The following is a 49,637-nucleotide window of genomic DNA, read 5'->3' as shown; positions in this document are numbered from 1 at the left end:
GGATTAGCCTTATAAAACAACAAATTAAATGCTTTGTGTTGAATTGGTTGTTATCCTTTAATGATAGATATAAAGCCGATATGACATCACAAGAAATTTTAAAATCAGCGACGGTTAATGCGGCTGATTTAATGGTGATGTCAAAGCGTTTATGAACACTCGAAGTCGGAAAAGTTGCTGACATTATTACCATGCACGCTAGCCCTTTCGTTGATATTAATGAATTATTAGCTGTTGATTTTGTAATGAAGTCAGATGACGTGGTCAAGTCTAAGTAATGGCGTAACCATTACTAAAAAGCCTGTTTAATCTTTGTTAAACAGGCTTTGTACTTATCATATTGAGTGATGCTGTTTATTGCAGGACTACCATAAAAAGCATGGTATTATTTTACGCTAAAGCGTGATTTCTTCTGCGCTGCTGACGGTTTCGGTGATTTGTTTACGTTGGTTCATTCTCAAGGCTAAATACAAATCAGAATGCACATAAATTCCTTCGTGACCTGATTTAATCTCTGCTTTTACAAACCACGCCAACAACTGTCTTTTTCTGCCAGCAAGCTCAAGGCGAACACCGCGCTTTCTAAAAATAACCTCTAAATCTGATAGCATCGCCATCACACTTAAGTCTAAATGAGTAAAACATGGCACCGCATCAATAATTACACACTCAATGTCATCTTTTTGTCTGGCATATTGTTCTAACAATCGGCGTTTAAAGAAACTAGAATTAAAGTAAGTTAAAGGCGAATTAAAACGATAAATAAAAATACCGTCCACCGCTTTTGCTTTATCACTGGCATCTAAACTTCTTACTACACCGTTGATATCAACACCGAGTATATGGTCGGTGGGGCGCATTACCGTCCTAATAAATTGGAATAAACCTAGTAATACAGCAAGGGTAATACCGGGAATAACACCAATAAATAACACCGCTAATAAAGTGGTTAAGGTTAAGTAAAATGCTTGTCGGTCTTTTAGTCTGAGTTTCCAGACCATTTTAAGATCTAGTAGGTGCACAGAAGCAATAATCAAGACAACCCCCAAGGCGGCACTGGGAATAAATTCAAGGGGTGCGGTAAAGAAAATAGCAATAATAGCAATAATGGCTGCGGCTATAATAGAGACTAATTGGGTTTTACCGCCATTGGCATCATTGACTGCGGTGCGAGAAGAGGCGCCACTGACGGCAAAACCCTGTGATACAGCCGACGCTAAATTAGCAATACCTAAAGCCATAAATTCTTTATCTGCATCAACGTCATAGCCATTCTTTGCGGCAAAGCTGCGAGCGGTGAGCATCATGCTAACAAAACTTATTATCGCTAAGTTAAGTGCTGGCATAACAAGCTCACGAATAACACCGACATTAAATTCAGGTGTTTGAAATAAGGGTAAGCCCCCCTCGACAACGCCAATGGTTTTTATACCAAACTGCTCTAATTTAAAAAGCCATACTAAGGCTGCACCCAACGCAATGGCAAACATTGAAGCAGGCCAAGTGGGCTTTAGGCGTTTCATACCAAAATAAATAGCCAGGGTAAATAAGGCGATAGTTAATGTTGGGAAATGTGTTTGTGCTAAGTAATCAGGGACACCGCCCAAACGTTCGAGCAGATACCTTTCATCAAAGGTAAAACCAAATATTTTAGAAAATTGACCAACAATAACTGTTATGGCAACACCATTTAACAGCCCCATTAAAATAGGTTTAGACAAGAAGTCAGCCAATACACCAAGCTTAAAACGACTGGCCAGAATGCACCAAAAACCGGTCATCGCTGTCATGGTAATAACTAACTGCCAATGCTTAGTACTGTCGCCGGCGGCTAAAGGGGTGATCAGTGCCGCAATAACTGCACAAGTTGCCGCATCAGGCCCAACGATTAATTGCTTAGAGGTCCCAAATAATGCATATACCATCATAGGTAATACACAGGAGTACAAGCCTACTACGGCATTAACTCCGGTGAGTTGTGCATAAGCTATAGCAACCGGTAATGCAACGGCTGCAACCGATAATGCCGCTTTAACATCATCAGCAAACCAACTTCTTTCATAGTTAAATAAGGTGTTTAAACCTGGCATAAAATCATACAAACGTGACAACACAATAGCTCCCTTATTTAGTGCTCAGCGATGCTATGCGTTTTGCTAATGGCGGATGACTCGAAAAGAGTGCGCTCATTTTACTTGAGCTAATGGCAAAAGCTGACATTTCGGTCGGTAGCTGGGGCAAGTTTTGTAGTTGTTCTAGTTTACTGAGTGCGGCAATCATATTTTGTCGGCCCGCAAGGCTTGCACCACCTTCATCTGCTCTAAATTCTCGATAGCGAGAAAACCACATCATTATCATAGTCGCTAATAAGCCCAATACGAGTTGAGAAACTAATGAGACAATCCAAAAGGCAGGTCCGTGACCACTTTTTACGTTAAATACATTGCGGTCAACCACATGACCGATAATGCGTGATAAGAACACCACGAAGGTATTTAAAACCCCTTGCAGAAGTGTCATTGTTACCATATCGCCATTGGCGACGTGGCTTATTTCATGAGCAAGAACCGCTTCTACCTCATTTTGACTCATGTGACTTAATAAGCCGGTGCTTACCGCGACTAAGGCATTATTTCTACTCCAACCCGTTGCAAAAGCGTTCGGTGAAGGATGATTAAAAATACCGACTTCAGGCATGCCAATATTGGCTTTTAGGGCTTGTTCTTGTACTGTTTTGAGTAGCCAGCGCTCGGTTTGATTATTCGGCGTCACGATAACCTCGACGCCCATACTTCTTTTCGCCATAAACTTAGAAATAAACAAGGAGATAAACGAACCACTAAAGCCAATAACCGTGGCATAAATGAGTAATGATTGAAAATTAAGGTCGACGCCATTTTCTGCCAACAAGCCTTCAATACCAAATAAGCTAAAGGTAATACTCAAAATCATCATAATGGCAATGTTAGTGGCCAAAAATAGTAAGATTCTCATTTTTTATCTCTTCATTTTGCAATAATAATGCCTTTATAGACAAGGCTGTTAGTCAAATAGTCACAAAGTAATTTAATCAAATAGTGGGCAAGTAATCAAAGTATATTTATTGATAATAGGCGAAGTGTTAAAAATTTATTCGGGTGTTTTATTTAGACTGAAAATAAGCGATGTGCTGACTGGTTTTAGGTTTTACTCTGTCTGCATTATCAATGATTTTTTTGTGTTTACGGTTAATGTGACTTTATTTTACTTTCACGAGTCTAGATAGAGGTGGAAAATTATGATCACAATATTAAGAATACAAAACATTTAAAGGAAAGATATGAAAGCTCTAATTTTACTGATTGCTATTGTCATGGTTGCTCCTGTTCACGCAACGCAAAATATATTCAACGTGCTAGTGCAAGATACAAACTTAGTCAAAGATATTCGCGCTGAGGAAGAAAATATTTGGATTAAACTGGCAGCCGCTAATCTTGCTGATGAAATAATTATACGAATTTCAAGTAAAGATAAAGATTTATATCGTCCATGGTTTAATGGCAGTGTTGATCTTCAATCAAAAGGTTTTCGTGGTAACGATATCTGGTCTGATAGACTTCAGACCCAAGCTAACTTCGTAGAGTATTGGCACAAAGGTCGGTTAGTTCTTCATCTTCAGCGCAAGTAATGACATTTTTTGAATAGAGAGTCATCATTTTTTTAGTCTGTAATTTAGTGGCAGGCTAAATGCTGTTTCAGCGGATTCTTTAGTTTCAACCCAATCAACGGCGTAATTATCCATCAATAGACATTGAACTAAACCATCACCGATGATCTTGTCATCTTCGACGATTAATATGCGCATTTATTACTCCGCTTACTACAAAACTATCTATGATAAAATGTTAACCTTAAGGTCATATTAAGGCCTTTGCTTTATTGATCATTGATTATTGACTATTATTAATGTTATTCAACGTTACTCAACACTCGGTGATATTTTTTCTACTGAGGCGAGATAACTAAATTCTGGATCGACCAACATTTCACCTTTCATCGCTTCACGTCCCAATAGCATCAAGTGGTTCATGCTTGACCGGTCGGTTAATGACAGTCTTACTGTCCATGTTAATTCGCCCATTACCGCCAACGTATTGATGATATAGCGACGTTCTTTTTCTCCGTTAGACGATTTTATACGTTTTCTATCGACTATCTTTGCCGAACATTTAATCGTTTTAGTGACATCGTGAGAATCAGGATGAAATTCAAAGTCCAACATGCCAGTGACTTTATTTTCAGAAATATGGTCAACATGGAGCGATGAAGTTTGCGCGCCAGTATCAATGCGGGTTGCAACCTCAAATAGCTCTAATTCGGGTAAATCAATAGTTTCTCTAGCACCGACAAGTATTTTTTCTTTCATATTATCCATTTCATTATGTTGTTGTAGCAGACAAAATTATATTTTACGGCACAAGTGCTAAAACAATAGCATATCATTGTTATTAAGAAATACTACGCCAAAAAGATGTTGCCGTTGTCAGCAATAATGACAGCTCTTATTGTTATAAGCGCCATAACTGTTCGATAAGCATAGCTTTTTTATTACTAAAGTAAAGTAGGGTGGCTTGATTTTCCACCCATTTAAGGAGTGTTTTTCTGGGGGTATATCATCAAATTTGTTTGAAATTAGAAGGAAATAGGTCTTCTCTTCGCCGGCAAAGATGATGGTTCAATTGCTTGCTCTGCAGAAACAAAGGTTTCTTTAGTGTTTGATTTACTCTTTTTAAGCGAGCTTTTAGTTCCAGCTCCACTGGGCTGTGCAGTCGTTGATGACTTTTGTTTTGGAGTATGGGCAACTTCAAAAATTTCGCCATCAAATTCAACGGTATCGCCATGACGAATTTTCTTTCGTTTTTGAAACTCAACTTCATTGTTAACTAGAACATAACCTTCGCTGATCACTATTTTGGCTTCGCCACCACCACCGACCATATTGGCAATTTTTAGTAATTTACAAAGCTCGATTGGTTCAACCGAAATATTAATAATAGGGTGTGCAGACATGTAACGTTAGCCTAGTGATATTAAATTTAATGGCAACAATTATAACATAAAGAAGTGTGACAAGGATAAGGTATAGATTATTTAGTCGTAAATTATATTATCGCACTTCGTCAATTAAAACAGGTCTTTTTAAAGCTCACTTAATATATAGCCTTGATAATTTAAATGCTTGGGTTAATGGTTAAGCTGACTTTCGGCTGATAAAGTTTCTGTATCTAGCTTTTTTAGCGGCAGTTAGTCGACCGCTTTGACAAACTGATCAAACTTTATGGCCATTATTAGCCACAGCAAGGTTTACTTGGCTGAGGAATAAGTTGATGCTTTTTAAATGTTTTATACAATGCTAAAGTTTATAATTATGCCATAATCAAATTTACGGCGAACAGGGTAAATAACTTTTATTACTTGTTAAGAAAACATGAAAAGTTGCAGAACAACACTATGCATCCTTCTATTATTAGTGGTGTATCGCATTATTTTTTTCTTTACCCGGACACAGAGGCTAATTTGAATAAACTTGAAAAAAGTCAATTAAGTCAATTAGTAAAACGCTTGTACAGGTGCGTGTTTGTCAAAGATGCTCAAGATGATAGCGTTCATACCATGGCTCTTTCGTTATGAGTATTTCACTTGTTGTTGCTGATGACCATGTGCTTATGCGCCAAGCATTAGTAAACTATTTAAAGGCAGGTAACGAGTTTACTATCTTGGCTGAATGTAAAGATGGAATAGAATTAATCAGTCAAACCTTAAAAACCGATCCTGATGTTGTGGTGATGGATATTTCTATGCCAAATATGAGCGGACTGGTGGCAATTGACAAACTATTGTCGCAACGGCCAACGACAAAAATATTAGTTTTATCCATGCACGACGAACTTGAGTATATTTTAGCGATGCAAAAAGCGGGTGCTAAAGGTTATATCCTCAAAGAGTCGTCCTCAGATCTTCTTATTCATGCGATTAAAGATGTTTATAACGGTAAAACCTTCTTTCCAAACTTATCTGCCAATAATTGTCAGCCGGCGTCCAACCCATTAGAAGTATTAACTCGGCGAGAAAGAGAAGTGTTTTTCTCAGTAATTGCCGGAAATACCAGTAAGAAAATAGCAGAATTACTCAATATGAGTGTAAAAACGGTGGAAAATCATCGCACCAAAATATATAAAAAGCTGCAGGTTGGCAGTGTGGCAGAACTACTAAGAATGGCTAATAAAGCAGGTCTTCTTGAATAGCGTTTATTTTATCTCATTTGAACTTTGCTAGAGACAAAAAAACGCCCTACAAGGAGGGCGTTTAATGAACGTAAATGTTATACGTACTCTGCTCTACATTTAGCTGTTATTACTCTGCGTTCGAACTTGTCCCTGAGACAAAGTAATTTTTATCTATTTAATTAGCGATAATCGCATAGCTAGCTCGAGTTACACCGTCTTCTGGATTAAATGTAGCAACCATTGTCGGTTGTAAATAAAATTGACCTTGCTCAAGGTTATAGCGAACACCTAACAGACCTTCGTTCAAAGCAATTTGCACATAACCGCGCATATCGCCAGCAATATCACTTTGGTCAGCAATCACGATTGATTCACCATGGTAATTAACCGTGATTTCATGCGCCTCGCTCAAGTCTACTGCCTCTTGATTTTTACCAATAACTTGCACGAGATTGTAAGCTAGCTCTGCACGAGTCAACGCTGATTCTCCGTGGAAGTCGCCATTATTATCAACCGTCATCACGGGACCAAATTGTTGTTTAGCATCTTTCAATACAGCAGCTTACATAGCAACTGATTCAGCAAAAAAGATGAAATAGGGGGTCCCCTAAGATTTGATAAATAACTGCTTAATTAGCAAACCTATACAGTGAATCATTTTAGAAAAAAAATATCAGTGAGTTGATCGTATTAGCGATTTTAATTTAGCTAATAGTTCTGTAGATAGGGGGAACCCCCTATTTACTCAGCCCCCCTTAACTCGATAGAGTGCTTGAGTGAATTATATACACCCCTTAACAATAACTAGAACGAGTGAAATAATGAAAAAATTTACCTTAAGTGCAATAGCAGCAGCAACCATGGCATTAACTATGCCGTCTCAAGTTTTCGCTAACGCTGCCATTGGCGAGCAGTTAGCTGAGTTTTTACCGACTATGGTTGGTACTCAAACGGTTATGGCCGTAGTAACTTATAACCAATTAGAGTCGGTATCAACAACTCAACTAGAGCATCTTTCTGGACTAGGTATTAGTCAGGCTGTTCAGTTTGCTTCGGTTCCTGTTATTGGCGTAGTCGCTAACTTAGATCAAATTAAAGCCATTGCTCAACGTAGCGATGTGCGCTCGGTATGGTTAAATCGTGAACTTGAATACTTTAATTCTGATGCTCGTCAGATCACGGGGGTTGATGCGGTACAAGGTGAAGCGTTTTTAGCACAAAATGACATTGAATATACCGGTAAAGGCGTAACTGTAATGGTTAACGACTCGGGTATTGATGCTACCCATCAGGATTTATTCTTTGGCGATAAAGTGATTGATAACGTGCAAGGTCTAACGCATGCAAGTTTATTAAGCATAACGGGTGTAACCGAAGGTCTAATACTTAAGAACCAACCTAACACAGATACTAATTCAGGCCACGGTACCCATTGTGCTGGCACTATTGCTGGATATGGTACTATGTCAGATGGCCTTTACCCAGGCGCAGCGCCAGATGCTAAGCTAGTAGGCTATGGCTCAGGTGGTGTTATTCTTATTCTTGATACTATAGGCGCTTATGACTATGCCATTACTAAAGGTGATAGTTACGAAAATCCATTGCGCGTAATGAGTAACTCATGGGGTTCAAGTGGTAAGTTCGACCCGACTGGCCCAGTTTCTCTAGCTTCATATAAAGCCCATAAAATGGGAATATTATCTGTATTTGCAGCAGGTAACTCCGGCTCAGGTGAAGATACGCACAACCCTTATGCACAAATTCCTTGGGGCATGTCTATTGGCGCAGGAGAAAAAGATGGCACACTAGCTGGTTTCTCTTCACGTGGTTATAAGTATGAATCTGGCGAGTTCGATATGCCAGATGGTACAAAATGGACCTACAATAATGAAATTACTATCGTAGCTCCTGGTGTAGACGTTATTTCTACTCGTGCAGTTACTAATGCCGGCGCAAATGGTGGTGAAGCTGATGTAGACGCGATGGACCCTACTCATTTACCTTTCTATACCATGATATCAGGTACGTCGATGGCAACGCCTCATGTTGCTGGTATTGTTGCACTAATGTTAGAAGCTAATCCTGACTTAGATAACATGGCCATCAAAAAATTGTTACAAGAATCTGCGACTAATATGCCAGGTTACGAGCGCTTTGAAGTCGGTGCTGGATTTGTAAACGCCCGTGCAGCAGTAGCCGCAGCCAAAAACTATGATATGAACCACAGTGTCACGGTTAATAACCTACGCGGTAAAGTTTTCAATGCTAATACGCTAGTTGAAATTAGCGAAAAAAGCCCTGAAGGTTCTATCTGGTCAACACCCAATGGCGTCACAGAGCCACTAGGACTGCAAAACTCATTTGAATTTCAGGTTCACAGTGAAGCATTGTGGGTTAAGGGCTCTGCGAGCTCATTGGCTAATACGGCTAAATTAGTTTTAATTGACCCCGATGGCACTGAATACTTTGGTAACTTAACTTTACCTGTGCTTGGAACTGATATGCGTGTTACGGCACCTGCAATGGCAGGTACGTGGACGGTTCGAGTTGACGGACTAACCTCTTTGTCTGGCGTAAATCCAGATCCACTTAATCTAACTAATGGTCCAATGGCTCCTGAGAATTTCGACGTTAAAATAAATTTTGAAGACTTAATTGGCTTTGAAGGGGTAAACGATATAGCCGCTCATCGTTATGAAAATGCGATAAAATATGCAGTAAGCAAAAGACTAATGGATGGCTTGAATAACGGTGATTTCAACCCTGATGCAAAGTTAAAACGTAAAGACTTAGCTAAGTACCTAGTCATGGGCGGCGCTGTTCGTCAATACCGTGAATTAGACAACGAGCCAAAGCCAGAACTTAATTCAGTACATAGTGGTTACCAAGCGTTTATTGAATCGGTATCGGTTAACGGTGGCGCATTGAAAGATAGCTTGCGTGAACAGCAGCCAGTTATGCTTAATAAAAGTGGTGAGTTTGCACATAACGGTCGTGTATCTAAAGTAGACCTAGCTTACAGCTTAGTTCAAATTCTAGGACTAGAATCAATGGCTAAAGCGTTTGATCCTGAGAAAGATGAAATTACGGTTGACTACAATGGTCAGACTATTGTGCTAGCAGATCAAGACAGCATTGCCGACGATATGAAAGGTTATGTGCAACTTGCCATACAGCTTTCATTATTGAATGTTCACTTTGATGTTACTCAAGGTACTTACGACTTAACGCCACAGTTGAACGCTAGCTTTGGTGGAAATTATAAAGTCACTCGTGCAGAATATGCTTTAACTGCCGGTCGTCTTTTTGGTCAATACTTTCAGTAAGCTCTTTGGTCAATACTTTGAGTAATTACTTTCGGTAACTAGTACCGCATATTAATCAGGAGGCCATTTGGCCTCCTTTTTTTTACCTGTTAGCTACCCTTGCCACTCACACTGTTAATCATAGTTTCTGCTTTTTTCAGTATAGTTTTGATAAGCTAATGCTATGTTAAGCGATATCATTGACAAATTTTCCAAGTGATCTCTTGTTTGTTCTCTGCAGAGGTTGGTGAGCTGGTTCTATTTTTCTCGTTAGGTATTGCCTTGCAGTGATAGTCGAATTAATAGTTGGCAATTTGCAATTTGCAATTTGCAGTTAATAGTTATTAGGTATTAGGTATTAGGTATTAGCGGTATAGCTATCGCATTGGAATACTGGTTGCTGGAGTGGGCTAATATTATCTTCCCAGAGACCTGTTTATGCCAGGGCGTTGTTGTTAATATCTACTCTTTTGTCACTGCTGCGAGAAAAAATTAAATAAGATGTCAGGCTAAAGTTAAAGACGCTAAACTACTTTCGTTGTTTAATAGTGCGGTGACATCAGTCTTTGCACAGTATAGACCGACAGTATTGTCGTGAGTGATTATTTATACGCTTTAACATGTGTTTTTGCTGCAGCAACAGCGGCTCTTATATCAATATAGCCGGCACCAACTTCCCACGCTTGGTATCCAAGCATCTGAGTTGCAGACTTTGCTATTAATTGTTTGATTTCCTCGATACTTAATAATGGATTAGCTTCCATCATGAGAGCGGCAACACCCGCCGTATATGATGTTGCTATTGAAGTACCAGATAATCGGCTATAAAAAGGGGTATAGGCGGAGTCAAAAAGAAAATCATCATCTGCGCTGTAAGCAAGGCCATTATTCGATGATCGGGTTGAGACCATGTAGTGACCGGGGGCGACAACCGTGACTTGGTTATTATAAGTCCATTCTTGCTTATCTGGCATGGTAAAGCTGCCAGTTTTATAAGATAAATCACGAGAAGAAAAATCAACTAAGTGACCATGACTATTACCGGCACCGACTGATATTACCCAAGGGAGTTGAGCATAAGGGTTATGACTACTTTTACCAGCCCCTGAATTTCCGGCAGAAAATATTGACAATATCCCCAAGGTATAAGCTTTATATGAGGCTAAACCAATTGGGCTGTTCGCATCAAAGTTTCCGGTTGAGCCCCAAGCATTACTGATAATACGCAATGGACTTTGATAATCGTAGCGGTGATTAATCGCATAATCATAGCCACTAACCGCATCTAAAATAGTTAAATCAGCACCTGAGCCGTAACCGACTAGTTTGGCGTCGGGAGCGACACCTTTATATTTACCATCAGACATGGCCCCAGAGCCTGCAATAATGCCAGCACAATGGGTACCGTGGTCTGTGTTTACATCAGTATTATATTGACCTCGACTGATAAAGGTCTCGGTTGTGCTCATTTTAGCCAAAGCTGATGATTGTATGGCCGCCTCGACATTATCAATGACTACGTCGCCAAAAAATAGATCTTGATGCGTGGCATCAATCCCTGAGTCATTGACCATAATGGTGACACCCTTACCACTATAATCGGTATCACCATTAATATTAACAAAGTCTGTTCCTTGAATTTTATTAACACCGGAATTTTGTCGTGAATTAGCTATAAAATAGCTTAATTTTCGGTTTAACCATATTGAACGGACGTCGTCGCGCGCGGCGATCGCTTTGATTTGTGCAGCATTAGCGACCACGCCTATTACAGGCAGTGCAGAAAACTTAACGCCTTTATTAATTCCTAAAGCTACTAGCGCCTGTATTTGAGTAACCGAGAGTGGCTGCATTTGTTGAAAGGTTATTACCGCGAGGATTGTTTCTTTGCCAGTCATCGTAGGAAGGGTTTGTGCGAGTTGCTCGCCAATAGTACTTTCAGCCAATGCTTTTATAGGCATTGTTAATGCTAAAGAGGCTATAAGCCATGCACTTAAAGTTAATTTACTCATGATAACCAAACTCCGTTTGTTAAATCATTGCAATTATTTCTATCACAGCTAGTTTCCCAATAAACAGGCAGCCTGAAAATAGGGGGTTACCCTAAGTGTATTTAGGTAAATATGCTGTGAGTTTATTAGTGGGTGTGGTTTAAATAAAAGGGGGTTTGCTGACTTTGAATGTTTTAACTAATTGAAATTGTAGTTTTATAGTAGTGGGTTGGCAGGCAGTAGCAACAATAAAAAGAGCAGGAATTGTGATTGATTTAAACTATGTAGTAGCAGAGAGAAAGATATGAAAAAGAGTCTTCAAGATAAATGATTTAAAATTTAATATATTAATTAAAATTATTATCAGTTATTTAATTTTTAAGTAGATGATGTAAGAATGAGGAAAAAGATGGTGGACGATACTGGGCTTGAACCAGTGACCCCCGCCTTGTAAGGGCGGTGCTCTCCCAACTGAGCTAATCGTCCATATAGATTATCTAAAGAAAATTCTATAGGGTGTAATTATGGTGGGCGATACTGGGCTTGAACCAGTGACCCCCGCCTTGTAAGGGCGGTGCTCTCCCAACTGAGCTAATCGCCCATAATTACTTTATTCTTGAGACTTAAGATTGGTGGGCGATACTGGGCTTGAACCAGTGACCCCCGCCTTGTAAGGGCGGTGCTCTCCCAACTGAGCTAATCGCCCAATCTTAAATTTCCTGAATCGTTAACGGTCTAATTAATTAAACACTGTCTGCGTTTCAGTGGGGCGTATTATAGGGAGATGAGAAAAGCTGTCAACATAAAACAAAGATTTTTCTGCTTTTTTTTCAGTTTTATTGATATATTTAATTTTCTTGCTGTAAAATTAAACAGCTTGCTTGTTTTATCCTCGCTGGAGATTTTCTTTTCTTTGTTTCTTTCAGCAAATGATGTTTTCCTTAGCTATGCCTGATAAAATATCGACAATTTTTATCGTACCAATTGTAGACTTTAAGCCTTGTCTTTTAACATAGCCTTTAAGTCTTAAACTTTATAGTGAGATTTTTATGAGCTTAACAACTCGATTTGCGCCAAGTCCGACCGGTTATTTACACGTTGGTGGGGCACGTACTGCCCTTTATAGTTGGTTATATGCCAAGAAAAATGGCGGTGATTTCGTTTTACGTATCGAAGACACTGATTTAGAACGTTCAAGCCAAGCATCCGTTGATGCCATTATGGACGGTATGAATTGGTTGAATCTTGAATGGACACATGGTCCGTATTTCCAAACCCAACGTTTCGACCGTTATAAAGAAGTTATTGAGCAGTTACTTGCCTCTGGCAATGCTTATCGCTGTTATAGCACCAGTGAAGAAGTTGAAGCAATGCGTGAACAGGCTCGTGAAACTGGCGCGAAAGAAAAATATAACGGTTTGTGGCGCGACCGCACCGACTATCCTGCTGATAAGCCTTATGTGATTCGTTTTAAAAACCCACTTGATGGCGAAGTTGTTATCAAAGATATGGTTAAAGGCGATATAACGATAGCTAATGAAGAGTTAGATGATTTAATTCTTGCGCGTAGCGATGGCACACCCACTTATAACTTAACGGTTGTTGTTGATGATTGGGATATGAAAATTACCCATGTTGTACGTGGTGATGATCATATTAGTAATACGCCAAAACAAATTAATATTTTACTCGCTTTAGGGGCAACACTCCCAGAGTATGCCCACATCCCAATGATTTTAGGTGATGACGGTAAGCGATTATCAAAACGTCATGGTGCTGTCGGTGTTATGCAATACCGCGATGATGGTTATTTACCTGAAGCCTTATTAAACTACTTAGTGCGCTTAGGTTGGTCTCATGGCGATAAAGAAATATTTTCTCGTGAAGAAATGATTGAACTGTTTGATTTAAAAGACTGTAACCGTGCTGCTTCAGGTTTTAATACTGATAAATTAATTTGGGTCAACCAACATTATATGAAAACTATGGAGCCAAGTTATGTTGCAACACATTTAGCCTGGCACATGAATGAGCAAGGTATCAATATTGAAAATGGTCCAGCACTTGAAGAAATCGTTAAAATTCAAGCCGACCGAGTAAAAACTTTAAAAGAGATGGCACAAATTTCTCGCTACTTTTACGAAGACTTTAGCGAACTAGAAGCATCAGCGGTTAAGAAACATTTACGCCCTGTTGTTAAAGAGCCTCTTATATTGGTTAAAGCTAAACTTGCAGCATTAAGCGAATGGTCACCTGAACTTATTCATGCGGCAATTAATGATACGGCAACAGAGCTTGAAGTCGGTATGGGCAAAGTGGGTATGCCATTGCGTGTTGCGGCGACTGGTGGTGGTAATTCACCTTCTTTAGATGTTACTTTGGCTTTATTGGATAAAGATAAAGTACTTGCTCGTATTGATCACGCTATTGAAGTGGTTGAAGCAAGAATAGCGAACAGCTAATTAAATAAAGTTTTATGTTAACAAGATATAAGGTCGTTGATGGTTAGCTGTCAACGGCCTTATTGTATTGAAAAAGACGAGATTAAAGATGAACCAAAGCGAACTATTAAATAGATTAAAAGCCTTTGAACATAAAGAGGTTTTTTTTGGTCCACAGGGTTTTAGCGTTATTACTAAAATGGCGACATTAAATAAAGCCCAGATTGGCTATGCGGTTGATAAAAAAGGCGCTAGTTTAGTTAATAACGATAACGATAACGATATCGGCAATTGGCAAAGTTCATGGCTTGTTATCGCCACAGATACCGAATTAGGTGACCCGTATTTTATTGACTTGGCCGATGAACATTTAGCGGTTTATACCGCGATTGCTGAAGAAGAAAATCAATGGCAAGCAACCCTAGTGAGTGCATCTTTGGTTGGTTTTGAACAGTGCTTAACGGCGATATATCAACAGTGTCAGCAAAAATCTGCCATGTACCTTCCCGATGAAAGCTGTATTTTTGATCTCGAGGTATTAGAAACCTTTGGTAAACAACTAGTTGAATTTTCGCAAACCAATGATTTTTGGCAACACTTTTTTGTTGGTTATGTTGATTGGCTTCGCGACGAACATGTTTAATAGCGCCATAAGATGAATAAGTCTGTGGTACTTTTTTAAGTTTTTCATTTTTTTAACACCCTGATAAAATACTATACGTCATTCTTGTCGTTAGCAGGGTATAATAACAACGTTTTTATTGGTTCTTTTTTGGAGTGTAGTTTGCAGTTTACAGATTTTGGTTTAGACAGTCGTTTAATGTCAACGGTTGAGCATTTAGGTTTTTTAGAGCCGACAGAAATTCAGCAGCAAGCTATTCCTGCTGCTATGGCCGGGCATGATTTAATTGCCTCATCAAAAACTGGCTCAGGTAAAACCTTAGCGTTTATTATTCCTGCGATGCAACGCTTAATTCGAAATAGGGCTTTGTCTAAACGTGATCCTCGTGTTCTTATTCTTATGCCAACACGAGAATTAGCCAAACAAGTTTTTACTCAACTACGTTTATTTACCACCGGTTCACAGTTTAAAGCTGTGCTTATTTTGGGTGGTGAAAACTTTAATGATCAAGTAAAAACACTGCACAAAGACCCTCACTTTATTGTTGCGACACCAGGTCGATTGTCTGACCATTTATCGCAAGGGCATTTCTATTTAAAGGGCTTAGAGCTCCTTATTCTTGATGAAGCCGATCGGATGTTAGATTTAGGCTTTTCAAAACAATTAAAACAAATTAATAGCGCTGCCGATCATCGTAAGCGTCAAACACTGATGTTTTCTGCAACACTCGATCACGCACAAGTCAATGAGTTCGCACTAGCGTTATTAAAAAAACCAAAACGAATTGCCATAGGCTCTGCACATACCGAGCATAAAGATATTACTAAACGCTTTTACCTATGCGATAACTTAGACCATAAACAAGACTTGCTTGAACACTTTTTGAAAACTGAAAGCTATCAACAAGTGATTATTTTCACTGCAACACGAAGTGATACCGACAGATTATCAAAGCTGCTCAGTGAGCAGAGCTTAAGTACGGTCGCCTTAAGTGGTGAGCTTAATCAAGGTCAGCGTAATCAAATAATGGATGGCTTTAGTAAGGGACAACAAAAGATATTGATCACGACTGATTTAGCGTCTCGAGGTTTAGATTTAGTTAACGTATCGCACGTCTTTAACTTTGATATGCCAAAGCACACTGAAGAATTTGTGCATCGTATTGGCCGGACAGGTCGAGCGGGTAGCACCGGTGATGCGATTTCCTTTGTTGGTCCTAAAGACTGGATTAGTTTTAAAAATGTTGAAGGTTTTTTACAGCAAACCTTTAACTTTGATGTTGTTGATAGCTTAAAAGCTACATTCAAGGGCATAAAACCTAAAAAGCCAAAAGTGGCTGCTAAGTCAAAATCTTCAACAAAAACTAACGAAAAGCCGCAAAGATCTCAGCCTAAAAAAGTCATTAAAAGAGTCTTTGTTGCTCAAGATGTTGGTGAGTTACCTGTGTTGCGTAAAAAGACGGTAACGCCCGTTAGTGAAATAGACAGCGATTCTGAAATCGATTAACCGTCTCGAGTATAAGGTATTAATAAAATGAAATTTTTCTTTTTTATTTGTAGTTTTTTACTTTGTTTAAACGCACAAGCTCAGCATGGCAAACAGCAGCAAGTTATCACGTTGAGTATTGCAGCCCCTGAAATTCGCCCTTTTATTTATAGCAATGAAAAGGGTGAAAACAAGGGCTTGTTAATTGAGACGATGAATAAACTCAATGCCAGTGGAAAATTTAAAATATCAGTTACCATCATGCCTTGGGCAAGAGCATTAAAAGCGGTTGAGCAGGGAATGTTTGATGCATTAATGCCGACGGTTTATACACCAGAACGCAGCTTGTTTTTGAGCTTTCCTAAAAGTCCTTTGATTAATTTTTATGGCTCTGAAATATTCAAAAGAGCAGATGATAATTTTGTTTATCAAGGCATTCCATTAATTGATAAAAGTAAAATACTTGTCAAAGTTCGTTCAACCAATGTTGATAGCCACTTAGAAAAAGCCTTTAAAGATGCCTCTATAACGTTTGTTGAAGCGACTCGCCTAGAAGATGCCTTTAATATGCTTATTTACGGTCGCGTTGATTTATTGGTGGCCGATAGTGCCATAGCAAATACAACCATCGATAATATGGCGGTTAATGGACAAGTCGAAGGGTTCTCGTTGTCTGATCAAGTTGACTCTTCTTTTCTTGCCTTTTCAAAAAAATATTCAATGTCTCACGATATCAATGAAGTGATGAAAGAAATTAATATGATTAATGATGCCGATAGTTATCACCTTTCGAGTAAAAATTAGTGAATGCTTAGGATGAGTTCAACAACAGACGCTGAAAAAATTAAAAATATTGTTCAAGGTGTTAAAGCCGAAGAACAGCGCTTACGCAAAAAATATGTGTTTTTAGCTAAGCAAGACAGTATTGGTTTACTCATTCTTTTACTGTCACTTACTGGCATGATCACCAGTGGCTTATTATATTACTATGCCTTTATTCCTGCCTGGGTTTGTATCATGTTAGCGGCAATTTTTGCCTCTATCTCTCATGAGTTAGAGCATGACTTAATTCATAAACTTTACTTTCGTCAGCAACCTATTATACATAATCTTATGATGGCCACTGTTTGGTTAATGCGCCCAAGTACTATCAACCCTTGGTATCGTCGCAAAATTCATTTACTGCACCATAAAACCTCAGGCACAAAACAAGATTTAGAAGAACGATTGGTCGGCAATGGTATTGCTAATATACTTGTTCGCTATATCGTGATGTTTGATGGTTTATTCGGGCTAATTTTACAAAGAAAGCACTTGAATAGAGAAGTGAAAGCCTTTAATTTTTTGAGTGTTTTTAATGGCGGATTCCCATTGACGATACTTTATTATATCTTCGGTTACGGCTTTATATTGTTTCACAGTGTAGATTTTTTTATTGCCAGCGATTTTATCTATCCGCCATGGTTACAAACCTTTTCAGCGTTGAGCAATCTGTTGATGGTGATTATTATTGCGCCTAACTTTTTACGCTCAGCCTGTTTAAATTTAGTGACTTCTTATTTGCACTACTATGGTGGCGTTAATAATGTACTGCAGCAAACGCAAGTCTTTAAAGGTTTGGTTATTTGGCCACTTAACCTCTTTACCTTTAACTTTGCTGGTACACATGCCATTCATCACTTTGTTGTGCAACAACCGTTTTATTTGCGTCAAATGTTAGCAAGTACCGCACATAAGGTGATGAAAGAAAATGGTGTTAGATTTAATGATGTTAGTACATTTTCAAATGCAAATAGATATCGCACTTTGTAAGGTAGGGCAGTAGCGACAAAACTTTAGTTATCTTATTGCTTGTTAATTATCAACTGATCATAAAAGGCTGATAAGCTTGCTAAGTGGCGCTGCTTAATTTAGCTGCGCCATATATTTTAGCTTAAGGCTAATTATTCAGCAATAAGCTGCGCTAATGTAAAGCTAGTCTCAGCCTGTCCTAAGGTTGCCTTCATAAAAGGAAGTATCTCTTCGAGCTGCTTTTTTAACTGCCAAGGAGGATTAACAATAAATAAGCCGGTACCTGTCATACCATATTCATCACTGTCGGCTTGTAAACAAAATTCAACTTGTAATAAATTTTTCACTTCACTACGGGTAAAGTCTTTTTCCATAGCATGAATACGCTCACGGGTAACCAGAGGATACCAAAGAATATAAGTCCCGGAATTGAATTTTTTATAGGCTTTTACGATAGTCTTAACCGCTTTAGCGTAATCTTCTTTTAACTCATAGGGTGGATCGATAAGCACGACACCCCGGCGACTTGGTGGCGGTACTAACCCCAAGACACCTTGATAACCATCAGACTGTTTTACATGTGATTTTTTCCAGCGTGTGCAGAATTCTGTTAAATGTTGAATATCGGTAGGGTGTAACTCAAAGAGATGAGTACTGTCTTGGCGGCGCATCAGTTGCTTAGCAACACCAGGCGAGCCAGGATAAATTTCTAGCTCACTATTTTCAGTGTTTAAGCGCTGAATTAGCTCAACATAGGGTGTTAATGCTTCAGGAAAATTCTCATCAGTTAAGGCGGCAATAATTTTGGCGATACCACCTTTGTATTCAGCTGTTTTTTGAGCGTATTCATCTTTTAGTGAATACATGCCAGCACCCGAGTGGCTATCGATATAGGTAAAGCCTTTATCTTTACGCACCATATATTCTAGTACGAGCGTTAAAACCGAATGTTTTAAAACATCAGCGAAGTTTCCTGCGTGAAAAGCATGACGATAACTGAGCAAAAGGATTTCCTTAAAATATAAAATAGGGCAGTGAAAATAATAGATAAAACACCTAAATAAGGGGTGTTTTATCTATTGATAGAACGGGTGGGATTTATGCTTGGCTTGCTAAGTACTCATCATAAGTACCAGCAAAATCGATGTAACCATCTTTGGTTAATTCAATAATACGCGTAGCTAAACTCGAAACAAACTCACGGTCATGGCTAACAAACACTAAGGTACCTTCGTAGTTCTCTAATGCCATATTAAGTGACTCAATAGACTCCATATCCATATGGTTGGTCGGTTCGTCCATCACAAGAATATTAGGCAGTTGCATCATCAGTTTACCAAAAAGCATTCTGCCTTTTTCGCCCCCTGATAATATTTTAACTGATTTTAGAATATCGTCAGCTGAAAATAATAAACGCCCCAAATAACCACGAACGGCTTGTTCGTCGTCGGTAGGCTGACGCCATTGGCTCATCCAGTCAAACAAGGTCATGTCATGCTCAAATTCAAACTCATGGTCTTGTGCGTAATAACCAATATTTGAATTTTCAGACCAAGTAAAATCACCAGAAGTTGCTTCGTAGCCGACTTCATTTAATAAAGTGCGTAAAAAGGTGGTTTTACCTATGCCGTTTTCGCCGATCACCGCAATACGTTCACCGACTTCAGCCAAAAGAGAAATATCTTTTAGTACATGAGCATCATTAAATTTCTTGTTTAATTTTTCTATCACTAAGGCATTACGAAATAATTTTTTCTCTTGCTCAAAGCGAATAAAGGGGTTGGTACGGCTTGAAGGTTTAACTTCTTCTAGTTGGATCTTGTCGATACGTTTTGCACGAGAAGTCGCTTGTTTAGCTTTTGAAGCATTAGCAGAAAAACGAGCAACGAAAGCTTGTAGCTCACCTATTTGCGCTTTTTTCTTAGCATTGTCAGCAAGTAAGTTAGCTCGTGCTTGTGTTGCTGCCAGCATGTATTCGTCATAGTTACCTGAGAAAACTCTAAGTTCTCCGTAATCTAAATCGGCCATGTGGGTACAAACACTGTTTAAAAAATGTCTATCATGCGAAATGATGATCATGGTTGAATCACGGGCATTCAAGGTTTCTTCAAGCCATTGAATAGTATGAATATCCAGGTTGTTGGTTGGCTCATCAAGTAATAAAATATCAGGATCTGAGAATAGCGCTTGTGCTAACAATATACGCAGTTTAAAACCTGGGGCTATTTCGCTCATTAAACCATAATGTTGGTTAACAGCAATTCCTACGCCCATTAATAGTTCGCCGGCACGTGCTTCGGCACTGTAACCGTCCATCTCAGCATATTCTGATTCTAAATCGCCTACTTTCATGCCATCGGCTTCACTCATTTCTGGTAAAGCATAAATACGGTCACGTTCTTCTTTTACCGCCCATAATTCAGTATGTCCCATAATAACGGTATCAATAACACTGAAGTGCTCAAAGGCAAATTGGTCCTGGCTTAATTTACCCAAACGTTCGTTAGGGTCTAAGCTTACATTGCCTGAGGTCTGCTCTAGGTCACCACCTAAGATTTTTATGAGTGTTGATTTACCACAACCGTTGGCACCAATTAAACCGTAACGATTACCACCACCAAATTTTTGTGAAATATTTTCAAAAAGAGGTTTTGCGCCGAATTGTTGGGTAATATTATTTGCTTGTAGGATAAGCTGATTCCTTGGTTGTGCATTTAAGCTGGTAAGTCAATAGCGCGCGATTATACACAAAAAACATCGACTTCAATAGGCTAAAATTTGTCTATTTGGCTGGGGTGGATGATAAATTAATGACAAGTTGTTCAATGTTCAGTAAATTTTCTTATTTTAGTAAAAGTTGCTAAGTAGCGTGTTATCGTCTGTTGGCAAGATGTTAAGATAATATTCACTGTGTTTTACAACCGTAATTAAGCCGTTTCATTAGATGAGTCGCCACGATGTTAAAAAATAATAAGCGCCCGGTAAACGTTAATTACCCTCGTATCTGGCAAACAGTGCAGTTAATACCTTATGGCAAGGTCGCTTGCTATGGACAGGTTGCTGATCTTGCTGGCTTGCCCGGTAAAGCCAGGTTAGTCGGGAAAGCGTTAGGTAAAATCCCTGATGATGGCTGGAAAGAAAAAAGTGTTCCTTGGCACAGAGTTATTAACTCTCAAGGGAAAATATCATTTGCTGTTGAAAGTGAACTTTTCGCCAAACAAAGCGCACTGCTTCAAGAGGAGCAAGTGGTTGTTATAGGTAATCGCGTTAAGTTAACAGATTTTCAGTGGCAACCCGATTTGGCTGAATTACTCTTTAAACTCACTTATTAAATACCAAGAATTCAGGGCTATGAGTCTCGTATATAGGCATTAAAAATAAAAAAGGCGACTAATTATAGTCGCCTTTTATCATTAAAATTAGCCGTTTAGCTTAATAGAAATTAACTTTAAATTCTGCACCAAAAAAGCGCTCTTCATTAACAATAGCGGTATTGTTACTAAAGTCTACAGCGCCAATAGCGATTTGTTCATCAGTTATGTTACGAACAAATAAGGCAACTTCATACTCTTTATCATCACCGTCCCAGGTATAACCTGTACGTGCGCCACCTTCAAATAATGATTTTCCATTAAATTCTTTTGATTCATATAAAAAGAAACTAATGTCATCTCGGTAAGACCAATCCGTGTAGGCATAGAATTCACCGTCTGCAATTTCACGAGAATAACGCAAGGTAAAGTTAAAAATCCACTCTGGTGCATGTGGTAAACTATTACCGTCTACTTCGGCAAATCTATTGCCCATCTCATCAGTGTAGAAATTATCTGTAATAGTACATAATTTACAAGCAGCAACAGCTAAGTCACTGTCATTGATTTCGGTATTATTATAACTAACACTCGCCGTTAGCCAAAAATTATCGGTTAGCATAAACTCTGAGTCGATTTCAAAACCGTAACCGGTCGTTTCTTCAGCGTTAAGTAAACTCGCCGTATTGCCACCACCACCAACAGAAGTTAGCTGTTGATCATCCATGGTAAAATAAAATACCGAAGCATTAATACGACCAAAGCCGTCTAAAATATCAGATTTGATACCGGTTTCTAAAGATAAAATAGTTTCTGAGTCGGCAACAGAAATACCATTTCCAAAGGCGAATAACGAACGCCCTTGAATACTTGGCGCTCTAAACGTGTCGGCAATACGTGCATATAAGTTTATGTCATCGGTATATTTATGCGTAACACTGATATCCCAGCTAACATGTGAATCGCTTGGATTTACTTCACCTGATACGACATCAGGAAAACCTAACCATGCCAATGGAGACTTCGTTCTTTGGTTGCTATAGTCTTTGTCATCATCAGAATAACGTAAGCCAAAGGTTACTGAGGTTTTGTCGTTATAGTCATAATCAAACGAACCAAAAACAGCCCATGCAGTCGTTTCTTGCTCTTGAATAACGTAACCCGTTTGTGCGCCACTGCTAAATAAAGGATCGAAGGCAAAGCTTTCAATGGTTAAATCTTCATTAAAATAAAATGCGCCCACTTGGTAATTAAATTGGCCATCAAAGTTGCTTGATAAGCGAATTTCTTGTGTTAGTTGCTCGTGATCTGGAATAGCATCGGCTGTTTCTGAATCAAGTGCGATAATACCTGGTCCTGAAGGCTCAGCATAAACTGCGCCATAACCACCATCAACATCGGCACGAGAATAAAGCTCAGCGCTTTCATAGCCTGAAATTGACGTTAGGGTAAATTCACCTAATTCAAATTCCAACTTTAAACTGCCGCCTTCGGTTTCAACTTGTTGTGTCGCTCTTGATGCCGAGTCATGGTAAACAGTATCTCTTTCAAAGTTACTGACTAATTCGTTACTTGCAGGTTTAAACGCATTTGCATAGAAAGCAACCGGCTTGCCATCCAAGTCGCGCATGTGGTAATTAAATAATGCTGTGAAAGCGTCATCTTCATAAAGAAATTGAATACGAGCCGCTTTGTCATTGTAGCCACCTAAAACTTCTTTTTGTTCAAAACCGGGTGCTTGGTTATCTATGTAGTCATCTCTGGTTTGATTAAGTAATGAAACACGAGCAGATAATTTATCAGTTAACCCCCCACCAACAGCCGCACGCATATCGGTAGTGTTATTACTGCCGTATGAAAGTGAGCCAAAACCATCAAAATCTTGTGATGGTTTTACTGATTCAAATTTAATTAAACCGGCAGGGGTGTTACGACCAAATAGTGTCCCTTGTGGACCACGTAATACTTCTACGCGGCCAACATCAAATACTGGGAAACCTTTCAAAATTGGGTTTTCTTGCACAACTTCATCAACAACTAAAGAAACTGGCTGTGATGCATTTAAATCAAAATCAGAATTACCTAAACCACGCATATAAAAACGTGGAAAAGTACGACCAAAAGAAGATTCAACAGAAAGACTCGGCACGCGGGCATTTAAAAAACGAATGTCCATAGCAGCAGAACTTAACACATTCAGTTTTTCACCTTGGAGCGCACTAATAGCTACAGGAACTTCTTGAACATTTTCTACTCTTTTACGCGCGGTTACTTCAATAATTTCTAAACCAACTACTTTTTCTTCGGCGTTTTCTTCAGCTAAAGTAGCTGCAGAAAAACCGACCGTTGATGTTAAAACAGCGAGTTTAACCGCTGTAGCCAAAGTGGAATTTTTGAACAAATTCATTAATATTCTCCAAGAGTGCGATGTTTTTTAGGTAAACTAAATTTTATTGTTATTTTGATACCAGTTAGGGTAGCCGAAATTTACACATTTCTAAATAGAAAATATCTATTTTTATACGTTTTAACATAGTTTACTTTATAGGAAGTTGTTATGTTATTTTTTGCAAAATTAAGCTAAGCAGACGTTTTGTTAATGCTTTAAATTAAAATGGTTAATGTAAGGTGAATATAAAGACTGCACTGCTACTTAACCTTATTATTACCTGCTGCTTCTCACTTAATACCAACGGTCTCTTATTCGATGGAGTTCGTCTTATCTGTCTTTTTAATTATTATTTTTTGTACTAAATTAATCATGACAAAAAATATAATAATTAGGAAACAATAATGAAAAAATTCGTATTATCTTTATTATGCCTTTCTTTATCGACTGCTTATGCAAGTGATGACTTAGATATGGCGAATAAAATAAGGGCAGAAGGTTTTTATAATTCTGAAGTCATGCACACATTAGAGCAATTAACCGATGAAATAGGCCCTCGTTTATCTGGCTCTCCTCAGATGAAGAAAGCTAATAATTGGACTTTAGAGAAGTTAAAGGGGTGGGGATTAAAAAATGCTTATTTAGACCCTTTTGAGTTTGGGCGAGGCTGGTCACATGACTCTGCTTCCATTGACCTATTGAGTCCGCGTGAAGTTTCTTTACACGGTATTCCTGTTGCTTGGACACCGGGCACTGAAGGAGAAGTAACAGGAGATGTTGTTATCTTTGATGCGGCTTCAATAACTGACTTAGCACAATATAAAGGTAAGCTAAAAGGTAAGATCATTATGATGGGCGCGGGTAAAAATATTGAAGCGCCTGAGAACAGTGTCTTTCAACGCTATGACTCCGGAGAGCTTTCTACATTGACAGAGTTTGATGTAATGCGAGCGCCAAGTCACTCTCCATGGGTAACTGCTGACCGAAGAGGTGGCGCAATGCAGCGTTATAATTTTCAAGCCACGCTCAGTAATTTCTTAAAAGAAGAGCAAGTTGCTGGTGTTATATATCGTAGCTGGCGTCAAGGTGGCTTAATTAACGTTTTTGGTAGTGACCATCGTGTCGGTAAAACCTTTCCAGTACCAGCACTTATTATAGAAGCAGAACATTACAACCTATTATCTCGAATGATAGATAATGGCAAAACACCTAAATTATCGCTCAATATCGATGCGCGTTTTCATGATAACGACCGAAATGCTTATAATACCATTGCAGAAATTCCAGGGAGTGATAAAAACCCTGAAATAGTTATGGTCGGTGGCCACTTAGACTCGTGGCATGCCAGTGATGGTGCTGTTGATAACGGTGCGGGTGTGGCGGTTTCAATGGAAGCTGTTCGTATTTTACAAGCATTAAACTTTAAACCTAAACGTACCATACGTATTGGTTTATGGTCGGGCGAAGAACAAGGGTTATTTGGTTCGGCAGCTTATGTTGATGAACACTTTGCGACCCGTCCTAAACCTACTGATAAGAATGAGCAAGCATTACCCAGTTATTTATGGAAAGATCAAGGTTGGCCGATTGAAACGAAAGCTGATCATGATAAGTTTTCGGTATACTTTAATATGGATAATGGTAGTGGACGTTTCAGAGGTATTTATACTGAAGGTAATGTTGCTGCTAAATCAATATTCGGTAACTGGTTCAGCCCTTATTCGGATTTAAGTACCGGTACTATTACCAATCAAAGTACCGGTGGCACTGATCACGAGTCTTTTGATGATGTAGGGTTACCCGGTTTTCAATTTATTCAAGACAAGTTAGATTATGGCTCTCGTTTGCATCATACCCATATTGATTCGATTGACCATGTCGTAGAGGCTGATCTAAAACAAGCTTCTGTTATTCTTGCTGGTTTTTTATATAAGGCGGCCATGGCTGACGAACGTATGCCTCGTAAGCCGATGCCAAAAGATATTTCTAATTTGCAGAAGCAGCAGATGAAATTGAAAGCTGACAAAGCACGTAAAAACCGTGATAAAGAAGGTAATAAAAGCTTAGAGATAAACTCAGTAAAAAATTAATCTGATTAAAAAAAAAGCACTCAACATTGTTGAGTGCTTTATTGTAAATATCCCAAATCAATCAACAACATAATTCGTAAGCTGTTGACTTGAAATGACAATATGAGAAACGTTATAAATGTGTTCTAACTTCAAACAACTCAGGAAAAAAGCTAACATCTAGTGCTTTCTTCAAAAAACCTACCCCAGAAGAACCACCGGTTCCCGTCTTATACCCAATGATCCGTTGCACGGTATACATGTGTTTAAAGCGCCATTGTTGAAAAGAGTCTTCGATGTCGACAAGCTTTTCTGCTAGCTCATATAGTTCAAAAAATTTCTCGGGTTGCTGATAGACCATTAGCCATGCTTTTACCACACTCTGATTACTCTGATAAGCTTGGCTAACATCGCGATTAAGCACACAGTCATCAATGTTAAAACCTGCTTTTACTAATGCGGCAATCACTTCGTCGTATAAGCTGGGGCTATTGAGTAATAATGCTAACTCTTGATAGGCTTGATTATCACTTTTATGGACGTTAAGCATATCACTGTTTTTATTGCCTAAGAGAAATTCAAGTTTTCGATATCCGAGTGACTGAAACCCAGAGGATCGTCCTAAGTCATCACGAAACTTTAAGTAATCAACGGGGGTAAGCGTCGATAAAATATTCCATGACTGAGTCAACTGAATGAATATTTGTTTTACCCGCGCGATAACTTTAAAGGCGGGACCAAAATCATCTGCGCGTAAACACTCCATGGCTTTTGTTAATTCATGGCCAGCAAGTTTAAGCCAGAGTTCGCTGCTCTGATGAATAACAATAAACAACATCTCATCATGCTCTTTCGATAACGGTTGCTGAGCCGATAATACTTTATCAAGCTGCAAGTAATTACCATAGGACATATCATCGTTAAAGTCGGTATGAATATCTTCTTCTACTTCACGTTTGTTTGCATCACCATTAAAAGGACAGCCAGAATTAGACATCAAGATTATCCTTGTTTTTAGTGTTTTCTTGAACGAGTTGTAGCAGTTTTTCGTAAACAAAATCGTCTTGCCAACAGCTTTCTATATCAGGTATTTGCATTATTTTCGCCATAATTAATTTTTGCTGATCGCCGATTGCTAATGCTTGCGAATAAGGCAAGTGTGGGCAAAAGGTCACCATAGAATAAAGTGGCACCCAAAGTTCAGGTTGAAGTTGATGAAATTTAGCTTCAATTTTTTTCTGCAAAAGAAAATTACTGTCACCAGAGAGCTCACTCATTTCAACAAAATTACGCTGAGCTAATTCAGTAATAGCATCAGCATTTATTTTTCGCTGTTTTTGATAAGCAGGAAAAATATCGCACCATTGACCTTTATATTGATCAATAATTTCACCAAGCTCTCGGCAATCTTCAAAGCCACAGTTCATGCCTTGACCGTAATAAGGCACCATTGCATGAGCAGCATCTCCAATTAATGCGACTTTGTTATTGATCACCCAAGGGTCCACTTTAACTAAAAAGAGTGGGCTAGCTTTCTTGGACATAAAGTCATCGATGGGGTCTGCTAGTATGGGCATTGCATCGGCAAAATTTTCGTTGAAAAACTTAACTACTTGACTTCTTTTTGTTAAGTTGAAAAATGAATGTGCTCCGTCATGTTTACTTTCATAATTCATAAACAATGTACAAGTGAACGAACCATCAGGGTTGGGCAGAGCGATCAGCATAAAATCTTTTCTTGGCCAAATATGCAGGGCTTCTTTTTCCATCTTAAAACGCGCATCGCCTGTTTCGTTTTCGTTTGCAGGGATCGTTAATTCGATATAAGACTGAGGCATGAAAGATTGGCTATAGCTAAAGCGTGGCGTTTCTTGGGCAAGACGGCGTACTTTTGAAAAAGCACCGTCGGCGCCAAAAATATAATCAGCGTCAATTTCAATATGACCTTTACTTTGTGCCACATCAAAGCTGAAAGATGAACAACCCGTAGTAAAGTCAACATGGGTAAGTCTTTTTTCAAAGTGCAACGCTACGTTTGCTTCTTTTTCTGCCAAATTAAGTAATTGTTCATTAATGCCCGCGCGCGATACCGACCAAATAGCTTGGTCGTCTTTTCCATAAGCTTGCTCTGTTATCGTTCCATCAACCCCATGCATGACACGTTTTTTCATAGGGAGCGCTTCTTTACGCACTTGTTCAGCAATACCAACCGCTTCAAGCGCTAACCAACCACGGTCTGAGAGGGCAATGTTAATCGATTTTCCTTGGTATATATCATGCTGGCGAGAATCTGGGCGAGATTCAAATAAATTAATATTATAGCCTTTTCGAGCGAGTATTATTGCAAGCAGTGCGCCAATAGGGCCAGCTCCAGCTACCGTGATGTTAGTTTCATTGGCAGGTTTAGATATAACATTTACGCTCATTGTAAACACTCCTTTAAAAGTCGGACAAAGTGATAAATATCTTGGAACTGATTGTAAAGAGGGACGGGAGCCACTCGAATAACATTGGGTTCACGCCAATCTGTGGTTACGCCATTTTCTTCTAACGCGTTAAACATAGCTTTACCGTCAAGGCCTTTAACATTAATCATTAACGATAACTGACAACCGCGTTCAGCTTGATTACTGGGGGTGATAATACGAATTTTATCGCCGAGTTCACTGGCGATTAACTCGGTCATATATTGGGTAAGCTTGACTGATTTTTTACGAAGCTCACTGATCCCGCCTGCCATTTTTATGGTATCAAGTGACCCTCGAATAGCCGCTAATGATAATACGGGAGGGTTCGATAATTGCCAGCCTTCAGCTGTAGCAATAGGCTTAAAATTGTTTTCCATTTTAAATCGAGTTGACTTGTCGTGTCCCCACCAACCCGCAAAGCGGTTCACTTGCGTTTCACTGTTTGAATTAGTGCTATGGGTTTCATGAACAAAACAACCAGCAACAGAGCCTGCACCACTGTTTAAATATTTGTAACTGCACCAACATGCAAAGTCGACTTGCCAGTTATGCAGTTCCATTTCGATGTTGCCAACGGCGTGGGCTAAATCAAAACCCACCATGATACCTTTCGCGTGCGCTTTTTCGGTGATGGTTTTCATATCCAGCACTTGGCCAGTGTAGTACTGCACACCAGGCAATAATATCAGGGCTATTTCATCGCCTTGTTGTTCAATAATTTGATATAAATCATCAGTGTTTAATAATTCTTCGCCTGCTCTTGGCGTCCACAGCAGCATATTCTTATCAACATCTTGTTTGTGATGTTTTAGTTGAGATTCTACGGCGTAATGATCAGAAGGGAACGCATGATCTTCAATCAGTATTTTAGTACGTTTACCTTGGGGTTGATAAAAACTCACCATCATTAAATGTAAGTTTGTGGTTAATGAATTCATCATCACCACTTCTTCATTTTTACCCCCCACTAATAATGCTGATTGCTCGGTTAAAAGTTCGTGATAGGGCATCCAAGGGAAGTCACCTTCAAAATGACCTTTTACGCCTCGTTGTCCCCAAGAGTCAAGTAACTCAATAACATATTCTCGAGCAAGTTTGGGTTGTAAACCAAGGGAATTTCCTGTGAAGTAATATTCATCGTCACCATTGGCTTGTTTAGGAATGGCAAACTGGTCGCGTATTTTCGCTAACGGATCATTAAGATCTAGTGTTTGGGCGTATGCTAATGTCGTTTTATTATTTTTTATTGTTTTATTGGGAATAGGCATAAGTTATTTACTCATTTCTTTAGCATTAAATTCTTTTGTTGAAAATAGGACTGGGCGACTTGGTGCTGCATCATTATGAAAAGCAGGTGTTTGAATATTGATAAAATAAAAGTCATCAGGGATCTCATTATCAATAAACGCTATTTCGGTAATCGTCTTATTCACTAAGCTATTTTCGTTTACTTGCTTACTACCTTCATTAACTTGCCAAAATAAATGGTGACAAGTCATTAATCCCTCATCATGTAAGCGGTCAATTGATGGCAGATCTACTATTAGGTGTTCAACACCGCGTTCATTCAAATATAAAATGGCTTCACGGCTGAAAAAAGCAGGTTGATTCTCACTGTTATAAGCTTGATTTTTTTTGCTACTGTTATTTGGCAAACTTCGAATAACCAACGCTTGTAATTGCTCATTGTGATAATCAACAAGTGCTTTCTTAAGTGCAGATTTACTGATGATGACATCATGTATAGAAAAGTCAGGGCTGTAATTCTCCTTACTTTCTATAGCTAATTCAGGTGTTAATGATATTACAGCGCAGGGCATTAACGCGGGTAAGTTAAGCTCTGCTAATGTCTTTGCCTGCGTTTCATTGTTGATACCATTATTGACAGCATGACTGTTCATTGAAAAATCACAAATATGTGCGATAGATTCTGTGTGAGTACCGTTACAATGCGGATTAATCGTCAATTCATTTACATTGCAACTGCCACCTTGTTTCGTATCACCAACAAAATCCCCCGCTTGCATTGGACTGGCTAGAGCCGCATTTGCAGAAAAGTGATTAGGCTGTTGCGTTGGTTGATTAAAGTTAACAGGAATAGCCAATGACCATGAGTTTGCTATATTGACTTGATAACTAGCATTTTGAAGTTCTATGGTTATTTTTATCGTGCTATTTTTAACGTTAACTTTCGTGTTCGCGATACTCATAAAAATTGCTCTTTTGATAATCCTAACCATTTAAGCGCTGAACCATGCAGTAACTTTTCTTTAATATCATCAGAAAACTGACTATTCTCGATAAGCTTTCCAGGTTCTAATTCACCCAATGGAAATGGGTAATCAGTACCCAAGGCAATATTGTCTGGCCCCATCAAATCGACTAAATATTTCAGTGCTAATTCATCATGTACTAATGAATCTAGATAAATTTGAGGAAGAAAATCTCGTGGGTTAATTGGGCAGTCAACCGCACATAAATCAGGACGAACATTAAACCCGTGTTCAATACGACCAATAGTTGATGGAAATGAACCACCACCATGAGCAAAGGCTATTTTTAGTTTAGGTAAACGTTGTAGTACGCCGCCAAAGATCATCGAGCATATCGCTAAGCTTGACTCTGCAGGCATACCAACGAGCCATGGCAACCAATACTTAGGCATTTTTTCTTTCGCCATCATGTCCCATGGGTGAACAAAAACTGCTGCACCTAAGTCTTGTGCGGCTTCAAAAATAGGGAATAACTCTTTTTGGTCTAAATTCCATTCATTAATATGAGAACCAATTTGAATGCCCGACAAACCAATTTTCATGCAACGTTCAAGTTCTTTTATTGCAAGGTCTGGCGATTGCATAGGTAAAGTACCTAACCCTACAAAACGCTTAGGGTGGTCGTTAACAATGCCGGCAATGTGATCATTCAAATACATCGATAAATCTAGAGTATCTTTCGGTTTTGCCCAGTAGTTAAACATCACAGGAACCGTTGAAAGTACTTGTACGTCTACATGGTGCTTTTTACAGTCGTCAAGTCGAACTTTAGGGTCCCAACAATTATGGTCTATTTCACGAAAAAACTTTTCATCAACCATCATTCGGGCACAGCCACATTTATGATGATCTAAACTGACAAACCCCCCGTAACCGTATTTTTCACGTAAATTAGGCCAGGTCTTCGGTAATATATGCGTGTGAATATCTATCTTTAACATAACTTATCCCTTCGTCACTGTTGTGCCACATTGCTGACAAGTGCAATTGTCAGGTGTGTCATAAAAACGGGTGAATACTTTAGGTAAGTCTGTTTCTATATTGTCGAGATAAAAAGCTTCTGTGTAGAGTTGTTTTTTGCAGTCAGGACAAAACCAATAAAGTGCATCTTTTTGATTATTTGCTCGCTTTTGTTCAACCACTAAACCTACGCTATTTTCAAAGCGCTGTGGGGAATGCAACATTTTTGGTGGAAGTAAGAATATCTCGCCAGCTTTAATTTTTATATCCTGAAAATTTTTAGGATCATGATGATCATTCTTTTCAACCGAACCATCAATCACTGAAAGCACCATTTCGCCTTCAATTTGATAAAATAATTCAGGGGTTGCGTTATAGTGATAATCGTTACGATTATTTGGGCCGCCGACAATCATTACAATAAAATTGTCTTGTTCAAAAATTTGTTTATTACAAACGGGAGGTTTAAGTAAATGGCGATGTTCATCAATCCAAGCATGTAAATTAAAAGGCATAGCGATGCTGTTTTTTAACGTTGACATGACTATTCCCCCGTCGTTTTAGTATGAGGCTTTTTATGTTGATTCAACGCAGCGATACATTTAAGTTCAATGGCAATGGGCGTTGGTAATTTGTTAATTTCAACCGTGGTTCGACAAGGTTGGTTATCGGCAAAGTATTCTGCGTAAATACGATTGTAGGTGGTGAAGTCGTCATCCATATTGGTTAAAAATACGGTGACATCAACCAAGTCCATCCAGTTTGCATTTGACGCTTCAAGAATTAAGCGAATATTGGTGAATACACTATGACATTGCGCTTCAATATCGTAACTTTTAATTTTACCTTGCTCGTCAAGTACAACCCCAGGGATATCTTTGCAACCCGCTTTTCTTGGGCCAACACCAGAAAGAAATAATAAGTCGCCTACTTGTCGGGCGTGAGGGTATAAACCTACCGGTTTTGGTGCTTGTTCCGCGTTAATTATTTTCGGGTTCAAAGACGTTTTAATTTTAACATCGCTCATAAGGGATCCTGATGTAATTAATATATTTTTATGGTTATAAGTGTAGACAAAAATCAATCAAAGACCTTTGTTCTTTATTTATTTTAATTGTGTGTAGACTTGAGTACGACTGAGTAGGGAATTTCGAAATCACCGAAAAACACCCTAAGGCATACCAGAGGAAATAGGTTAAATAAGCGTCCATTTGCAGCCTAATACGCTGGCAAATATTGCTCCTGAAGATTTAAATTTATGACAAATTTGGTTCATTATTTAGTTTGAGCCTATGAGTATTTTATGCATACATTTTTGGGTTCAGTAAAAAATCGCATGGCTTCTAAACCACCTTATCGACCAACACTTGAATGATTCATACCTCCAAAAATTGATCCACACAATTCCGGTATTTATTTAGTTTGAGCCTATGAGTATTTTATGCATACATTTTTGGGTTCAGTAAAAAATCACATGGCTTCTAAACCACCTTATCGACCAACACTTGAATGATTCACACCACCAAAAGGCGTTCGTAAATCACGCAGTAACCAACAATTGATCCACACAATTCCGGTATTTATTTAGTTTGAGCCTATGAGTATTTTATGCATACATTTTTGGGTTCAGTAAAAAATCGCATGGCTTCTAAACCACCTTCTCGACCAACACCTGAATGATTCATACCACCAAAAGGCGTTCGTAAATCACGCAGTAACCAACAATTGATCCACACAATTCCGGTATTTATTTGTTCAGCGAGTTGATGCGCTCTATTAATATTTTGCGTCCAAATAGTCGCCGCTAAGCCATATTGGCTTTCGTTGGCAAGTGCCAGCGCTTGTTCGTCAGTATCAAACAGTTGTAAGGTAATAACAGGGCCAAAGATCTCTTGCTGGTTGCAACTTGCATCATTACTTAAGCCTTCAATGATAGTCGGTTGTAAAAAATAACCTTGTTTACAGCGACCAGGTAATAGCACTTGTTCACCGCCCGCTAAAATAGTACCCCCTTCTTTTTTAGCTAAATCAATATAGCCAAGTACCTTTTCTAAGTGAGCTTTGGAGACAATCGCGCCCATTTTTGTTTCATTAAGTAAAGGGTCTTGTGGCACAAGCGCTTGTGCTTTTGCAACTAATGCTTTTTTGAATTTTTCATATATGCCCCGTTGAATATATAAACGTGAAGCACATAAGCAAATTTGACCTTGATTCGCAAAGCTGGCGCGAAAGACTTCTTCAACAGTACTTTCAAAATGACAGTCATCAAAAATTAATGCTGGGTTTTTCCCACCTAATTCTAATGATAGTTTTTTAAATTGTGGTGCAAGCTGAGTTGCTATTGCTGCACCCGTTGCTGAGCCACCAGTGAATGAGATCGCTTTAATTTTAGGGTGGTTACATATTGCAGCGCCAACGCTTGCACCTGTTCCGTGTAATATATTTAAAACACCTTTAGGCAAACCGACTTTCAGACAAATAGCGCCGAGCATTGCCGCCGTTTTTGGGGTTATTTCAGAGGGTTTAGCAATCACGCAATTACCTGCAGCGAGTGCTGGTGCTATTTTCCAAGTAAATAAATACAGCGGTAAATTCCAAGGGGAAATACAGCCGACAATACCAACAGGTTGGCGCAAAGTGTAATTGATTGCCGTATGAGCAATCGCATGAGATTCACTAGCGAATTGCGAACAGGCATGAGCAAAGAATTTAAAGTTACTTGCCGCACGTGGAATATCTACCATTCTCGCTAAAGAAACCGGTTTACCATTGTCTGTGGCTTCGGCAAGTGCTAAGGATTCAAGTTGGTTTTCAATTTCTTGTGCTATGGCAATTAAATAGTCGGCACGTTGTTCTAAAGCTAAAGCCTGCCATGCGGGCAGGGCAAGCTCTGCTGCTGCAACAGCCTGTTCAACATCAGCGATATCACTATTGGGGATTTGGCCATAAACTAGCCCCGTGGCCGGCTCAATATTATCTAAATAATTATTATTGACGGGCGCTTGATATTGGCCATCAATAAAGTTTTCAATAATATTATTTTCATTGAGCATTATTATTCCTCTAGCTATTGTTTATTAAAGTAAACCTTATAAGCACGAGGTTCTGCCACCATCGACGGGTAAATTAATACCTGTGATATAGCCAGCAGCAGGCGATGCTAAAAAAGCGGCCGCAGCTGCAAATTCTTCGGGTTTAGCAAAACGGCGCATAGGAATAATTGCTTTTTCGTTAAGCGTAGCCTGTTCAATTGAAATGTTTTGTTTTTTGGCTTTCCCTGAAATAATAGCATCCAAACGAGCGGTTGCAGTAGCCCCGGGTAAGACATTATTGACAGTAATACCAAATTCACCCAATTCATTTGCTAAGGTTTTCGCCCAGCTCGCCACCGCACCACGTATGGTATTAGAAACACCTAGGCCATTGAGCGGCTGCTTAACAGACGTAGAAATAACATTGATAATACGGCCATATTGCTTTTCTTTCATACCAGGGATAAGCGCTTGAACCAAGTGATGGTTGGACACTAAGTGTAAATTGAAGGCGTTGATAAATTCATCGACACCAGCCTCATTGGCCGGTCCAGGTGCGGGTCCACCGGTATTATTGATTAAAATATCATAACCACCCGATGCGTTAATATGCGCATTGATCACGGTTTTTACTTGTTCTGTATTCGAAAAGTCAGCGACTAATACTTGATGTTTTTGACCTTGATATTTATCAAGATCAGCTTTGACTAATTCAAGGGCTGCTTGATTACGTGAGAATAGTGTGACGTTAGCGCCTAATTGAGCAAGTTCAATTGCACAGGCTTTACCGATCCCTTGACTTGAACCACAGACCAATGCGCTTTTACCTTGAAGATTTATATCCATGAATACTCTTTATTATTGTATTTTTTCAGACGACTTTTTCAAAACGACGTTAAGTTAATTTCGTTGAAAGTTTGAGTTAACCAATTTTTATCACATTAAATAATTTAATGTCAGCAAAAGTGTGAAGTTTTATTTATTTACTTTGTAAACTTTTATAGCCGTATCTTTTTTAATTGCGCGACAATAGATTGAGTGTTATTTCACTTTGACATTTGTTAGATTAAGCTGATAATGGTGTTTTATCGCTAATCAATAGCTGCAATGACCATAAATAATCTACTAAAAGGTGCCTATATTTCAGGGCAGGGAACACCGGTTGTACTTCTTCATAGTTCGCTAAGTTCAGCCAGGCAATGGCAGCCTTTAGTCAAACTGCTTGAACCTCACTACTTAGTCATCAATATTGATTTGCTCAGTTATGGTAATGCAGAAAAAGTCGCTGATGAGTTAAATTATAATTTTGATGTTGAAATTAACCGTATTAAAAAAATTATTACTCATGTTGCTCAACATCAGTCTTTTCACTTGGTTGGGCATTCTTGTGGCGGCGCGATTGCCTTAAAGCTAGCCATTGAGAATCCAGAAAAAATATTAAGTCTTTCTTTATATGAGCCGGTTGCGTTTCATTTACTTGAACAAAGTAGTGACGCTCGAATGTTAGCGGATAACTTTGCTAATAAAGTTAATATCGATGATAGGTATCAGGCGGCTGAGATATTCACTGATTTTTGGAACAAAACAGGTTTTTTCAAAGCATTACCACAAAAAGTTCAGGATATAATGGCAAGAGATATGCCTAAGGTGAGTTTAGACTTTAAAGGTTTAATATCAGAGAAATATACTTTAACCGATCTAAGTGGTCTTACTTGTAAAGTGTTAATGATGACAGGGGAACACAGCCCTGAACTGAGCCAATCATTAGCCAATCAAATTAAAGCCAATTTACCCAATGTTGAACATCAACGTTTTCCAACCGGACATATGGGACCGGTAAGCCATAGTGGCTTAATTCATCCGGCGATTGCTCGCTTTATTGCTGATTGATAAAACAAAAAAAAGACGCCTCAGCGTCTTTTTTATTTTGATGATGTCAATACTATTTACTATTGTACAAGCTCTTTATCAGTGAACTCATCACTAAATAATGGACTTGATAAGTAACGTTCAGCGGAACTTGCTAAAATAACAACGATATTTTTATCTTTGTTTTCAGGTTTCTCAGCTAAACGTTTAGCGGCAACAACCGCGGCACCTGAAGAAATACCTGCAAGAATACCTTCTTCTTTCATTAGGCGGTGACACATTGCCATGGCTTCATCGTTGGTCACTTTTTCAACAGCATCGATCATGCTTAAGTCTAAGTTGCCAGGAATAAAACCAGCACCAATACCTTGAATTTTATGTGGGCCAGGTGTTAATGCTTCACCCGCCATTTTTTGGCTAATAACCGGTGAGTCAGTAGGCTCAACAGCTACAGACATAATGTTTTTGCCGGCAATATTTTTGATATAACGACTAACACCGGTAATGGTACCGCCTGTTCCAACACCGGCAACAAAAATATCAATCTTACCATCGGTATCTGCCCAGATCTCTGGACCAGTAGTTTTTTCATGGATCTCAGGGTTGGCAGGGTTGTCGAATTGCCCCAATAAAACATACTTGTCTGGATCTGAATTTTTAATTTCTTGCGCTTTAGCTATAGCACCGTTCATACCTTTGGCGCCATCGGTCAATTCAAGTTTAGCCCCTAAAGCCGCTAATAACTTTCTGCGTTCTAAACTCATGGTATGTGGCATAGTTAACGTAATGCCATAACCTCGAGCTGCTGCAACAAATGCAAGGGCTATGCCGGTATTACCACTTGTTGGCTCAACGATTACTTTACCAGGTGTTAATAAGCCTTTCTTCTCTGCATCCCAGATCATGTTTGCGCCAATACGACACTTAATACTCGCACTTGGATTTCTTGATTCTATTTTTGCAAAAACATTACCGGTAGTTACACGGTTAAGTTTTACTAAAGGTGTTTTACCTATAGTGGTTGAGTTATCTTCAAATATTGTCGTCATGGTAGCTCCTTAATAAAGCTTTATTTACTTTAATAGCACAAGGTTAGCGCTTTATAGAAATAAAAGAAGTGATATTTTGTTAACTTATATACAAAAAAAGAATATAGAAATGCTTTTTTAGTTAAGTTAGCCTGTAATTATCGTTCTTTTTGATAATAACCTATTTTATTCGCCAAGCTATAATTGCTGTTAAACCCCAATGATAGCTTGGCGAATAACAAACAAGCTTTTTAAAAGTGGTTTTAATATTATGGTGGCGCTTCTTTATGCTAATGAGTAAAAATTGTTCAGCGCTTGAATTAATTTACCTCTTTTTTTAAATGGTATTATTTTAAAATTTGTTGATCTCTTCTGAAAGTGTCCTTGCTTTTACTATCAATAAACTATCAATAAATTGTCAATAAACTATCAAAATTATAAATAATTAGCCATTGACTAATAAATGGTCATTGGACTATTATCAATTTTAACTGGTCGAACGTCCGATGAGTTGTAGTACCAATAAAAATAAGACGTAAAAATATAATTATAAAATAAAATTTAAAAATAATTTGGGGAAATAATGAATATAATCAAACGTATAACGGTTGTAGCAGGGATCTGCCTGACATTCTGCTCAGCAGCTTCTTACAGTAAAGAATATAAAATAGTACTTATCCATGGCTTTCAGCCTCAACAACTTATTGTTGATGGTGACGTTACGGCGAGTGGGCAAAATTACTGGCAAGGCTATTGGAATAACCTCAGTGATGCCCGTATTGACTGGCCTTCATATGAACGAATAGAAGGTAAAATAGCCACAGACTATGTTTGGCCAAAGTTGAAATCATTTTCTGAAAGTAACTTTTGTACACCGGGTTGCATCTTTGTAACACATTCAACCGGTGATTTAGTGGCACGGTATATTATAGATAACCAAGAAACTTGGTTGGAAAATGCTGGATTAGCACCACTGAATATTGTTGCAACCTTTGACATTGCTGGCGCAGGTGGTGGTAGTGAACTTGCTGATGTGGCGGTAAGTGTTGCTGAGGGTACAGAAACGTGGTCTTTTGTCATAGAGGCAGCATTAGAGGCTTGGTTAGGCGGCGATCTTGGCGATGAAATGGGCGTACTTAATGATTTAAAAGTCAATAACGCTAGACAACTTGCACCATTACCAGATGCGAGGATCCCTCGTCTACGCTTTGTCGGTGATGCAAGTGAATATTTAGGGGTTACTAGCCCATTTATTCAAGGTAATGACGACGGTGTTGTTGGTACGCACTCCTCTTGCGGAGCTAATCGCCAAGCAAGATACGGTAGCTGCAGTACCGGTATCGCGTTAAATGGTAAAATAGAACAGCAAGGTAATGCCGTTAATGGTTTTATGCCATACCATTATCCAATGCTTATGGGTAAAGCTTATAGTCATGGTTCGTTACTTGAGCCACAACAGCAAGGTAAAGTGACGGCAGCAAGTAATCAGAAAAACCTACTGTCAGGAGAAAGTATTTACTTTGACACTTATACTAAAACGACTGGCTGGTGGCTTTGGAAAAGTAATTATCTCTATGTTGAAAATTCGAATGATGACAGTATGTCAACGCTCATTTATGACGCGATTCCGAATTAAATAATATAGTTAAGGCTGTTGATTTTCTAGGTTAATCAAGGAAAATCAACAGTGTCTTGGCAAAAGAGTAAAGCCGTTATGAAAAAAAAATCATTGTTAAAACAATTCAGTGTTATATCTACTATCGCCGTTGTTGTTTGGCTCTTTTGGCCATCAATACCGCAAAAACTAACGATTGTTAATGAACCCTTGAAAAAAACAATTCCAATTAAGACAACTAGCTTGCCAGAACAGCCGCCAAGTAATAATAGTTCGCTCGAGGCTACAGTTAATAAAATCACTTCAAACGATTCAGCAGTACTTGTTGCACAAGCGTATGCGGCAGAGTTAACTTTTCCACCCTATTCACAACCTTTAACGGATAAAGATTTTGACCGCTTAACCCCTAATTTTTTTAATCCACAGTCTATGTTAGTCGACGACAATGGCACTAAAGTAAGTGCCGCATTATCAAAATATCGTTATACCTATCCCGAAGTCGTTTTTGCGACACTAACCGGTGAAAATATTACCAGCGCAGAGCTGCAACTTGTCGATATCATTACAGGTAAAGTATTATTGACCAGTCAATTTGAACAGGGTGAAGAAAACTGGCATTCACACTTTACCGGTAAAAGAGATTTGCCACGAGAACTGCAAGCATCGATTAAGGCGAAAATTAACGGTAAGAATATTAATATTACCCTAGCACTTAAATATGTTGATTCAGTTGCTACCCTAGAAAGTTTTGAACCGGCCTACAATGAAGATGCTGATATGGTATTAAAAGCTAATTTAACCACTAGAGAGCAAGGCCTATATAGAATGCGGGCAAATTTATTTGATGCCAATTACCAACCCATCGCCCACTTAGTTAGCAAAGCAAAACTCAATAAGGGCAATAGTCATCTTTATTTAAAAGCTCACCGGTCAGTATTACAAGGCAGGCAAGCGCCATTTTACTTATCAACTTTTTCAATTGAATTAATGTCACCTGCTCCCGGTGAACCGACCAAGTACGGTGATAGTTCAATTGATGAACATGCAATAAAAGGTTTTGCAGTCAACAGTTTAAGCGATTTGCCCTATCAAGCTTCTTCGCAGGAACAACAACGCTTACTACTGTTGCAGAACATGGCAGAAGGCAGGTAGAAGGTTTGATTAATAGTTGATAATTGATGAAACGATGTGTTAATCAATCGTCTGAATAGCGCTGATTTTCCGTAGACAAACAACGACCAGAGCTTTTATTAAAGTCGCAGTGTAAAATAAAGTTTAGTTTGATAACCGCTATCAAACTAAACTTATTTATCGATTAATAAGGTGCTAAGGCATCCAAGCGTAACTAACTTTAGTAAACAAAGTACGTTCACCACGCCTTAACGTAGTTAAGTCGTCATCTTGATAGCTAGTGTCTGAATACCCTAAGAAAAATACTGTCTGTGGATTAAGCTTATAGCTATAAATTAATTGTGTTGATAAATCACTATTGGTGTTCGAATAAGCTGAAATATTATTATCTGGATTTTTATCTACATCGTAGTAAACAACATTTAATTTAAGATAACTGTTCACATCAAATTGGTAAGAAACTCTTAATTCCACTATGTTCGCATCGTATACATTACCTTGACTCGTATCGAGAGTTTCATAAGTATAAGAAAAATCAATCTCTAAATGACTGGTTGGGTTAAGACGAGTGTTCGCATAAATTTCTTGATAATCAGCGAGGCGATTATTTTGGTAATCTATTTTTTTACCAAAAGAAAAATAAACTTCACCATAAAGATATCTTGTTGGTTTTATATACGCAAACATAGTCAAAAGCTTTTCAGTAAAGCGGTCGGTATTACCGTCAATAGAGTCATCAAACTCAATTGCTGCGAGGCCGCCATTTAATTGATTTAACTCACTTTTACGTAACCCTATTTTATCTGCATAGGTAAACATAATATCAAATTGTGAAAGTTTAGGGCCATCAATCGTAAAACTCGAAGCCAAACTTTTTTCGAGCAATTCACCATTTTCATTGTGTTTAATTTGCCACTGACCTGACAATTTTGCTTCTTGCCAAAAGCTGTCGCCTTCACTGTAAAAGAAACGGTCAACTAATAGTCTCTCATCTTGATAATCAGCTTGGGGCATAAAACCTAAATCAGCACGGAAATCTTTACCTATTTTTTGATGTTCAGCACTTACCGACCAATACTCCGAGTTGTGCTCATAACTAAGTTTGACCGCTTGGTCGGCAAAATCAGTCGACTCCTCTATTGAATTGTCACTGTTTGAATGAACAACTTGTGCAAGAATAGCATTCGAGTCATCCATTTTATATTTGGTATTGATACCGGCAACGGTATTTTGATAACTATCAGACTTTCTTAAGGTGCTAATTGCACCTAATGAAAAGTCTTCAGAAAAGTCGTAGCGATATTTAAATGCGCCAGAGTGGCTTTCTTCATCTAACGATTTTAAACGTGATCCGGTATTCCCTGGCACAATAAAATTAGTTTCTGTGTCATGACTAATAAAAGCACCATAGGTATGGTTGTCATTAGTACCCGTTAATTTTGCACCATAATCAGGGTCGGCAATGTTTCTGGTATAAACTAAATTAAAATTTGAAGAGAAATAATCTGAGTTTTCTACAAAGAAAGGGCGAGCCTCACGATAAAACAAGGAATAGGTTTTATTAACGCTAAGTTGTCCCGCATCAGACTCTACTGTCGAAAAATCTGGGTTTACCGTAACGTTTAATAGCGTGTTGGCATTAATACCCCAGCGTAAGTCAACGCCCGCTTCGGTGTCGTTATCGCTTTGCCATTCATCTTGTGGGTCGTAAATGTCACGAGTATCATTTTTACTTGCTACTATTGCTGGCGTGATTGTTAAATTGTTACCGGTTTTTGCATCTTTAAAACCTTTTGCTTCAGGTATTTGGCATAACCAACAATCATTGTCTCGGTCGAGCGGTATATGAGATATACGCAGGCGAGAGTCGCGCGGGTAGAGACGAATAAACTCAATTGCCCAGGTTTTTTCTTCATCTGTGTCAGCAAAGTTCAATGCATGGTAGGGCACAGCCATTTCAACTTGATAGCCACTCGCTGTTCTTTTGCCAAACGATTGCCACATACCATCCCAAGCTGAATTGACATCACCGGTGAGTTCGTTTTTTATCCTATCGATTTGCGATCCGTAAGGATTAACAAAGAGTTCATAACTTAATCGTCGATTGTTGTAAGTGTCGAGTTTTATACCCACCACATCGTCTTCGAGTCGTGTATCTCGGTCACCTAAGTAGGCAATTATTTCTTCTGGGTTGGGATCTTGGGCAATAAAAGAGATATAAATGGTCTCGCCATTTTCAAATATTTTTGCGGTGGTTTTAACCGGGCTAGGCTTATTATTCCAAGGGGAATTAACAATGTTGAGCTCTATGGATAATGCCTGAGACCATTCCTCTTCGTTGATGTTGCCGTCTATGGTGACTTTTGTTTTAGCATAAGGTATCGATAAATGATCGATTTTATTAATTGTTTGTTCTTGGGCATTTTGTTCAGCAAAACTATTCTGTGAAAATAGTAAGAATATACTAGCTACTAAGGCTTTGTAGCTACTTCTTAACAACAACATTTTCTCTCCAGGGTTACATTTTATTATTTTTATATTGTGACTCTGGATAAATTGTGTCAAAAAAATGCAGTTAAAACAATCATTAATTATTCTAGCTCTATTATTAGCAGGCAATAAAAAAGTCGCCAAATGGCGACTTTACTTAAAAGCTGATGAGATTTTTATTTATTTTTACTTCATCCAAGCATAGCTAAACTTCATAAAGAGATTACGTTTATTTTGATTTAAGTCGCTAAAATCTTCTTCGGTGTAGTGTCTATCAGAATAGCCTAGATAGAAAACTGTTTGCGAATTCAACTTGTAGGCGTACAACAATTCAGTTGAGACGTTCTTCCTGCTTTTGGTAATATCTTCGGGATCCGTGTAAATATAATTGTTAATATTTCTGTTGGTATTATTATAAATAAAACTAAAACGTAAAAAACTTAACACATTAAATTGGTACGTTGCTCTAAAATCGGTCAATCTTGCAGTAAAGACGTTGTTACTGGTCGCATCGACATTATGATTAGTGGCATCTAATTGATTAAAGGTATGTTTGATATTTAATTCTAAATGCTTATCAACATTTAAGGTTACGTTTGAACTCCACTGTTTAGTACGGCCCAGACGGTTGTTTCTATAATCAATGGCATCGCCGTATTTAAAGTTACTGTTAAAGTATAGACCTAGCATTGGATTAACTTCACCAAAGAGTGAAAATTGATTTTCGGTAAATAAGGTGGTGTTACCGTCAATGGCTAAAATACTTTTATCTTTTCTTAAACCGACTAAATCACGGTTTGAATAAGAAAAGCGGAAGTATGAATTCATACTTGAATTTAGTTGAGCGTTGATATCAAATTCTTTTTCAATCAATTCATTATTGTCGTTATGGGTGATATCCCAATCAGAATATATTTTAAATTTCGTCCACCATTCGCCTGGTTTCGCATACCACTTTCTATCACCACCAACAGAAAAACGCTTGTAGTCAACATTTGGAATAAAGCCTAAATCACCACGAAAGCCAGAATTTTGCTGATCGTATGTTACGCGGTAATACCAGTCTCGGTCATTGTGAGAATAGCTGGTTTTAAAGGCACTACCACTAAACTTATCATCTTTTAAGGTCCGTAAAACCTGCTCATTGTAATCACATTGACTATAGCCACAGTCAATGTTTTCTGGTGGCGCATGGCAATTGTCTGACTCACTTGAATCGTCGCTATCATCGGCATTACAAAATTGCTCAAATAAGTTATCAGGATATTCTGTAGTTGAATAAAGCGCTTGAAACTTAAAGACATCAGCCGTTGAAAGTCTAATTTGACTGCCGACACTGTGTACTATATTTTGATAATCTTCGGCGGTACGTATGGTACTTACGGTCCCCATAGTGATATTTTCGTTAAAATTGTAACGATAGCGAAAAGCGCTTGCTTTTGATTCGCCTTCGATGCTCGCTATGGAAGAGCCTCTATTACCGGGGATTAAAATATTGGTACTGTCGTCATCGGTGACAAATAAACCAAAGGAGTGATCATTTTCTCGACCAGTTAATTTAGCACCGTAGTTTGGCGCGTTAATATTTCGGGTATAAATCAGGTTATAATTTGAATCAAAGTAATCAGCATTATCTAGAAAAAACGGTCTTTTTTCTTGGGTGAAAAGTGCAAAGTTATTATTGATATTTAACTGAGCATTATCTGTTTCAACCGTTGAAAAGTCTGGATTAATTGTGGCATTCAACACCCAGTCAGGTGTTATTCCCCAACGAACATCTAAGCTAGCTTCTGTGTTGGTTTCACTCTGCCAATCCTCATTATTTTCTCTTTGTTCATTAACGCCGGTAACAAGTGAAGGCGTAACGGTTAAGTTATCGCCTTGTTTTGCCCCCGTAAAGCCTTCAATCGTGTGAAGTTGGCATAACTCACAGTCGTTATCTCGTTCAAGGCGGACGTTTGAGAAACGAAAAAATTCGTTTCTCGGATAAAAACGCATTAATTCAATGCCCCAATCTTGTAATGACGATTTTTCAGTAAAGTTAAGCATACGAAGGGGTAAAGCCATTTCTACGATATAGCCTTTATCGTTAATTATTCCTGCACTGTCCCAGATGCCATCCCAAGAATCACTTTCACTTTTCGTTATTTCATTTTCGACACCGTCGATTTGAGAGCCTAAAGGGTTGACTAAAAATCGATAAGCCGAACGTTGGTCGTTATAAGTGTCAATTTTTATGCCAACGACATCGTCACCCCATGATTGATCTCTATCGCGGTAAAACGCTCGAATTTGGCTTGGGTTGGGATCTTCAGCAATGAAAGCAATATAGAAAGTACCGCCATCTTCCATTAATAACGCTTCGGTATGAACTTGGCTAGGTATATTGTCGTATGGACGAGTAACGTTATTGATTAATATTTTTTTTGCATGGCGCCATTGTTTTTCATCTAATTTAGCATCTATGGTTATTTTACCTGAAATCCTTGGGATTTGGGTTGACTGTTGCGCGTTAGCTTTACAATGAAAAGAAAATAATAAAGTGGAAATAGTCAAAATATGGCTGAATTTGACAGTGAACATTGATGCTCCAAAGGAAAGTGTTTGCACAAAGTTTATCTGCAATACTGACGGTAAACTTAAGTAATAGATTTACCGGCGATGGTGAAGAAAGTTAGACTTTCTGTCAAAGGAATTACGATAACTGGTATAAGGAATACGATTAATGGTTTTTTCTAACATTTTTTGCATGCTTAATCGTAGAAAATTTAGCTCGAATCTATAAATATTCTCCTGCATAATGGAATGCCTGTTATCTAATTCTTCAATATTATGCCACTTACTTTACTCGATATTCTTGCCTTTATATGCTTTGTAACTTGTTGGATTGGTTACACTTGGTTTGCTCGTGTCAAAGCAAAAAACACTAATTGTATCGCCAGATGTCTTCATCAACATAGAATTCATTGGATGAATGAGCTAATGACGCGAGATATTCGTGTTGGTGAAGCTGCGTTGTTAGCAAATTTGGAGCGAAATATTGCTTTTTTTGCTTCAACAACTTTACTGGTTTTAGCCGGTGTATTGACTCTATTCGCTCAAGTCGAACGTTTAGAAGCGGTAATAGGTTCAATTCCCTATGCTGATTTTCCAAATCATGCGGCGATACAATTAAAATTAGGTGTCTTAGCTTTTATTTTCATTATGTCCTTTTTTCAATTTACTTGGTCTATGCGACAGTATGGCTTTTTAAATGTCATGATTGGCGCTGCGCCTTATGATGAGTTAGGCGAAGATGAAAACTTGCGTGCCTATGCAAAACAAATGGCAATAGTACAAGACCAAGCCGCACATTCTTATAATTATGGATTACGTTCTTATTATTTTTCTATTGCGGCAATGTGTTGGTTTTTTCATCCTGCGTTATTTATTTTTGCCAGTTTACTGGTTGTTTATACTTTATTTTATCGTGAATTTAGATCCCGAGCAGTAAAAGCTATTACCGCCGCACAAGAGCACTTAAGAATAGAGCATACAAAAAAGCGCGGTCATGATATTGATGAGTAAACATAATTACTCTGCTTATTCAGTGCAAGATTTTGACAATTTTGATTGTTTGAAAATATCAAAATGGGTCTACGTAGCCTTGATTTTTATTTTACGGGGTTATGTTGTTTGGCTAATGTCGGTAACCAATATGAAAGACCGTGTTGGTATTATTCAATGGATATACCCTGAAACATCATTGTTTTATTTAAGCTTAGGCTCTGGGGCGTTAGGTGTTTTTATTGTCCTTGTCTTAAGTTTACGCAGGCCAAATGCGAAAGGTTGGGTTAAAAAATCATGGCGCCATGGTAAAGGTATTCTCACTTTCGCCTTACTTTTTGATTTGATTATTTGCTTAGTTGGCTTTTTTTATTGGCATTTACTGTCATTAACATGGTTAATTACCCAAGCTATTATTGTTGGAGCGCTTATAATCATGTTAAATCTCAGTAAAAAATTTACAATAAATATTACTGAGTTTCCAGAGCCACTTCCTGACCCAAAAAAAAGGTGATGAAATCACAATGAATAACGAACAAGCTGTACAGCAAGATGAACGATTAATTATATTAGATACAGAAACAACGGGTATTAATCCTAGGGAAGGGCACCGAATTGTTGAAGTAGGCTGTGTTGAAATGATCAACCGACAGTTAACCGGTCGTAGTTTTCACGTTTATATCAATCCATTATTTGAAATGGATCAGGAAGTTATCAATATTCACGGATTAACCAATGAGTTCCTTCGTGATAAACCTTTATTTAGTCAAGTCGCCGATGACTTTATCGAATTTATTAAAGGTGCACGCCTTGTTATTCATAACGCTAAATTTGATATCGGCTTTATGGACAATGAATTTGCTTTATTAAAGCGAAATATTCCCAACACTCGTGATATGTGTACTGTTATAGATACGTTGCATGTTTCAAAAGATGAATTTGGTTCACCAAAGACTCTAGATTATTTAGCCCGTTACTATCGTGTCGATAAATTAGTCGACCGCACTTATCATGGTGCATTAATCGATGCTCAACTTTTAGCGTTTGTTTATGTAGAGATGACGCGTAAGCAGTCCGTGTTAAATCTATCAGCAGGCAGCGAATCAGGTGACAGTAATGCTATTCGTCGTTTACCCGCACAACGAACAAAATTAAAGGTTATCCAAGCTTCTGCCGATGAACTTATTAAGCATAGTGAAAGATTAGCGATTGTTGCTGAAAAAGGGAGCGAACCAATATGGCCCAAATAGGTCAGTCAAAACTTTTTATTATCATAGTAGTAGCCTTTCTATTGATATCTATACCAAGTTATGGACAACAAACCAAAATTGATTATTACCAATCAGATAATGTTACCAATGCAATTCCTTATTTTGAAAATCGGTTTAAAATAGATGCCTTGCTTGAAGAAATAACACTGTTATTTTATCGAAGAAGTGGCACGCCACCCATCATACTTGTGCGCCCTGATGGCACAAAAATTAAAATTAATAATTTACCTAAAGATAAAGTCACTTGGTTTGATGATCGTACTTTTGATTTAATCACCATTAAAAATCCAATGCCCGGCCCTTGGCAGGCTATTGGTGATATTTTACCGCAAAGCCACATTATGGTTGTCACTGATGTCACTATTAAAGTTGACCCCTTACCTGAGGTTATCCTCTCGGGAGAAACCTTAAAAATTGAAGGGCACCTTTATAACGGAGAACAAGCTATTGACGATCCACTCTTTCGTGACGTTATTAACCTCAATGTAGATTTTTTTAGTACCAATAATTCTGCGTATGATAATTTTGGTGCTGAACCCATTAAAATAGCGCAGTTTCGTGATGATGGCCGTGACTTAGATGAGTATGCCAAGGATGGTGTCTTTACCGGCGAATTTGAACTTGCTTTTGCTCCGGGTGAATGGCTACCTATTTACTCTGTTATTATGCCGATGGCTACTCGAGAGTTACGACAAAAACCCATTATTTTGCAAAAGACACCAATTACCATTTCTGTTGAACCCGTAATGGAAGTCGGGAAGTCTCACAAGGTCATCTTTACTATCGACCCTACTTATGTAGATGTGGATAGTGTTTTGTTTCAAGGGAAAGTTATTTTTCCAGACCGTCAAGAAGTACCATTTTCTATTATGGAAGGAAAAGGTAATTTACGTACTTACGAACTTGCTTACACCGAGTCAGGTGTTCATCGTATACAAGTGAGTGTTTTTGGCAAAACAATTAACGGCCGCGAATTCCGTTTAGTGTTAGAACAATTTACCTTTAATGCAGAAAGTAAAACGGGCTTAGTGATGCCGACCCTAAATGCTAATGGTGAAATGACATCACTCCCTGTAGACAAAGCGGATGTTGTTATTACCGATAAAATTATATTAGCAGAGGAAAAAGCTAAACAATTAGCCATGGAGTTGCAAGAAGCTAAAGTCGAACAAGAAAGGGCAAAAAGTGAAAAAGATCTACAAACTTATATTATTATTGCTGTTGCAAACGTCGGAATCGTCCTTATTGCGTTAGTCTTTTACTTTATATCTCGCCGAAAAAAGAACAAAAAATGATGAATAGCCAATTAAATAAAGCCATTTTTGAATGTAATTCCTCCGTATTGTACATCAAACGTGCATACAGTTAATTATATTAAAAAAGTGGTTGACTGCTCTGCGTCTTAACCGTATTATCTCCGCCGCATTCAACGACTTGTTGACGAATGTGTTGATTATACAGCGGAGTGGTAGTTCAGTTGGTTAGAATACCGGCCTGTCACGCCGGGGGTCGCGGGTTCGAGTCCCGTCCACTCCGCCAATTAATCAAAGGTTAAGCACCTAGTTTTACTAAACGTTTAAAACAATACAGCGGAGTGGTAGTTCAGTTGGTTAGAATACCGGCCTGTCACGCCGGGGGTCGCGGGTTCGAGTCCCGTCCACTCCGCCAACATTGTTTAAGTAAAGAATAAGGTTTGAATGACCTAACTATAAAAGGCGTGACATCTTTTATTACAACATTCAAAAGCAATACAGCGGAGTGGTAGTTCAGTTGGTTAGAATACCGGCCTGTCACGCCGGGGGTCGCGGGTTCGAGTCCCGTCCACTCCGCCAACATTGTTTAAATTAAGAATAAGGTTTGAATGACCTAACTATAAAAGGCGTGACATCTTTTATAATAACATTCAAAAGTAAAATCACGGGTTTAAGTACCGTCTACTTAGGTAGTAAAACTTGAAGAAAGCAATACAGCGGAGTGGTAGTTCAGTTGGTTAGAATACCGGCCTGTCACGCCGGGGGTCGCGGGTTCGAGTCCCGTCCACGCCGCCAACATTGTTTAAGTAAAGAATAAGGTTTGAATGACCTAACTATAAAAGGCGTGACATCTGTTATTACAACATTCAAAAGCAATACAGCGGAGTGGTAGTTCAGTTGGTTCGAACACCCCCCTGTCAAGGCTGGGGTCGCGGGTTCGAGTCCCGTCCACTCCGCCAACATTGTTTAAATTAAGAATAAGGTTTGAATGACCTAACTATAAAAGGCGTGACATCTTTTATAATAACATT

At 38.5% G+C, this 49,637-nt stretch carries 40 protein-coding genes and 8 tRNA genes; 22 read left to right on the top strand and 26 right to left on the bottom strand.

Annotated features, from left to right (window positions below):
- Window positions 1–395 precede the first annotated feature (395 nt).
- Window positions 396–2,114, bottom strand: a complete 1,719-nt coding sequence (locus tag H4J75_RS17105) for a SulP family inorganic anion transporter (protein ID WP_182222782.1) — start codon at window positions 2,112–2,114, stop codon at window positions 396–398.
- 10 nt (window positions 2,115–2,124) lie between these two features.
- On the bottom strand, window positions 2,125–2,994 hold the full coding sequence (gene htpX / locus H4J75_RS17100) for a protease HtpX (RefSeq protein ID WP_182217010.1): 870 nt from the start codon (window positions 2,992–2,994) through the stop codon (window positions 2,125–2,127).
- Window positions 2,995–3,319: 325 nt separating this feature from the next.
- On the opposite strand from htpX, the gene H4J75_RS17095 reads away from it, so the two are divergent.
- A complete protein-coding gene (locus H4J75_RS17095; protein WP_182217008.1) occupies window positions 3,320–3,667 on the top strand; it encodes a hypothetical protein in 348 nt (115 codons plus the stop codon).
- A 24-nt stretch (window positions 3,668–3,691) separates the two neighbouring features.
- Here the strand turns inward: H4J75_RS17095 and H4J75_RS17090 are convergent, their stop codons facing one another.
- From H4J75_RS17090 to H4J75_RS17080, 3 genes are all read right to left on the bottom strand, one after another.
- Window positions 3,692–3,844, bottom strand: coding sequence for a hypothetical protein (locus tag H4J75_RS17090; protein ID WP_182222781.1), 153 nt, complete (start codon window positions 3,842–3,844; stop codon window positions 3,692–3,694).
- 114 nt (window positions 3,845–3,958) lie between these two features.
- Complete coding sequence (locus tag H4J75_RS17085; RefSeq protein ID WP_083277877.1) at window positions 3,959–4,405, bottom strand: RimK/LysX family protein; 447 nt, start codon at window positions 4,403–4,405, stop codon at window positions 3,959–3,961.
- 266 nt (window positions 4,406–4,671) lie between these two features.
- Window positions 4,672–5,049: an RNA-binding S4 domain-containing protein gene (locus H4J75_RS17080; RefSeq protein WP_070373952.1), complete on the bottom strand. Its 378-nt coding sequence runs from the start codon at window positions 5,047–5,049 to the stop codon at window positions 4,672–4,674.
- A 617-nt stretch (window positions 5,050–5,666) separates the two neighbouring features.
- Here H4J75_RS17080 and H4J75_RS17075 point away from each other — a divergent pair.
- The gene (locus tag H4J75_RS17075; protein ID WP_070373951.1) at window positions 5,667–6,284 is read left to right on the top strand and encodes a response regulator transcription factor; all 618 of its coding nucleotides are present in this window, start codon (window positions 5,667–5,669) and stop codon (window positions 6,282–6,284) included.
- 157 nt (window positions 6,285–6,441) lie between these two features.
- Here the strand turns inward: H4J75_RS17075 and H4J75_RS17070 are convergent, their stop codons facing one another.
- Window positions 6,442–6,819, bottom strand: coding sequence for a hypothetical protein (locus H4J75_RS17070; RefSeq protein ID WP_182222780.1), 378 nt, complete (start codon window positions 6,817–6,819; stop codon window positions 6,442–6,444).
- 268 nt (window positions 6,820–7,087) lie between these two features.
- On the opposite strand from H4J75_RS17070, the gene H4J75_RS17065 reads away from it, so the two are divergent.
- Window positions 7,088–9,592, top strand: coding sequence for a S8 family serine peptidase (locus H4J75_RS17065; protein ID WP_182222779.1), 2,505 nt, complete (start codon window positions 7,088–7,090; stop codon window positions 9,590–9,592).
- Between the two features lie 581 nt (window positions 9,593–10,173).
- On the opposite strand, the gene H4J75_RS17060 is transcribed toward H4J75_RS17065, so the two are convergent.
- The 4 genes from H4J75_RS17060 to H4J75_RS17045 form a co-directional block, all read right to left on the bottom strand.
- Complete coding sequence (locus tag H4J75_RS17060; RefSeq protein WP_182222778.1) at window positions 10,174–11,583, bottom strand: S8 family serine peptidase; 1,410 nt, start codon at window positions 11,581–11,583, stop codon at window positions 10,174–10,176.
- A 389-nt stretch (window positions 11,584–11,972) separates the two neighbouring features.
- Window positions 11,973–12,048 (bottom strand) — tRNA-Val (locus tag H4J75_RS17055).
- A gap of 39 nt (window positions 12,049–12,087) precedes the next feature.
- A tRNA-Val gene (locus H4J75_RS17050) sits at window positions 12,088–12,163 on the bottom strand.
- Between the two features lie 29 nt (window positions 12,164–12,192).
- Window positions 12,193–12,268: transfer RNA gene (locus H4J75_RS17045), tRNA-Val, on the bottom strand.
- A 343-nt stretch (window positions 12,269–12,611) separates the two neighbouring features.
- Between H4J75_RS17045 and gltX the strand changes: the two genes are divergently transcribed.
- The 5 genes from gltX (at window position 12,612) to H4J75_RS17020 (ending at window position 17,922) form a co-directional block, all read left to right on the top strand.
- Entirely contained in the window at window positions 12,612–14,024 is a 1,413-nt protein-coding gene (gene gltX, locus H4J75_RS17040) for a glutamate--tRNA ligase (RefSeq protein ID WP_070373947.1), read from the top strand.
- An 88-nt stretch (window positions 14,025–14,112) separates the two neighbouring features.
- Window positions 14,113–14,646 (top strand): hypothetical protein, encoded by a 534-nt coding sequence (locus tag H4J75_RS17035; RefSeq protein WP_182222777.1) that lies wholly within the window; start codon window positions 14,113–14,115, stop codon window positions 14,644–14,646.
- A gap of 141 nt (window positions 14,647–14,787) precedes the next feature.
- Complete coding sequence (locus tag H4J75_RS17030) at window positions 14,788–16,131, top strand: DEAD/DEAH box helicase (protein WP_182222776.1); 1,344 nt, start codon at window positions 14,788–14,790, stop codon at window positions 16,129–16,131.
- Between the two features lie 27 nt (window positions 16,132–16,158).
- A complete protein-coding gene (locus H4J75_RS17025) occupies window positions 16,159–16,914 on the top strand; it encodes a transporter substrate-binding domain-containing protein (protein WP_182222775.1) in 756 nt (251 codons plus the stop codon).
- 12 nt (window positions 16,915–16,926) lie between these two features.
- Window positions 16,927–17,922, top strand: coding sequence for a fatty acid desaturase (locus tag H4J75_RS17020; protein WP_182216186.1), 996 nt, complete (start codon window positions 16,927–16,929; stop codon window positions 17,920–17,922).
- Between the two features lie 131 nt (window positions 17,923–18,053).
- Here H4J75_RS17020 and H4J75_RS17015 read toward each other — a convergent pair whose 3' ends face one another.
- Together H4J75_RS17015 and H4J75_RS17010 are read right to left on the bottom strand one after the other, a co-directional pair.
- Window positions 18,054–18,905 carry a 23S rRNA (adenine(2030)-N(6))-methyltransferase RlmJ gene (locus H4J75_RS17015; RefSeq protein ID WP_182222774.1) on the bottom strand — a complete coding sequence of 284 codons (852 nt, stop codon included), beginning with the start codon at window positions 18,903–18,905 and terminating at the stop codon, window positions 18,054–18,056.
- A 94-nt stretch (window positions 18,906–18,999) separates the two neighbouring features.
- The gene (locus H4J75_RS17010; protein WP_070373941.1) at window positions 19,000–20,592 is read right to left on the bottom strand and encodes an ABC-F family ATPase; all 1,593 of its coding nucleotides are present in this window, start codon (window positions 20,590–20,592) and stop codon (window positions 19,000–19,002) included.
- 266 nt (window positions 20,593–20,858) lie between these two features.
- Between H4J75_RS17010 and H4J75_RS17005 the strand changes: the two genes are divergently transcribed.
- Window positions 20,859–21,233, top strand: coding sequence for an MGMT family protein (locus H4J75_RS17005; protein ID WP_182216182.1), 375 nt, complete (start codon window positions 20,859–20,861; stop codon window positions 21,231–21,233).
- Window positions 21,234–21,333: 100 nt separating this feature from the next.
- On the opposite strand, the gene H4J75_RS17000 is transcribed toward H4J75_RS17005, so the two are convergent.
- Entirely contained in the window at window positions 21,334–23,619 is a 2,286-nt protein-coding gene (locus tag H4J75_RS17000) for a TonB-dependent receptor (RefSeq protein WP_182222773.1), read from the bottom strand.
- Between the two features lie 386 nt (window positions 23,620–24,005).
- Here H4J75_RS17000 and H4J75_RS16995 point away from each other — a divergent pair, with 386 nt between their 5' ends.
- Window positions 24,006–25,691: a M20/M25/M40 family metallo-hydrolase gene (locus tag H4J75_RS16995; RefSeq protein WP_182222772.1), complete on the top strand. Its 1,686-nt coding sequence runs from the start codon at window positions 24,006–24,008 to the stop codon at window positions 25,689–25,691.
- A 112-nt stretch (window positions 25,692–25,803) separates the two neighbouring features.
- On the opposite strand, the gene kynA is transcribed toward H4J75_RS16995, so the two are convergent.
- The 10 genes from kynA to H4J75_RS16950 all read right to left on the bottom strand — a co-directional run bounded on the left by kynA (window position 25,804) and on the right by H4J75_RS16950 (window position 35,249).
- A complete protein-coding gene (gene kynA, locus H4J75_RS16990; protein WP_182222771.1) occupies window positions 25,804–26,667 on the bottom strand; it encodes a tryptophan 2,3-dioxygenase in 864 nt (287 codons plus the stop codon).
- Window positions 26,660–28,096: an NAD(P)/FAD-dependent oxidoreductase gene (locus tag H4J75_RS16985; RefSeq protein ID WP_182222770.1), complete on the bottom strand. Its 1,437-nt coding sequence runs from the start codon at window positions 28,094–28,096 to the stop codon at window positions 26,660–26,662. Before H4J75_RS16985 ends, kynA begins: the two co-directional genes overlap by 8 nt.
- Window positions 28,093–29,406 carry a kynureninase gene (kynU, locus tag H4J75_RS16980; protein WP_182222769.1) on the bottom strand — a complete coding sequence of 438 codons (1,314 nt, stop codon included), beginning with the start codon at window positions 29,404–29,406 and terminating at the stop codon, window positions 28,093–28,095. Before kynU ends, H4J75_RS16985 begins: the two co-directional genes overlap by 4 nt.
- Window positions 29,407–29,409: 3 nt before the next feature.
- The gene (locus H4J75_RS16975; protein ID WP_182222768.1) at window positions 29,410–30,348 is read right to left on the bottom strand and encodes a cyclase family protein; all 939 of its coding nucleotides are present in this window, start codon (window positions 30,346–30,348) and stop codon (window positions 29,410–29,412) included.
- Window positions 30,345–31,352, bottom strand: a complete 1,008-nt coding sequence (locus tag H4J75_RS16970) for an amidohydrolase family protein (RefSeq protein ID WP_070373934.1) — start codon at window positions 31,350–31,352, stop codon at window positions 30,345–30,347. Before H4J75_RS16970 ends, H4J75_RS16975 begins: the two co-directional genes overlap by 4 nt.
- Window positions 31,353–31,355: 3 nt before the next feature.
- Window positions 31,356–31,913 carry a 3-hydroxyanthranilate 3,4-dioxygenase gene (locus tag H4J75_RS16965; protein ID WP_220465348.1) on the bottom strand — a complete coding sequence of 186 codons (558 nt, stop codon included), beginning with the start codon at window positions 31,911–31,913 and terminating at the stop codon, window positions 31,356–31,358.
- A 2-nt stretch (window positions 31,914–31,915) separates the two neighbouring features.
- The gene (locus tag H4J75_RS16960; protein WP_182216170.1) at window positions 31,916–32,398 is read right to left on the bottom strand and encodes a RidA family protein; all 483 of its coding nucleotides are present in this window, start codon (window positions 32,396–32,398) and stop codon (window positions 31,916–31,918) included.
- Between the two features lie 464 nt (window positions 32,399–32,862).
- Window positions 32,863–32,943 (bottom strand): hypothetical protein, encoded by an 81-nt coding sequence (locus H4J75_RS20530; protein ID WP_404842717.1) that lies wholly within the window; start codon window positions 32,941–32,943, stop codon window positions 32,863–32,865.
- 23 nt (window positions 32,944–32,966) lie between these two features.
- Complete coding sequence (locus H4J75_RS16955; protein WP_182222767.1) at window positions 32,967–34,424, bottom strand: aldehyde dehydrogenase; 1,458 nt, start codon at window positions 34,422–34,424, stop codon at window positions 32,967–32,969.
- Between the two features lie 36 nt (window positions 34,425–34,460).
- Window positions 34,461–35,249, bottom strand: a complete 789-nt coding sequence (locus tag H4J75_RS16950; RefSeq protein ID WP_182222766.1) for an SDR family oxidoreductase — start codon at window positions 35,247–35,249, stop codon at window positions 34,461–34,463.
- A gap of 261 nt (window positions 35,250–35,510) precedes the next feature.
- Between H4J75_RS16950 and H4J75_RS16945 the strand changes: the two genes are divergently transcribed.
- Window positions 35,511–36,293 carry an alpha/beta fold hydrolase gene (locus H4J75_RS16945; RefSeq protein ID WP_182222765.1) on the top strand — a complete coding sequence of 261 codons (783 nt, stop codon included), beginning with the start codon at window positions 35,511–35,513 and terminating at the stop codon, window positions 36,291–36,293.
- 59 nt (window positions 36,294–36,352) lie between these two features.
- Here the strand turns inward: H4J75_RS16945 and cysK are convergent, their stop codons facing one another.
- Complete coding sequence (gene cysK, locus H4J75_RS16940) at window positions 36,353–37,321, bottom strand: cysteine synthase A (protein ID WP_182172979.1); 969 nt, start codon at window positions 37,319–37,321, stop codon at window positions 36,353–36,355.
- A gap of 562 nt (window positions 37,322–37,883) precedes the next feature.
- Between cysK and H4J75_RS16935 the strand changes: the two genes are divergently transcribed.
- Together H4J75_RS16935 and H4J75_RS16930 are read left to right on the top strand one after the other, a co-directional pair.
- On the top strand, window positions 37,884–38,936 hold the full coding sequence (locus tag H4J75_RS16935; protein WP_182222764.1) for a hypothetical protein: 1,053 nt from the start codon (window positions 37,884–37,886) through the stop codon (window positions 38,934–38,936).
- A 78-nt stretch (window positions 38,937–39,014) separates the two neighbouring features.
- Window positions 39,015–40,067 carry a hypothetical protein gene (locus tag H4J75_RS16930; RefSeq protein WP_182222763.1) on the top strand — a complete coding sequence of 351 codons (1,053 nt, stop codon included), beginning with the start codon at window positions 39,015–39,017 and terminating at the stop codon, window positions 40,065–40,067.
- A 174-nt stretch (window positions 40,068–40,241) separates the two neighbouring features.
- Here the strand turns inward: H4J75_RS16930 and H4J75_RS16925 are convergent, their stop codons facing one another.
- Together H4J75_RS16925 and H4J75_RS16920 are read right to left on the bottom strand one after the other, a co-directional pair.
- Window positions 40,242–42,551, bottom strand: a complete 2,310-nt coding sequence (locus tag H4J75_RS16925) for a carbohydrate binding family 9 domain-containing protein (RefSeq protein ID WP_182216159.1) — start codon at window positions 42,549–42,551, stop codon at window positions 40,242–40,244.
- A gap of 171 nt (window positions 42,552–42,722) precedes the next feature.
- Window positions 42,723–45,119 carry a carbohydrate binding family 9 domain-containing protein gene (locus tag H4J75_RS16920; RefSeq protein ID WP_182222762.1) on the bottom strand — a complete coding sequence of 799 codons (2,397 nt, stop codon included), beginning with the start codon at window positions 45,117–45,119 and terminating at the stop codon, window positions 42,723–42,725.
- Window positions 45,120–45,368: 249 nt separating this feature from the next.
- Between H4J75_RS16920 and H4J75_RS16915 the strand changes: the two genes are divergently transcribed.
- The 9 genes from H4J75_RS16915 (at window position 45,369) to H4J75_RS16875 (ending at window position 49,565) form a co-directional block, all read left to right on the top strand.
- Window positions 45,369–46,103, top strand: coding sequence for a DUF599 domain-containing protein (locus tag H4J75_RS16915; protein ID WP_182216155.1), 735 nt, complete (start codon window positions 45,369–45,371; stop codon window positions 46,101–46,103).
- Window positions 46,096–46,596, top strand: coding sequence for a DUF2919 family protein (locus H4J75_RS16910; RefSeq protein ID WP_182216154.1), 501 nt, complete (start codon window positions 46,096–46,098; stop codon window positions 46,594–46,596). Before H4J75_RS16915 ends, H4J75_RS16910 begins: the two co-directional genes overlap by 8 nt.
- A 10-nt stretch (window positions 46,597–46,606) precedes the next feature.
- The gene (gene dnaQ, locus H4J75_RS16905; RefSeq protein WP_070376981.1) at window positions 46,607–47,332 is read left to right on the top strand and encodes a DNA polymerase III subunit epsilon; all 726 of its coding nucleotides are present in this window, start codon (window positions 46,607–46,609) and stop codon (window positions 47,330–47,332) included.
- A complete protein-coding gene (locus tag H4J75_RS16900; protein ID WP_182222761.1) occupies window positions 47,320–48,648 on the top strand; it encodes a TIGR03503 family protein in 1,329 nt (442 codons plus the stop codon). Before dnaQ ends, H4J75_RS16900 begins: the two co-directional genes overlap by 13 nt.
- A gap of 167 nt (window positions 48,649–48,815) precedes the next feature.
- Window positions 48,816–48,892, top strand: a tRNA-Asp gene (locus tag H4J75_RS16895).
- A 52-nt stretch (window positions 48,893–48,944) separates the two neighbouring features.
- Window positions 48,945–49,021 (top strand) — tRNA-Asp (locus H4J75_RS16890).
- Window positions 49,022–49,108: 87 nt separating this feature from the next.
- A tRNA-Asp gene (locus H4J75_RS16885) sits at window positions 49,109–49,185 on the top strand.
- 139 nt (window positions 49,186–49,324) lie between these two features.
- Window positions 49,325–49,401, top strand: a tRNA-Asp gene (locus H4J75_RS16880).
- An 87-nt stretch (window positions 49,402–49,488) separates the two neighbouring features.
- Window positions 49,489–49,565: transfer RNA gene (locus H4J75_RS16875), tRNA-Asp, on the top strand.
- Window positions 49,566–49,637 lie beyond the last annotated feature (72 nt).

It is taken from the genome of Colwellia sp. BRX10-1 (assembly GCF_014077545.1).
Classification (GTDB): domain Bacteria; phylum Pseudomonadota; class Gammaproteobacteria; order Enterobacterales; family Alteromonadaceae; genus Colwellia_A.
Note: the sequence above shows the minus strand (reverse complement) of the source record. Positions and strands in the feature narration are given on the sequence as shown.

What these genes read in the sequence shown, in the direction of transcription:
- H4J75_RS16975 (WP_182222768.1), bottom strand. Translation starts at nt 30,348, where the DNA reads ATGAGTATCGCGAACACGAAAGTTAACGTTAAAAATAGCACGATAAAA.
- gltX (WP_070373947.1), top strand. Translation starts at nt 12,612, where the DNA reads ATGAGCTTAACAACTCGATTTGCGCCAAGTCCGACCGGTTATTTACAC.
- kynA (WP_182222771.1), bottom strand. Translation starts at nt 26,667, where the DNA reads ATGTCTAATTCTGGCTGTCCTTTTAATGGTGATGCAAACAAACGTGAA.
- H4J75_RS16965 (WP_220465348.1), bottom strand. Translation starts at nt 31,913, where the DNA reads ATGTCAACGTTAAAAAACAGCATCGCTATGCCTTTTAATTTACATGCT.
- H4J75_RS17095 (WP_182217008.1), top strand. Translation starts at nt 3,320, where the DNA reads ATGAAAGCTCTAATTTTACTGATTGCTATTGTCATGGTTGCTCCTGTT.
- H4J75_RS17000 (WP_182222773.1), bottom strand. Translation starts at nt 23,619, where the DNA reads ATGAATTTGTTCAAAAATTCCACTTTGGCTACAGCGGTTAAACTCGCT.
- H4J75_RS16955 (WP_182222767.1), bottom strand. Translation starts at nt 34,424, where the DNA reads ATGCTCAATGAAAATAATATTATTGAAAACTTTATTGATGGCCAATAT.
- htpX (WP_182217010.1), bottom strand. Translation starts at nt 2,994, where the DNA reads ATGAGAATCTTACTATTTTTGGCCACTAACATTGCCATTATGATGATT.
- H4J75_RS16960 (WP_182216170.1), bottom strand. Translation starts at nt 32,398, where the DNA reads ATGAGCGATGTTAAAATTAAAACGTCTTTGAACCCGAAAATAATTAAC.
- H4J75_RS16920 (WP_182222762.1), bottom strand. Translation starts at nt 45,119, where the DNA reads ATGTTCACTGTCAAATTCAGCCATATTTTGACTATTTCCACTTTATTA.
- H4J75_RS16900 (WP_182222761.1), top strand. Translation starts at nt 47,320, where the DNA reads ATGGCCCAAATAGGTCAGTCAAAACTTTTTATTATCATAGTAGTAGCC.
- H4J75_RS17060 (WP_182222778.1), bottom strand. Translation starts at nt 11,583, where the DNA reads ATGAGTAAATTAACTTTAAGTGCATGGCTTATAGCCTCTTTAGCATTA.
- H4J75_RS17065 (WP_182222779.1), top strand. Translation starts at nt 7,088, where the DNA reads ATGAAAAAATTTACCTTAAGTGCAATAGCAGCAGCAACCATGGCATTA.
- cysK (WP_182172979.1), bottom strand. Translation starts at nt 37,321, where the DNA reads ATGACGACAATATTTGAAGATAACTCAACCACTATAGGTAAAACACCT.
- dnaQ (WP_070376981.1), top strand. Translation starts at nt 46,607, where the DNA reads ATGAATAACGAACAAGCTGTACAGCAAGATGAACGATTAATTATATTA.
- H4J75_RS16950 (WP_182222766.1), bottom strand. Translation starts at nt 35,249, where the DNA reads ATGGATATAAATCTTCAAGGTAAAAGCGCATTGGTCTGTGGTTCAAGT.
- H4J75_RS16930 (WP_182222763.1), top strand. Translation starts at nt 39,015, where the DNA reads ATGAAAAAAAAATCATTGTTAAAACAATTCAGTGTTATATCTACTATC.
- H4J75_RS17080 (WP_070373952.1), bottom strand. Translation starts at nt 5,049, where the DNA reads ATGTCTGCACACCCTATTATTAATATTTCGGTTGAACCAATCGAGCTT.
- H4J75_RS16935 (WP_182222764.1), top strand. Translation starts at nt 37,884, where the DNA reads ATGAATATAATCAAACGTATAACGGTTGTAGCAGGGATCTGCCTGACA.
- H4J75_RS17090 (WP_182222781.1), bottom strand. Translation starts at nt 3,844, where the DNA reads ATGCGCATATTAATCGTCGAAGATGACAAGATCATCGGTGATGGTTTA.
- H4J75_RS16925 (WP_182216159.1), bottom strand. Translation starts at nt 42,551, where the DNA reads ATGTTGTTGTTAAGAAGTAGCTACAAAGCCTTAGTAGCTAGTATATTC.
- H4J75_RS16910 (WP_182216154.1), top strand. Translation starts at nt 46,096, where the DNA reads ATGAGTAAACATAATTACTCTGCTTATTCAGTGCAAGATTTTGACAAT.
- H4J75_RS16985 (WP_182222770.1), bottom strand. Translation starts at nt 28,096, where the DNA reads ATGAGCGTAAATGTTATATCTAAACCTGCCAATGAAACTAACATCACG.
- H4J75_RS16945 (WP_182222765.1), top strand. Translation starts at nt 35,511, where the DNA reads ATGACCATAAATAATCTACTAAAAGGTGCCTATATTTCAGGGCAGGGA.
- H4J75_RS17025 (WP_182222775.1), top strand. Translation starts at nt 16,159, where the DNA reads ATGAAATTTTTCTTTTTTATTTGTAGTTTTTTACTTTGTTTAAACGCA.
- H4J75_RS16970 (WP_070373934.1), bottom strand. Translation starts at nt 31,352, where the DNA reads ATGTTAAAGATAGATATTCACACGCATATATTACCGAAGACCTGGCCT.
- H4J75_RS16995 (WP_182222772.1), top strand. Translation starts at nt 24,006, where the DNA reads ATGAAAAAATTCGTATTATCTTTATTATGCCTTTCTTTATCGACTGCT.
- H4J75_RS16915 (WP_182216155.1), top strand. Translation starts at nt 45,369, where the DNA reads ATGCCACTTACTTTACTCGATATTCTTGCCTTTATATGCTTTGTAACT.
- kynU (WP_182222769.1), bottom strand. Translation starts at nt 29,406, where the DNA reads ATGCCTATTCCCAATAAAACAATAAAAAATAATAAAACGACATTAGCA.
- H4J75_RS17085 (WP_083277877.1), bottom strand. Translation starts at nt 4,405, where the DNA reads ATGAAAGAAAAAATACTTGTCGGTGCTAGAGAAACTATTGATTTACCC.
- H4J75_RS17020 (WP_182216186.1), top strand. Translation starts at nt 16,927, where the DNA reads ATGAGTTCAACAACAGACGCTGAAAAAATTAAAAATATTGTTCAAGGT.
- H4J75_RS17075 (WP_070373951.1), top strand. Translation starts at nt 5,667, where the DNA reads ATGAGTATTTCACTTGTTGTTGCTGATGACCATGTGCTTATGCGCCAA.
- H4J75_RS17005 (WP_182216182.1), top strand. Translation starts at nt 20,859, where the DNA reads ATGTTAAAAAATAATAAGCGCCCGGTAAACGTTAATTACCCTCGTATC.
- H4J75_RS17035 (WP_182222777.1), top strand. Translation starts at nt 14,113, where the DNA reads ATGAACCAAAGCGAACTATTAAATAGATTAAAAGCCTTTGAACATAAA.